52 protein-coding genes, 1 tRNA gene and 2 riboswitches (1 of these 55 running past the window's edge) are annotated in these 57,671 nt (G+C 65.3%); of the genes, 21 read left to right on the forward strand and 32 right to left on the reverse strand.

Annotated elements, in window-relative coordinates:
• The first annotated feature begins 8 nt into the window (after positions 1-8).
• Positions 9-773 (forward strand): CPBP family intramembrane glutamic endopeptidase, encoded by a 765-nt coding sequence (locus VGH54_RS20395; protein WP_331513957.1) that lies wholly within the window; start codon positions 9-11, stop codon positions 771-773.
• Between the two features lie 7 nt (positions 774-780).
• Here the strand turns inward: VGH54_RS20395 and VGH54_RS20400 are convergent, their stop codons facing one another.
• The 4 genes from VGH54_RS20400 to modA all read right to left on the reverse strand — a co-directional run bounded on the left by VGH54_RS20400 (position 781) and on the right by modA (position 4,339).
• Entirely contained in the window at positions 781-1,809 is a 1,029-nt protein-coding gene (locus VGH54_RS20400; protein ID WP_331513895.1) for a zinc-binding alcohol dehydrogenase family protein, read from the reverse strand.
• A gap of 69 nt (positions 1,810-1,878) precedes the next feature.
• Complete coding sequence (locus VGH54_RS20405) at positions 1,879-2,148, reverse strand: GlsB/YeaQ/YmgE family stress response membrane protein (protein WP_331513896.1); 270 nt, start codon at positions 2,146-2,148, stop codon at positions 1,879-1,881.
• 127 nt (positions 2,149-2,275) lie between these two features.
• Positions 2,276-3,394 carry an alanine and proline-rich secreted protein Apa gene (locus tag VGH54_RS20410; protein WP_331513897.1) on the reverse strand — a complete coding sequence of 373 codons (1,119 nt, stop codon included), beginning with the start codon at positions 3,392-3,394 and terminating at the stop codon, positions 2,276-2,278.
• A 132-nt stretch (positions 3,395-3,526) separates the two neighbouring features.
• Positions 3,527-4,339, reverse strand: coding sequence for a molybdate ABC transporter substrate-binding protein (gene modA / locus VGH54_RS20415; RefSeq protein ID WP_331513898.1), 813 nt, complete (start codon positions 4,337-4,339; stop codon positions 3,527-3,529).
• Positions 4,340-4,570: 231 nt separating this feature from the next.
• Here modA and VGH54_RS20420 point away from each other — a divergent pair, with 231 nt between their 5' ends.
• From VGH54_RS20420 to VGH54_RS20430, 3 genes are all read left to right on the forward strand, one after another.
• On the forward strand, positions 4,571-5,248 hold the full coding sequence (locus VGH54_RS20420; protein ID WP_331513899.1) for an SDR family oxidoreductase: 678 nt from the start codon (positions 4,571-4,573) through the stop codon (positions 5,246-5,248).
• A 57-nt stretch (positions 5,249-5,305) separates the two neighbouring features.
• Positions 5,306-6,223 (forward strand): LLM class F420-dependent oxidoreductase, encoded by a 918-nt coding sequence (locus tag VGH54_RS20425; RefSeq protein WP_331513900.1) that lies wholly within the window; start codon positions 5,306-5,308, stop codon positions 6,221-6,223.
• A gap of 129 nt (positions 6,224-6,352) precedes the next feature.
• The gene (locus VGH54_RS20430; protein WP_331513901.1) at positions 6,353-7,738 is read left to right on the forward strand and encodes an NAD(P)/FAD-dependent oxidoreductase; all 1,386 of its coding nucleotides are present in this window, start codon (positions 6,353-6,355) and stop codon (positions 7,736-7,738) included.
• Here the strand turns inward: VGH54_RS20430 and VGH54_RS20435 are convergent.
• A complete protein-coding gene (locus tag VGH54_RS20435) occupies positions 7,735-8,139 on the reverse strand; it encodes a PaaI family thioesterase (protein WP_331513902.1) in 405 nt (134 codons plus the stop codon). The two genes, VGH54_RS20430 and VGH54_RS20435, sit on opposite strands and share 4 nt — an antisense overlap.
• A gap of 125 nt (positions 8,140-8,264) precedes the next feature.
• Between VGH54_RS20435 and VGH54_RS20440 the strand changes: the two genes are divergently transcribed.
• Both VGH54_RS20440 and VGH54_RS20445 read left to right on the forward strand, forming a co-directional pair.
• Positions 8,265-9,641: a cytochrome P450 gene (locus VGH54_RS20440; RefSeq protein WP_331513903.1), complete on the forward strand. Its 1,377-nt coding sequence runs from the start codon at positions 8,265-8,267 to the stop codon at positions 9,639-9,641.
• Between the two features lie 84 nt (positions 9,642-9,725).
• Positions 9,726-10,475, forward strand: coding sequence for a phthiotriol/phenolphthiotriol dimycocerosates methyltransferase (locus VGH54_RS20445; RefSeq protein ID WP_331513959.1), 750 nt, complete (start codon positions 9,726-9,728; stop codon positions 10,473-10,475).
• 117 nt (positions 10,476-10,592) lie between these two features.
• Here the strand turns inward: VGH54_RS20445 and VGH54_RS20450 are convergent, their stop codons facing one another.
• Positions 10,593-11,384: an iron reductase gene (locus VGH54_RS20450; protein ID WP_331513904.1), complete on the reverse strand. Its 792-nt coding sequence runs from the start codon at positions 11,382-11,384 to the stop codon at positions 10,593-10,595.
• 116 nt (positions 11,385-11,500) lie between these two features.
• Between VGH54_RS20450 and VGH54_RS20455 the strand changes: the two genes are divergently transcribed.
• The 10 genes from VGH54_RS20455 to VGH54_RS20500 all read left to right on the forward strand — a co-directional run bounded on the left by VGH54_RS20455 (position 11,501) and on the right by VGH54_RS20500 (position 25,431).
• Complete coding sequence (locus tag VGH54_RS20455; RefSeq protein WP_331513905.1) at positions 11,501-11,917, forward strand: BlaI/MecI/CopY family transcriptional regulator; 417 nt, start codon at positions 11,501-11,503, stop codon at positions 11,915-11,917.
• Positions 11,918-11,931: 14 nt separating this feature from the next.
• Entirely contained in the window at positions 11,932-12,885 is a 954-nt protein-coding gene (locus VGH54_RS20460; protein WP_331513906.1) for a M56 family metallopeptidase, read from the forward strand.
• A 117-nt stretch (positions 12,886-13,002) separates the two neighbouring features.
• Complete coding sequence (gndA, locus tag VGH54_RS20465; protein WP_331513907.1) at positions 13,003-14,460, forward strand: NADP-dependent phosphogluconate dehydrogenase; 1,458 nt, start codon at positions 13,003-13,005, stop codon at positions 14,458-14,460.
• Between the two features lie 36 nt (positions 14,461-14,496).
• Entirely contained in the window at positions 14,497-15,933 is a 1,437-nt protein-coding gene (locus tag VGH54_RS20470) for a GuaB1 family IMP dehydrogenase-related protein (protein WP_331513908.1), read from the forward strand.
• A gap of 185 nt (positions 15,934-16,118) precedes the next feature.
• Entirely contained in the window at positions 16,119-17,483 is a 1,365-nt protein-coding gene (locus tag VGH54_RS20475) for a hemolysin family protein (RefSeq protein ID WP_331513909.1), read from the forward strand.
• Complete coding sequence (locus VGH54_RS20480) at positions 17,483-18,535, forward strand: hemolysin family protein (protein ID WP_331513910.1); 1,053 nt, start codon at positions 17,483-17,485, stop codon at positions 18,533-18,535. The genes VGH54_RS20475 and VGH54_RS20480 overlap by 1 nt, the downstream gene beginning before the upstream one ends.
• Complete coding sequence (locus VGH54_RS20485; protein ID WP_331513911.1) at positions 18,528-19,421, forward strand: 3-methyladenine DNA glycosylase; 894 nt, start codon at positions 18,528-18,530, stop codon at positions 19,419-19,421. Before VGH54_RS20480 ends, VGH54_RS20485 begins: the two co-directional genes overlap by 8 nt.
• A 58-nt stretch (positions 19,422-19,479) precedes the next feature.
• Positions 19,480-21,678 (forward strand): malate synthase G, encoded by a 2,199-nt coding sequence (locus VGH54_RS20490; protein WP_331513912.1) that lies wholly within the window; start codon positions 19,480-19,482, stop codon positions 21,676-21,678.
• A gap of 76 nt (positions 21,679-21,754) precedes the next feature.
• A complete protein-coding gene (locus VGH54_RS20495; protein WP_331513913.1) occupies positions 21,755-23,878 on the forward strand; it encodes a substrate-binding domain-containing protein in 2,124 nt (707 codons plus the stop codon).
• A gap of 398 nt (positions 23,879-24,276) precedes the next feature.
• Positions 24,277-25,431, forward strand: a complete 1,155-nt coding sequence (locus VGH54_RS20500; RefSeq protein ID WP_331513914.1) for a hypothetical protein — start codon at positions 24,277-24,279, stop codon at positions 25,429-25,431.
• 1 nt (position 25,432) lies between these two features.
• Here VGH54_RS20500 and gcvP read toward each other — a convergent pair whose 3' ends face one another.
• The 12 genes from gcvP to VGH54_RS20560 all read right to left on the reverse strand — a co-directional run bounded on the left by gcvP (position 25,433) and on the right by VGH54_RS20560 (position 38,728).
• Positions 25,433-28,264: an aminomethyl-transferring glycine dehydrogenase gene (gene gcvP / locus VGH54_RS20505; protein WP_331513915.1), complete on the reverse strand. Its 2,832-nt coding sequence runs from the start codon at positions 28,262-28,264 to the stop codon at positions 25,433-25,435.
• Positions 28,265-28,298: 34 nt separating this feature from the next.
• Positions 28,299-28,406, reverse strand: a riboswitch (glycine riboswitch).
• A riboswitch (glycine riboswitch) is annotated at positions 28,407-28,504 on the reverse strand.
• Positions 28,505-28,571: 67 nt separating this feature from the next.
• Positions 28,572-29,216, reverse strand: coding sequence for a MerR family transcriptional regulator (locus tag VGH54_RS20510; RefSeq protein WP_331513916.1), 645 nt, complete (start codon positions 29,214-29,216; stop codon positions 28,572-28,574).
• Between the two features lie 299 nt (positions 29,217-29,515).
• Positions 29,516-30,010, reverse strand: coding sequence for a bifunctional nuclease family protein (locus VGH54_RS20515; protein ID WP_331513918.1), 495 nt, complete (start codon positions 30,008-30,010; stop codon positions 29,516-29,518).
• Between the two features lie 107 nt (positions 30,011-30,117).
• Positions 30,118-30,861 (reverse strand): MerR family transcriptional regulator, encoded by a 744-nt coding sequence (locus VGH54_RS20520; RefSeq protein ID WP_331513919.1) that lies wholly within the window; start codon positions 30,859-30,861, stop codon positions 30,118-30,120.
• Positions 30,861-31,331 (reverse strand): glycogen accumulation regulator GarA, encoded by a 471-nt coding sequence (gene garA / locus VGH54_RS20525; RefSeq protein ID WP_331513960.1) that lies wholly within the window; start codon positions 31,329-31,331, stop codon positions 30,861-30,863. The genes VGH54_RS20520 and garA overlap by 1 nt, the downstream gene beginning before the upstream one ends.
• 209 nt (positions 31,332-31,540) lie before the next feature.
• Positions 31,541-31,936 (reverse strand): glycine cleavage system protein GcvH, encoded by a 396-nt coding sequence (gcvH, locus tag VGH54_RS20530; protein WP_331513920.1) that lies wholly within the window; start codon positions 31,934-31,936, stop codon positions 31,541-31,543.
• A 23-nt stretch (positions 31,937-31,959) separates the two neighbouring features.
• Complete coding sequence (locus VGH54_RS20535) at positions 31,960-32,817, reverse strand: DUF881 domain-containing protein (RefSeq protein WP_331513921.1); 858 nt, start codon at positions 32,815-32,817, stop codon at positions 31,960-31,962.
• A 16-nt stretch (positions 32,818-32,833) separates the two neighbouring features.
• Positions 32,834-33,166, reverse strand: coding sequence for a small basic family protein (locus VGH54_RS20540; RefSeq protein ID WP_325691218.1), 333 nt, complete (start codon positions 33,164-33,166; stop codon positions 32,834-32,836).
• 49 nt (positions 33,167-33,215) lie between these two features.
• The gene (locus VGH54_RS20545; protein ID WP_331513922.1) at positions 33,216-34,133 is read right to left on the reverse strand and encodes a DUF881 domain-containing protein; all 918 of its coding nucleotides are present in this window, start codon (positions 34,131-34,133) and stop codon (positions 33,216-33,218) included.
• Complete coding sequence (locus VGH54_RS20550) at positions 34,126-34,722, reverse strand: CDP-alcohol phosphatidyltransferase family protein (RefSeq protein WP_331513923.1); 597 nt, start codon at positions 34,720-34,722, stop codon at positions 34,126-34,128. The genes VGH54_RS20545 and VGH54_RS20550 overlap by 8 nt, the downstream gene beginning before the upstream one ends.
• A gap of 11 nt (positions 34,723-34,733) precedes the next feature.
• Positions 34,734-37,058, reverse strand: coding sequence for an accessory Sec system translocase SecA2 (gene secA2 / locus VGH54_RS20555; protein WP_331513924.1), 2,325 nt, complete (start codon positions 37,056-37,058; stop codon positions 34,734-34,736).
• 23 nt (positions 37,059-37,081) lie between these two features.
• On the reverse strand, positions 37,082-38,728 hold the full coding sequence (locus tag VGH54_RS20560; protein ID WP_331513925.1) for an acetolactate synthase: 1,647 nt from the start codon (positions 38,726-38,728) through the stop codon (positions 37,082-37,084).
• Between the two features lie 91 nt (positions 38,729-38,819).
• Here VGH54_RS20560 and VGH54_RS20565 point away from each other — a divergent pair, with 91 nt between their 5' ends.
• Positions 38,820-40,739, forward strand: a complete 1,920-nt coding sequence (locus VGH54_RS20565) for an ABC transporter ATP-binding protein/permease (RefSeq protein ID WP_331513926.1) — start codon at positions 38,820-38,822, stop codon at positions 40,737-40,739.
• Here the strand turns inward: VGH54_RS20565 and VGH54_RS20570 are convergent.
• The 3 genes from VGH54_RS20570 to VGH54_RS20580 form a co-directional block, all read right to left on the reverse strand.
• Positions 40,736-42,220: an FAD-binding protein gene (locus VGH54_RS20570; RefSeq protein ID WP_331513927.1), complete on the reverse strand. Its 1,485-nt coding sequence runs from the start codon at positions 42,218-42,220 to the stop codon at positions 40,736-40,738. The two genes, VGH54_RS20565 and VGH54_RS20570, sit on opposite strands and share 4 nt — an antisense overlap.
• Positions 42,217-42,720, reverse strand: coding sequence for a VOC family protein (locus tag VGH54_RS20575; protein WP_331513928.1), 504 nt, complete (start codon positions 42,718-42,720; stop codon positions 42,217-42,219). The genes VGH54_RS20570 and VGH54_RS20575 overlap by 4 nt, the downstream gene beginning before the upstream one ends.
• A 100-nt stretch (positions 42,721-42,820) precedes the next feature.
• A complete protein-coding gene (locus tag VGH54_RS20580; RefSeq protein ID WP_331513929.1) occupies positions 42,821-43,543 on the reverse strand; it encodes a TetR/AcrR family transcriptional regulator in 723 nt (240 codons plus the stop codon).
• Positions 43,544-43,657: 114 nt separating this feature from the next.
• On the opposite strand from VGH54_RS20580, the gene VGH54_RS20585 reads away from it, so the two are divergent.
• Positions 43,658-44,104 carry a nitroreductase/quinone reductase family protein gene (locus VGH54_RS20585; protein WP_331513930.1) on the forward strand — a complete coding sequence of 149 codons (447 nt, stop codon included), beginning with the start codon at positions 43,658-43,660 and terminating at the stop codon, positions 44,102-44,104.
• 3 nt (positions 44,105-44,107) lie between these two features.
• Here VGH54_RS20585 and VGH54_RS20590 read toward each other — a convergent pair whose 3' ends face one another.
• The 9 genes from VGH54_RS20590 to VGH54_RS20630 all read right to left on the reverse strand — a co-directional run bounded on the left by VGH54_RS20590 (position 44,108) and on the right by VGH54_RS20630 (position 52,082).
• Positions 44,108-44,734 carry a hypothetical protein gene (locus VGH54_RS20590; protein WP_331513961.1) on the reverse strand — a complete coding sequence of 209 codons (627 nt, stop codon included), beginning with the start codon at positions 44,732-44,734 and terminating at the stop codon, positions 44,108-44,110.
• Positions 44,735-44,918: 184 nt separating this feature from the next.
• Positions 44,919-45,497, reverse strand: coding sequence for a LysM peptidoglycan-binding domain-containing protein (locus VGH54_RS20595; RefSeq protein WP_331513931.1), 579 nt, complete (start codon positions 45,495-45,497; stop codon positions 44,919-44,921).
• 137 nt (positions 45,498-45,634) lie between these two features.
• A complete protein-coding gene (locus VGH54_RS20600; RefSeq protein WP_331513932.1) occupies positions 45,635-46,588 on the reverse strand; it encodes a sterol desaturase family protein in 954 nt (317 codons plus the stop codon).
• A gap of 48 nt (positions 46,589-46,636) precedes the next feature.
• A complete protein-coding gene (locus tag VGH54_RS20605; protein WP_331513933.1) occupies positions 46,637-47,365 on the reverse strand; it encodes an MgtC/SapB family protein in 729 nt (242 codons plus the stop codon).
• A gap of 118 nt (positions 47,366-47,483) precedes the next feature.
• Positions 47,484-49,139: an NRAMP family divalent metal transporter gene (locus tag VGH54_RS20610; RefSeq protein ID WP_331513934.1), complete on the reverse strand. Its 1,656-nt coding sequence runs from the start codon at positions 49,137-49,139 to the stop codon at positions 47,484-47,486.
• Between the two features lie 75 nt (positions 49,140-49,214).
• Positions 49,215-49,499 carry a WXG100 family type VII secretion target gene (locus tag VGH54_RS20615; protein WP_331513935.1) on the reverse strand — a complete coding sequence of 95 codons (285 nt, stop codon included), beginning with the start codon at positions 49,497-49,499 and terminating at the stop codon, positions 49,215-49,217.
• Positions 49,500-49,533: 34 nt separating this feature from the next.
• On the reverse strand, positions 49,534-49,830 hold the full coding sequence (locus VGH54_RS20620; RefSeq protein ID WP_331512260.1) for a WXG100 family type VII secretion target: 297 nt from the start codon (positions 49,828-49,830) through the stop codon (positions 49,534-49,536).
• A gap of 81 nt (positions 49,831-49,911) precedes the next feature.
• Complete coding sequence (locus VGH54_RS20625) at positions 49,912-51,099, reverse strand: PPE family protein (RefSeq protein WP_331513936.1); 1,188 nt, start codon at positions 51,097-51,099, stop codon at positions 49,912-49,914.
• Positions 51,100-51,173: 74 nt separating this feature from the next.
• A complete protein-coding gene (locus VGH54_RS20630) occupies positions 51,174-52,082 on the reverse strand; it encodes a PPE family protein, SVP subgroup (protein ID WP_331513937.1) in 909 nt (302 codons plus the stop codon).
• Positions 52,083-52,327: 245 nt separating this feature from the next.
• Here VGH54_RS20630 and VGH54_RS20635 point away from each other — a divergent pair.
• The 3 genes from VGH54_RS20635 (at position 52,328) to VGH54_RS20645 (ending at position 55,678) form a co-directional block, all read left to right on the forward strand.
• Positions 52,328-52,401 (forward strand) — tRNA-Leu (locus VGH54_RS20635).
• A gap of 390 nt (positions 52,402-52,791) precedes the next feature.
• Positions 52,792-53,574, forward strand: coding sequence for a hypothetical protein (locus VGH54_RS20640; RefSeq protein ID WP_331513938.1), 783 nt, complete (start codon positions 52,792-52,794; stop codon positions 53,572-53,574).
• A 229-nt stretch (positions 53,575-53,803) separates the two neighbouring features.
• Positions 53,804-55,678: a hypothetical protein gene (locus VGH54_RS20645; RefSeq protein WP_331513939.1), complete on the forward strand. Its 1,875-nt coding sequence runs from the start codon at positions 53,804-53,806 to the stop codon at positions 55,676-55,678.
• Between the two features lie 52 nt (positions 55,679-55,730).
• On the opposite strand, the gene VGH54_RS20650 is transcribed toward VGH54_RS20645, so the two are convergent.
• Together VGH54_RS20650 and VGH54_RS20655 are read right to left on the reverse strand one after the other, a co-directional pair.
• Positions 55,731-56,552 (reverse strand): hypothetical protein, encoded by an 822-nt coding sequence (locus tag VGH54_RS20650; protein WP_331513940.1) that lies wholly within the window; start codon positions 56,550-56,552, stop codon positions 55,731-55,733.
• A 56-nt stretch (positions 56,553-56,608) separates the two neighbouring features.
• On the reverse strand, positions 56,609-57,671 hold the 3' portion of the coding sequence (locus VGH54_RS20655; RefSeq protein ID WP_331513941.1) for a class I SAM-dependent methyltransferase. The gene runs 176 nt beyond the window's last position; 1,063 of the gene's 1,239 nt are visible here — the last part of the coding sequence; its start codon lies off the right edge, out of view; its stop codon occupies positions 56,609-56,611.

Here is a 57,671-nt window from a genome sequence, read left to right on the forward strand (position 1 = left end):
CTGGTGGGATGTCTGGCTACGAGAGCGCCGCGGTGGAACCGCACCCGCTACTCGCCCAGCTCTCGGCGCTGCATCAATTCCGCGTCCAGGTCGACGTCGCCGTCGTCGTGGTGGTGCTGGCGGGGGCGAACTTGCTGGCGCACTTCACCACACCGTGGGCGGGTGTCGTGACGGTGCCGGTCGTGGCGGTCGGGCTGGTCGCCTGGTTGCGAACCAACGGCCTGGGTTGGGCCGAACTCGGGCTGGGGCGCGAACACTGGAAATCCGGAGCCGCGTACGCGGTGGGCGCCGTAGTGCTGGTGGTGTCGGTGGTCGCGATCGGTGCGCTGCTGCCGTGGACGCGGCCGATGTTCATGAACCACCGCTACGCGACGATCTCCGGGGCGCTGATGGCCTCGATGCTGATCATTCCGCTGCAAACGGTCATCCCCGAGGAGCTGGCGTTTCGCGGCGTGCTGCACGGTGCATTGAACCGGGCGTGGGGGTTTCGCGGCGTCGCGGTCGCGGGTTCGCTGTTGTTCGGTCTGTGGCACATCGCCACATCGCTGGGTTTGACGACCAGCAACGTCGGCTTTACCCGCCTGTTCGGCGGCGGGGTCGTCGGGATGCTGGCCGGGGTCGTACTGGCGGTGGTCGCGACCGCGGCAGCCGGGTTCGTGTTCAGTTGGTTGCGGCGACGCAGCGGCAGCCTGCTCGCACCGATCGCGCTGCACTGGTCGCTGAACGGGGCGGGGGCTCTGGCTGCCGCACTGGTGTGGCATCTGTCGAACTGACGCGTCGCTACACAAGCAGGACGGCCGCCCCGGAGATACGCCCGGCGCTGAGATCCGACAGCGCCCGATCCGCTTGATCCAGTGGGTATTCCGGCGTGGTGACCGTGATGTGGTGTTCGCCGGCGAAGTCGAGGAATGTCCGCGCATCGGCGCGGGTATTGGACGTCACCGAGCGAATCTGGCGCTCCTGAAACAGGTGGCGCTGATAATTGAGTGCGGGGATATCGCTCAGGTGAATGCCGGCGATCGCCAGCGTGCCACCGCGATCCAGCGCTTCCAGCGCCGGCAGCGCCAGCTCGCCGACCGGGGCGAACAGGATCGCGGCGTCGAGAGGTACCGGTGGCGGATCTGCGGCGCCCTGGGCCGACGCGGCGCCCAACCCCAGGGCCAATTCCTGGGCCGCGACGCCGCGTGTCATCACGTGCACCTCGGCGCCCTGGGCCAGCGCGACTTGCGCGGTGATGTGCGCGCTGCCGCCAAACCCGTACAGTCCCAACCGACCGCCGGGCGGGAGCGCGGCCCGCTGCAGCGACCGATAGCCGATGATGCCGGCGCACAGCAGCGGCGCAAGCTCACTGTCGCTGTAGCCGGTTGGCAGATGATGGGCGAAAGCCGAAGGGACCGTGGCGAATTCAGCGTAGCCGCCGTCGCTATCCCATCCGGTGTAGCGGGAATGCGGGCACAAGTTCTCGTCGCCGCGTCGGCAGTACGCGCATACACCGCAGGTGTGCCGCAGCCAGGCTATCCCGACCCGGTCGCCGACGCTGAACTCCTCACCTGCGTCAGCGCCGACCTCGACGACCTCGCCGACCACCTCATGGCCGGGTGTCACCTTTTCCCGGTGCACAGGAAGATCGCCCTCGGTGACGTGGAGATCGGTCCGGCACACCCCGCACGCACGCACCGCAACCAGGAGTTCGGACGGCCCGGGCCGCGGCACCGGCGCGCTGATGTATTCCAGCGGCTCGGTGTTCATCGGACCGGGCCGATGCACCCGCCACGCGCGCATGGTTGTCGGTAATGCCGTGGAAGTCATCAAGACATCGTCGCCCCCGGCGCACCGATTATCCAATCAGCAGGATTCGCAACGTGTTTGACCCGTTTCTTAGGTGCGCGACTTAACCAGTTTGTAGATGAACAGCAGAAGTACGGCGCCGACAAGCGCGCCCAAGAACGAATGGTTGATCGGCGGGGTGACGGTGAATTGGTGCGGCGGGAAAACCACGCTCCCCAACGTGCCGCCAACATAAGCTCCCACGATGCCGAGCAAGGACGTTGCGATCAAGCCAAGTGGCTGACTGCCGGGAACGATGAGTCGCGCAACCAGGCCGACGATTAGGCCGAGGATGAGCATCCAGATGATGTGCAAAATCACGACGGCTCCTTGACGTATTGAATTGTGATTAGCCCACTGCCGGACTGTCTTCGGTGTGCTGCTCAGCGTAGCGAGTCGTGTGCTCGACCGCGCATGTTCGACTTAACGGCGCCAATACCTGACTGGCCTACGTCGAGACCGCACCCGGTGCCGCTGCCGGGCCGTTCCCACCGGCGGGCTGTCCGGGTGTCGGCGGCGCCGCCGGCGCAGGGGGAGGTGGAGCTCCCGGCGCAGGAGCCGGGGCCGGTGCGCCCGGAGCGGGTGCGGGAGCAGGTGCGCCCGGAGCGGGTGCGGGAGCTGGTGCGCCCGGAGCGGGTGCCGGGGCCGGTGCGCCCGGAGCGGGTGCGGGAGCCGGTGCGCCCGGAGCGGGCCCTGGTGCAGCCGGGGGCGCCAGCAGCGGCAGGACGGATTCGGCCAGCGTCTTCGCCCCCGCCTTGTCCACCGGGTCGTTCCCGGTGCCCAGCCACACCACGAACCAACGCTGGTTCGCCACGGCCGGCGGGACGTTCGGCCCCGACGGACCGACCACTGCGGCCCAGATCTGGCCGTTCGGTTTGCTGGCGTCGCTGAACTTCACCTCGTAGTACGACGCACCCCCGGACATTGCCTTGGCGGTCAGGGCGGTGGTCTCCTGATTGACCCGGGTGCCCGGGTAGGGCATGAAGAATTCACCCATGTCCGACGCCAGGCGGGTTGCGGCCTTGGTGTTGTCGGGTTCGGCGCTGGCGTACAGCTTCTGGTCAAGCTTGCCGAGCACCACGCGGGTGTCGTTGGCGACCGGTGGCGGCTGACCTGCGCTGGGCGCCCCGGCGATCTTGCTGAGCAGCGCCGAGCCGTAGTCGAGGTGGGTGGCGTCGGATTCCACCCACCCTGCGGGTAGGACGAAGCTGAACTCGCCAACGGGGTTGTTGATCCGTCCGGCATTCGGGTCGACCGGCGGCGGCGCGGGAGCATTGGGGTCAACCGCGGGCGGCGCCGCGAGCGGATCGGCGGCCGGAGGTGCCGTCGCGGGCCCGGCCGGGCCGGGAGCCGCATCTGGTGCAGCGGGCGGATTGGCCGGAGCAGGTGCCGGCGGGTTGGCCGGCGCGGGTGCCACCGGGGTTGGCGGCGGCGGCGGGGGCACTGGGTCAGCGCTGGCGGTAATCGGCAACGCGAACGTGATTGCTCCGGCACCCCCGAGGACCGCGATTGCACGCGTCATCCTGCGGTTTTTGGGCCGTGTCGAGTTTCGGTCCACCTGGTCCATGAGCCAAAAACCTACCGTGTTACACCCGTGACGCAAGTGTGAATTGCTGAAGTTGGGGTCAATTTATCGTTGGCTGCGAGCACGGGATCCGGGGCGCGGCCGGGCGCGTCATCCCGATCGCCGTTTTGCCGCTCAGGGACTCGCGAAGCCAGCCTGGGCCAGCACCCCTTGGCCCGGCGCACCCTTCACCAGGTCAACGAACTTCTGAGCCAGCGCCGGCTGCGACGCATGTTTGAGAATGGCGATCGGATAGACGTTCACTGCCGCCTCGGATTCGGGAAACTTGACCGCGGTGACTTTGTCACCGGCCTTGTGTGCGTCGGTGAGGTAGACCAGCCCGGCGTCAGCCTCGCCACTGGTGACTTTTCCCAGCACGCCAGATGACACCGACTCCTCGCTGGCCGGGTTGAGATGCACTCCGGTGTTGTCCTCGATGCGTTGCGTGGCGGATCCGCAAGGCGCCGACGCCTGGCATACCGCGACGCGTAGGTCAGGTTTGGCGAGATCGGCGAACGACCGGATCTGCTTCGGGTCGCCCGGGGCGGTGACGATCACCAGTGTGTTGGAAGCGAAGTTGACCGGATCGCTGCTCGTCAGATCGGCCTTGACCACGGTGTCCATCTGGGCGCTGTCCGCTGACGCGAAGATGTCGGCGCTGGCGCCCTGGGTTAACTTGTTCGCGAGTTCCGACGAGGTCGCGAAATCGAAATCGATTGTGGCGCCGGGGTTGTCGGTTTGAAACTTTCCGGCCAGCAGCGTGAACGCGGGTTTGAGCAGGGCGGCCGCGAACACGACGATCGAGGTGGAGTGGCCCGACGATGTGGATGCCGTCGCAGACGACGGTGCCTTCTGTCCGCTCTGTCCGCACCCACTCAGATCTGCCACGAGTGCAAGGGATAGCAAGCCGGCCGTCCATGCACGCGTGGTGCTGAGCCGGACGGCCACGGTGCTCAGCGTTGTCCAAACAGTAACCGCGCCGTGCCGGATTCGGAGTTTCATATCTAGCTACCGTCCAGTAACATAAGGAAACGTTAATGCCATACACGCCCTGAAATCCCAGGGACCGGCGTTGCGGTGTGCCACCATCGAAGCATCGGAGGACCGTTGCTCTAGGCGGAAGCCGCAAATGCTCTTCACGGGCCGGCACCTGGATTCAATGCTGAATAAGAGGAGGTCATGGCGGTGGAGGTTTTGGTTACCGGCGGTGACACGGAATTGGGTCGCGCCGTTGCTGAGGGATTCCACAACGAGGGCCATACGATCACCCTGCTGGGTGCGCGCCGAGATGATCTCGAGGTAGCCGCCAAGGAGATCGAAGCGGACGCGATCGTCTGCGACAACACCAACCCCGCTGCGCTGGCCGAGGTTCGACACCTCTTCCCCTATCACTTGGACACCATCGTCAACATCCCGGCCCCGCGCTGGACCTCCGGTGACCCGCGCGCCTACTCGCTGTCGGACCTCGCCGCCGCTTGGCGCAACTCCCTGGACGACACCATGCTGTCGGCCGTGCTGACCTTGGAAACGGTGGGCGATCACCTCCGCTCCGGTGGGTCGATCATCAGCGTAGTGCCGGACAACGCCCGCCCGGGTAGCGCCGAGGCCGCGGTCAAGGCCGCCCTCGCGAGCTGGGTGGCCGGCCAGGCCACTGTCTTCGGCACTCGCGGTATCACGGTCAACGCCGTCGCCGCCGGGCGTAGCGCGCAGCCAGGCTACGAAGGGCTGTCCAGCGCGCCGCCGCCGGTTGCCGCCGAGATCGCCAGGATGTCGCTGTTCCTCACCACCGGCGCTGCCCGCCACATCACGGGCCAGATGCTGCACGTCAGCCACGGCGCGCTGACGCAGTTCGCCTAGCGCGTAATTCGCGGGAGGGACCTTCGCTGCTGAGCGCGGGTCACTAGGGTGGATTTCGTGACTATCCGTCTTGGCTATCAAATCCCCAACTTTTCCTACGGGACCGGCGTCGAGCAGCTCTTCCCAACCGTAATCGCGCAGGCTCGCGAGGCTGAATCAGCTGGATTTGACTCGGTTTTCGTGATGGACCACTTCTACCAACTACCGATGCTCGGCTCCCCCGACCAGCCGATGCTGGAGGCCTACACCGCCCTTGGCGCGCTGGCGACGGCGACCGAGCGGGTTCAGCTGGGCACTTTGGTGACTGGCAACACCTACCGCAATCCCACGCTGCTGGCCAAGGTCATCACCACCCTCGACGTGGTCAGCGCGGGCCGGGCGATTCTAGGCATCGGCACGGGCTGGTTCGAGCTCGAACACGACGAGCTGGGCTATGAATTCGGCACGTTCACCGATCGGTTCAACCGTCTTGACGAGGCACTTCAGATCATCCTGCCGATGCTGAAAGGTGAGCGACCGACCTTTTCCGGTAAGTGGTACCGCGCCGAAAATGCACTGGCCAACCCGCGCTATCGCGATCACATTCCGCTGATGATCGGCGGCAGCGGCGAGAAGAAGACAATCCCGTTGGCCGTTCGGCACTTCGACCATCTGAACGTGATCGCCGGATTCGATGAACTGCCGGGCAAGGTCAAAATTGTGCGGGAGCGCTGCGAGGAAATCGGCCGCGACCCCGCAACGCTGGAGACCAGCACGTTGTTGACCGTGCTACTCGACGACAACGTGAAGAGTGATCAGATCCCTGCCGAGATGAGCGGACGCATGCTGGCCGGAAGCGCCGACTCCATCGCCGAGCAGGTTCAGGCCAAGGTACTGGACGCCGGAATCAACGGCGTGATCATCAACATGCCGTTCTACACGCCTGGTGTAGTCACCGCCGTCGGCGATGCGCTGCGTCCGCTGGTTGGTATCTGACCGGGTAGCGAGGCGCGTCACGGCTGACGTTCCGGGTGTGGGCGATCACACGCCGCCAACGTCGATAATTGCAGGTCCGGGCGACTAACGTGTAGTTGAACGCAGTCGCTGCTGAGGAGTAACCAGGCCATGAACGCCCACCCCGAAGACTCCGGACTCAATCATCGACACCGGGTTGTAGTCATCGGATCCGGATTCGGTGGTTTGAACGCGGTCAAGAAGCTGAAAAGGGCCGACGTCGACATCAAGTTGATCGCTCGTACCACCCATCACCTGTTCCAGCCGATGCTCTACCAAGTGGCGACCGGCATCGTCGCCGAAGGCGCGATCGGTCCCCCAACGCGGATGATCCTGCGGGGTCAGCACAACGCCCAAGTTTTGCTCGGTGACGTCACGCACATCGACCTCAAGGGCAAGTTCGTCGTCTCGGAGTTGCTCGGCCACAGTTACGAAACGCCTTTCGACAGCTTGATCATCGCTGCCGGGGCCGGCCAGTCTTACTTCGGCAACGACCACTTCGCCGAATTTGCCCCCGGCATGAAGTCCATCGACGACGCGTTGGAGTTGCGTGGCCGCATCATGAGCGCGTTCGAGGCGGCCGAGCGGTCCAGCGATCCGGAGCGGCGGAAGAAGCTCCTGACGTTCACCGTCGTGGGCGCGGGACCGACTGGCGTCGAAATGGCCGGCCAGATCGCCGAACTCGCGGACTTCACGCTCAAAGGCGCCTACCGCCATATCGATCCGACGAAAGCTCGCGTCATTCTGCTCGACGCGGCTCCCGCCGTTCTGCCCCCGATGGGCGAGAACCTCGGCAAGAAGGCCGCCGCGCGGCTGGAGAAGATGGGCGTCGAAATCCAGCTCGGCGCCATGGTCACCGACGTTGACCGCGACGGCATCACCGTCAAGGACTCCGACGGCACCACCCGTCGCATCGAGTCGGCCTGCAAGGTTTGGTCCGCGGGAGTCTCCGCCAGCCCGCTGGGCCGCGATCTTGCCCGACAATCGGGCGTCGAACTCGACCGCGCGGGCCGCGTGAAGGTGTTGCCCGATTTATCGATACCAAGCCACCCCAACGTGTTTGTCGTTGGTGATATGGCCGCAGTCGACGGCGTGCCCGGGGTGGCGCAGGGCGCCATCCAGGGCGGCAAGTATGCCGCGAACACGATCAAGGCCGAGCTGGCAGGTGCCGACCCGGCCCAGCGGGAGCCGTTCCAGTACTTCGACAAGGGCTCGATGGCCGCGGTTTCGCGGTACTACGCGGTGGTGAAAATCGGTCCGCTCGAATTCGGTGGCATCATCGGCTGGTTCGCGTGGCTGCTGCTGCACTTGGTCTATCTGATCGGGTTCAAGAACAAGATCACCACGGTTCTGTCGTGGATTGTGACTTTCTTGAGCGGTCGGCGCGGACAGCTCACGATCACCGAGCAGCAGGCCTTCGCGCGTACTCGGCTTGAGCAGCTGGCCGTGTTGGCGGCCGAGGCTCATGGGGACGAGACGGCGAGGGCCGCCAGCTAGCCCTGGCCGACCTCTGCTTCCAGGTTTTGCAGCCGCACCTGACCCCGGGCCACCAGACGGTCGTCGGAGTCGGCGATGGTGACTATCCACAGCTGCTGTCGCCGACCGCGATGCACCGCAGTCGCGGCGCCGTAGACCGTCCCGCTGCTGATCGCACGCAGGAAGTCGGTGTTGTTGTTGACGCCGACGACTGAACCACCGCCGTTGGAGGCAATCCACGTGTAGGCGGCCACGCTGGCCAAGCTCTCGACCATCGAGCAGTAGACACCGCCGTGCACGATGCCCATCGGTTGCAGTAGCTTGGGCACGACGTCCAAGTGGGCGCGCGTTCGATCAGGACTGATCTCGGTGAATACCAGGCCTAACTCCTTGTCAAACGGCGCTTCCGGCAATGGCTGCATAGTCTTTGTGTCTACACCGGCCGGCGCTACCCGGATGTTTTTTCGGGAGTGACAATGTCACGCGGGACGTGCCGGCTACCGATACTGTGAGTGCCGACACGGGAGGCCAAAGGCGAGGGGACAACATGGCAACGGCAACGAGCGACCCTGTGCGCCTGCCGCCTGGTCCGCGGATACCGAAGTTCATCCAGGCCATCGGGTTCTTGGCTTCAGGCCATGGAATGTATGCGGCTCTGACCCGTCGGTACAACAGCCCGATGATCACCGTGAATTTGCCGGGTGTCCGTCATGCGGTGGTGATCGGCGATCCAGTCGTGGCAAAGAGGCTGTTGAACACGAGCACCGATCTGATCGAACGACCGCCATCGGGAGGCGGCAGCCTGGGCGACGGATTCGGCCCTGGGTCGACGTTCAGCCTTGCCGGCGACAAACTCCTCGCGCGCCGCAAGATCGTGCTTCCGATATTTCATGGCAAGCGGATGCGCAGCTACGAGCCCATCATCGAAGAAGAGGTGATGCGCGAGATCGCGACCTGGCCGGAGGACCGCGAGTTCGAAACCCTGCCGTCGATGACGAGCATCACTATCGGCGCACTCACGCGTGCACTATTCGGCGATAAGGGACTCGGGCTGGACGAGCTTAGCGAGTTGTTGCCGCCAATGGTCACGCTCGTCGGGATAGTCCTGGTGGTGCCACCGCGGTTGCGGCGTGACCTGGGGCGGTGGAGTCCATGGGGGCGGTATCTGCGGTACCGACGCCGTTTCGACGCTATCGTCGATTCGCTTATCGCCGAGGCGCGGGCCGACCCGGATTTGGAAGAGCGCAGCGATGTGCTGGCGCTGCTGTTGCGGGCCCGCTATGAAGACGGCGAGCCGATCCCGGATCGGCACATCGCCGATGAGATGCTGACGTTGCTGGTCTCCGGTCACGAGACGACCGCCGGATCTCTGGCCTGGGCAGTCGAGCGGTTGCGCCGTCATCCTCAGCTGCTGGCACGGCTAACTGAAGAAGTCGACGCCGGAGGATCTGAACTACGGCAGGCCACGATTTCGGAAGTGCAGCGCATCCGGCCGGTTCTCGACGCCTTTGTGCGGCGCACAAAGACGCGAATCCGATTGGGAGACTGGGTCATTCCGGAGGATACCAACTTGGTGTTCAGTATCCCACTCGTCCATGCATCAGAAGAGAGCTTCCCGGACGCGGCGTCGTTTGACCCGGACCGATTCGTCGGCGGCCCGAAGCCCGGCAAGTGGATTCCGTTCGGCGGCGGCGTCAACCGTTGTGTCGGCGCGGCATTCGCCAGCATGGAAATGGACATCACCCTGCGCGTGCTGCTGCGCGAATTTCGTTTCGCGCCAACCGATGCGCCGGGCGAACGAGGGCACTGGCGCGGCGTGGCGAACGTCCCGGCACGAGGCGCACGAGCGGTGGTTTACCGGCGAATTCCCAACGCATCGAGCGGTGCTGACTCTTTATCGGTGTCCGAACTCGGCCGTGCTTAACGCGCTGGCATACTGACCGCTGTGACGAGCACCCTCAGGAAAATCGCAAAGCCCATCGACCCTGCCCCATGGTTGAAATTAGCCATGAACAAGTACTGGTATCCCTTGATCACCCGCCGGTGGGAGCAGGACGACATCATCTTTCTCAATTGGGGCTATGAGGAGGATCCGCCGATGGGCCTGCCGCTGGAACCTTCCGATGAGCCCAACCGCTACTGCATCCAGCTCTACCACCGCACGGCGACCCAAGCGGATCTCGGCGGTAAACAGGTACTTGAGGTCAGCTGCGGCCACGGCGGCGGAGCCGCGTATCTGGTACGGACGTTGGGTGCGGCTGCCTACACGGGGCTGGACTACAACCGGGACGGTGTCGCCTTTGCCCAAAAAAGACACAACCTGCCGGGGCTGGAGTTCGTGCACGGCAATGCCGAAAGCCTGCCTTTTCCCGATGAGTCCTTCGATGCGGTGATCAACGTCGAAGCCTCGCATGCCTACCCCCACTTCGACCGTTTTCTCTCAGAAATGGTGCGGGTGCTGCGACCGGGCGGGCAATTCCTCTACGCCGATTTTCGCGGTTTCCTCGACTATGACGCTTGGGATGCTGCACTTGCCGGCTTGCCAATGCGGATGGTTTCGAAGCGGGAGATCAACACCGAGGTTCTGCGCGGGCTGGATAAAAACTCGCCGCGGTACCTGGACTTAGTCGGTCGCCGTGTGCCCAAGTTCCTGCAGCCCTTCGGCCGCGTATTCTCCGGCGCGCCAGGCACGTTGGCGAACCGCCAACTGCAAAGCGGTAAGGCTTCGTACCGGATGTACCACTTCATCAAGGACTGACGCCGAACGGCTTCAGTCGAAGCGACCTCTAGATACAGGCGAGCCCCGTGCGCAATGCACGGGGCTCGCCGATCGAACAGACCGGGGGTCACTGCAGCCCTCAGGACTCCGTCGCGGTCATCTATCGCTCGATGCCAGAAGCATAGGCAAGGCTGCCCTAATTTTGCAAGGGGTGGCTCTTGTCCGGATGCGGGCCGCCGGCAGCCCACGCACCGGCAGGCCGAAGCCGACCAGCGCGTCGAGCACGGCCTGACCGCGGCGCATGGCGGCCAACTCGTCGGCGCCGGCCAACTGCGGCAGCTGGGTCGCGGCCGCCACCACCATCGACCCGACGATGTGCCACATCGTCGCGATCGACAGAGCGCCGCCGCTGACCGCGTGCAGCTTGGCGAACAACGGTTCCAGTGAGCGATGGGACCGGTGGGCGACCCAGGTCGTCAGCGCCGCCTCACTCGGCAGGCGCACCACGCCGTCGCGGCCGGCGTGCGGATCATCGGAGAGCACACGCACCGTCGGGTCGACCACGCCGGCCCAGTCGATGACGCCATCGGAGTCGACGTGAACCCAGAGGTTCTCCAGCCCGGCGTCCCACGCTCTGGCCTCCAGCACCACCAGCGCGACGACCCGGCCGATCACGGTGTGCACCAGCGTCGCCGCCAATTGCCTTGCGGCACTGCGCCGATCCATGTCCATCGCTGCCGCGTCGAACATGGTCTGCAGGCGATCAGTGCTCAGTGCCGATGTCAGCGGCCACCACCGGCGGACGGAGACATCGCCCAGCACCGCGACGCCGTAGACCCGTGGACACTGCGGATACAGTTCGCGCAGCCGCCGTGCGGACTCGTGTAGTGGCAGCACGCGGTCAATTGCCATCGCCGAGATCAGCGGGTCGTCGATCAGCATCGTCACGGGTAACCTCCTCTTATGAGGTTAGCCTAACCATAGAATCGAGTTCTATGCGAGCGGTACGACCATCGGTAGTAAGCGCGGGTACGCTGGCGTCATTGCCAAGGAGATGAGCAGACATGGCTAAGCAGACGCGGCTCGGGGACCTCGAGCGCGCCGTGATGGACCATTTGTGGTCGACTCCGCACCCGCAAACCGTCCGTCAGGTGCACGAGGCACTCGCTGAGAGCCGCGATCTGGCCTACACGACGGTGATGACCGTGTTGCAGCGGTTGGCCAAGAAGAATCTTGTCTCGCAAATCCGCGACGACCGCGCGCACCAGTATGCGCCGGTCCACGGGCGTGACGAGTTGGTCGCGGGGCTGATGGTCGACGCGCTGGACCAGGCGGCGGACACCGGCGACCGTCAGGCCGCGTTGGTGCACTTCGTCGAGCGGGTCGGCGCCGACGAAGCCGAGGCGCTGCGGCGCGCGCTCGACGAGCTGGAAGCAAGCCATCGGAAAGCGCCGTCTGGTGGCGCTCGGCCCGAGGGCTAAGGGAGACTGGACCGGTGTCCGGGCTGGCCTTCACCACACTTGCGGTGATGCTGGTGGGCCCGGTGCCCGCACTGCTGGCTCGTGCGACGTGGCCGCTGCGGGCCCCCCGCGCAGCGATGGTGCTTTGGCAGGCGATTGCCGTTGCCGCGGTCTTGTCGGCATTCAGCGCCGGCATCGCGATCGCCAGCCGGTTGTTCGTCCCGGGAGCGGACGGGCGGCCGACCGCGAGCCCGGCCGCCGAAATCGGTCGGCTCGGCTGGCCGTTGTGGCTCCTGGACGTCGGGGTCTTCGCGCTCACGCTGCTGATCGGCGCGCGGCTGACGGTGGCCGTCATACGGGTCGCCGTCTCGACGCGTCGACGGCGTGCCCATCACCGCATGCTGGTTGACCTGCTAGGCATGTCGTCGGATGCGGTTTCCGCGCGGGCTTGCGCGCGAGGCCGTGACCTGCGCGTGCTGGAGGTGGCGCAGCCGCTGGCTTACTGCCTGCCCGGCGGCCGCGGCCGTGTGGTGGTCAGCGAAGGAACGCTGGACTCGCTCGCCGAGGCCGAGGTGGCCGCGATCCTGAGCCACGAGCGCGCTCACCTGCGCGCCCGCCACGATCTGGTGCTCGAGGCATTCACCGCCGCGCACGCCGCGTTCCCCCGATTCGTCCGCAGCGCAAGCGCTTTGGACGCGGTGCAGCTGCTGGCCGAGCTGCTGGCCGACGACGCTGCGGTCCGGGCAGCCGGCCGTGCTCCCCTGGCCCGCGCGCTGGTGACCTGCGCGTCGGGCCGCACCCCGGCAGGCGCACTGGCCGCCGGCGGTACACAGACCCTGTTGCGGGTACGACGCCTGTCCGGCAGCGGCAACAGTCTGTGGGTGTCGACGGCCGCCTACCTCGCTGCCGCTGCGGTGCTGGTCGTGCCCACCGTGGCGCTGGCTATCCCCTGGCTCACCGAACTGCACCGGCTGTTCACCGCGGCCTAACCCGGCAACCGGGCAATCACCTCGCATTGGCGATACTTTGCAGATACCTCAATCCCGCTGTGCCACAGTGTTCGGAGCGGGGCGTTGGATGGCAGTCACCAAACGAGAGGCGCACACATGAGCTCGTCGGAATCAAATACCGGGACTGCGCAGATCGGCGTCACCGGCCTGGCAGTGATGGGCTCGAACCTCGCCCGCAACTTCGCCCACCACGGCTACACCGTGGCGCTGCACAACCGATCGATCGCCAAGACCGACGCGCTACTCAAAGAGCATGGCGAAGAAGGCAAATTCGTCAGGTCGGAGACCATCGAGGAATTCCTGGACGCGTTGGAGAAGCCGCGGCGAGTGATCATCATGGTCAAGGCCGGTGACCCGACCGACGCCGTCATCAACGAGCTCGCCGACGCGATGGAAGACGGTGACATCATCATCGACGGTGGCAACGCGCTCTACACCGACACGATCCGCCGCGAAAAGGCCATCCGTGAACGCGGCCTGCACTTCGTCGGCGCGGGCATCTCCGGCGGCGAGGAGGGCGCACTGAACGGCCCGTCGATCATGCCCGGCGGCCCGGCCGAGTCGTACACGTCGCTGGGCCCACTGCTCGAGGAGATCTCGGCGCATGTCGACGGCGTGCCGTGCTGCACCCACGTCGGCCCCGACGGCGCCGGTCACTTCGTCAAAATGGTGCACAACGGCATCGAGTACTCCGACATGCAGCTGATCGGCGAGGCCTACCAGCTGCTGCGCGACGGTCTCGGCAAGACCGCACCCGAGATCGCGGACGTCTTCGCCGAGTGGAACAAGGGCGATCTGGACAGCTTCCTCATCGAGATCACCGCGCAGGTCTTGCGTCAGACCGACGCCAAGACCGGCAAGCCGCTGGTCGACGTCGTCCTCGATGAGGCCGAGCAGAAGGGCACCGGCCGCTGGACGGTGAAGTCCGCGCTCGACCTCGGCGTGCCCGTGACCGGCATCGCAGAAGCGGTCTTCGCCCGCGCCCTGTCGGGATCGGTGGCCCAGCGCAAGGCCACCACCGGACTGGCATCAGGCGACCTCGGCGAGAAGCCAACGGACGCTGCGCAGTTCATCGACGACGTCAGCAAGGCCTTATACGCCTCCAAGATCATCGCCTATGCCCAGGGCTTCAATCAGATTCAGGCCGGCAGCGCCGAATACGACTGGGGCATCAAGCCCGGTGACATGGCCACCATTTGGCGCGGCGGCTGCATCATCAGGGCCAAATTCCTCAACCGGATCAAGGAGGCCTTCGACGACGACGCCGATCTGCCGTCGCTCATCGTGGCGCCGTACTTCCGCACCGCCATCGAGGAAGCCATCGACAGCTGGCGACGCGTCGTGGTGAAGGCCACCGAACTCGGCATCCCGATCCCCGGGTTCTCCTCGGCGCTGTCGTACTACGACGCGCTACGCACCGAGCGACTGCCCGCCGCGCTCACCCAGGGTCTGCGGGATTTCTTCGGAGCGCATACCTACGGCCGCATCGACGACGATCCCGACAAACGCTTCCACACCCTCTGGAGCGGCGACCGCAGCGAAGTCCCCGCCTAGCCCCGGTCACCGGGACAAGGGGGATAATCGGGGGCGATGAGGTTTCTGGAGGGGCACCGTCCCGCGTACGACCTGACCTACAACGACGTCTTCGTCGTGCCGAGCCACTCGGATGTGGAGTCACGCTTCGACGTCGACTTGTCCAGCAACGACGGTTCGGGCACCACGATCCCGGTGGTGGTGGCCAACATGACCGCGGTCGCCGGCCGGCGAATGGCCGAAACGGTGGCTCGCCGCGGCGGGATTGTCGTTCTGCCGCAAGACCTTCCGATCACCGCGGTGCAGCAGACAGTTGACTTCGTCAAAAGCCGCGACCTGGTCGTCGACACCCCGGTGACCTTGGTGCCGGACGATTCGGTGTCCGACGCGCTGGCGCTGATCTCCAAACGCGCACACGGGGCCGCCGTGGTGGCATTCGAGGGACGGCCGATCGGACTGGTCACCGAATCGTGCTGCGACGGGGTCGACCGCTTCGCACGAGTTCGTGACATCGCGATCACCGACTTCGTCAAAGCCCCGGTGGGAACGAATCCGCGAGAAATCTTCGAACTGCTCGAGCACGCCCCGGTCGATGTCGCGGTGCTGACCGGTGCCGACGGCACAGTGGCCGGCGTGCTGACGAGGACCGGTGCGATCCGGGCCGGCATCTACTCACCGGCGGTCGACGCGAAGGGCCAACTGCGCATCGGCGCCGCGGTCGGGATCAACGGCGACGTGGTCGCCAAGGCCCAGGCGCTGACCGAGGCCGGTGTCGACCTGGTGGTCGTCGACACCGCTCACGGACATCAGGTGAAGGCGATGGACGCGATCAAGTCGATCGCGTCGCTGGACCTGGGTGTGCCGTTGGTCGCCGGCAACGTGGTGTCGGCCGACGGCACCCGCGACCTGGTCAACGCCGGCGCGTCGATCGTCAAGGTCGGCGTGGGTCCGGGTGCGATGTGCACCACCCGCATGATGACCGGCGTCGGCCGGCCCCAGTTCTCGGCAGTCCTCGAATGTGCCTCGGCCGCGAAGCAACTCGGCGCCCATGTGTGGGCTGACGGAGGGGTGCGTTACCCGCGCGACGTAGCGCTGGCGCTGGCGGCGGGCGCGTCCAACGTCATGATCGGATCCTGGTTCGCCGGCACCTACGAGTCCCCCGGCGACCTGCTGCGCGACCGCGACAACCGGCCGTACAAAGAGAGCTACGGCATGGCGTCCAAGCGCGCGGTGGTCGCGCGCAGTGCCGGCGACAGCGCGTTCGAGCGGGCCCGCAAGGCGTTGTTCGAGGAAGGCATCTCGACCTCGCGGATGGGGCTGGACCCGGCCCGCGGTGGCGTCGAGGACCTGCTCGACCACATCACGTCCGGTGTGCGGAGCACCTGCACTTACGTCGGTGCGTCGACGTTGGCCGAGTTGCACGACCGGGTGGTGGTCGGTGTGCAGTCCGCAGCGGGCTTCGCCGAAGGCCATCCGCTGCCGCTCGGGTGGTAAACCACAACGGTTGACAGGCGTGTCGACGCGGCAACGCGTGCTCGGGCGCGTCGCGCCTTCGCTACCATCAAAGGTCACATCATCCGTGGTTACGTAGAAGGAAGGGTTCCCGTGCCGCAGGCACTCGCGCCGTCCGGCGTGTGTGACGCCGACGCTGAGGAGCCTCCTTCGCGTAGGTGGCTTCGATGAATCTCGTCGTCACCCTGCTCAGCCTGGTGGCCATCGTGATCCTCACCGCGGGCAACGCGCTGTTCACCGCCGCCGAGTTCTCCCTGACCACACTCGAGCGCAGCACCGTCGAGGCCAACGCCCGCGACGGTCGCCGGCGCGATCGCTTCGTGCGCCGCGCCCACCACACCCTGTCGCTCCAGCTGTCCGGCGCACAGCTGGGCATCTCGATCACCACGCTGGTCACCGGATACCTCACCCAACCGCTCGTCGCGGAGCTACCGCACCCCGCCATGGATGCGCTCGGGATACCCAACCGGATCGCCGACGGGGTCATCACCTTTGTGACCCTGCTGGTCGTCACGTCGGTGTCGATGATCTTCGGTGAGCTGGTGCCGAAGAATCTTGCCGTGGCGCGGCCACTGCAGACCGCCCGCGCCGTTGCCGGGTTGCAGTTGCTGTTCTCCTGGTTGATGACGTGGCCGATTCGGGTGACCAACGGTGCGGCCAACTGGGTTCTGCGCAAGCTCGGTATCGAGCCCGCTCAAGAACTGCGGTCGGCTCGTTCGGCGCAGGAACTGGTGTCGCTGGTGCGTAATTCGGCTCGCAGCGGCTCGCTGGACCCCGCCACCGCGGCACTGCTGGACCGGTCGCTGCAATTCGGTGACCTGACCGCCGAGGAGTTGATGACTCCGCGGTCGAAAATCGTTGCACTGCAAGTTGATAACACCGTCGCCGATCTGGTGGAAGCCGCCGCCGAGAGCGGCTTCTCGCGGTTTCCGGTCGTCGACGGTGACCTCGACGAGACCGTCGGCATCGTGCACGTCAAGCAGGTCTTCGGAGTGCCGGCCGCCGAGCGTGAGTTCACGCTGGTCACTGCCGTCGCGCAGCCGGTTGCCAAGGTGCCCTCCACGCTCGACGGCGATGCGCTGATGGGACAGATTCGCGCCAATGACTTGCAGACCGCGATGGTCGTCGATGAGTACGGCGGTACCGCGGGCATGGTGACCGTCGAGGATCTGATCGAAGAGATCGTCGGCGACGTCCGCGACGAACACGATGACGCCGCACAGGATGTCGTGGCAGTCGGCAACGGTTGGCGGGTGTCCGGTCTGCTGCGCATCGACGAGGTGGCCACCGCGACCGGCTACCACGCCCCCGAGGGCGAATACGAGACGATCGGCGGGCTGGTCATGCAACAGTTGGGCCGCATTCCTGCCATCGGCGACGAGGTTCAGCTGAGTGGATACGAGCACGACGGCGTCCGGTATACCTCCGCTTGGCGGGCCAGAGTCGTTCGGATGGACGGCCGCCGCATCGACCTGCTCGAGCTGACCCAGTTGTCCGATCACGCCGATTCCGCCGCCGTGCGAGGTCGATGATGGGTGACCTGCTCGAGCTGTTGGCGACCATCCTGTTGGTGGGCGCGAACGCGTTTTTCGTGGCAGCAGAGTTCTCGCTGATCTCCGCGCGACGGGATCGCTTGGAGGCGTTGGCCGAACAGGGCAGGTCAAGTGCGGTCACCGCGCTGCGGGCCGGCGAGCAGCTTCCGCTGATGTTCGCCGGGGCCCAATTGGGCATCACCATCGCGTCGCTGATGTTGGGCCGACTCGGCGAGCCCGCGGTCGCCGACCTGCTGCAGCGGCCATTCGATTTGGTCGGCGTCTCGCCGACGGTGCTGCACACCGTGTCGCTGATGGTGGCGCTGGCGATCGTGGTGACGCTGCACGTCCTGCTCGGCGAGATGGTCCCGAAGAACATCGCGATCGCCGGCCCGGAAAAGGTGGCGATGCTGCTGATTCCGGCCTATTTGGCCTACGTGCGGACCGTTCGGCCGATCTTGAATTTCTACAACTGGTGCACCGGTGTGACCTTGCGCGCGCTGCGGGTCCAGCCCCGAGACGAGCTCGAGGTCGCGGTGTCCACGGTCGAGCTGAGCGAGATGATCGCCGAGTCGGTGTCGGAAGGCCTGCTGGATCCCGAGGAGCACACCAGGCTCACCCGGGCGCTGCAAATCCGCAACCGCACGGTCGCCGACGTGGCCGTCCCGGTCGCCGAGATCCAGGCGGTGCCGGTGGCCGCCGCCGGCTCTGGGCCGACAGTCGGGATCGTCGAAAAGGCTTTGGCCGCAACCGGCTACTCGCGATTCCCGGTGGTCGGCATCGATCACGGATTCGTTGGCTACCTGCACATCAAGGACGTGCTGTCGTTGGCCGGCGACCCGCACGCCGTGATCGACCTGGCCAGCGTCCGGCCGCTGCCGAGGGTATCCCAATCGCTGACGGTGCCCGAGGCGCTGTCGCGGATGCGGCGCAGCAACAGTCACCTCGCGCTGGTCACCGGTCAAGACGGAGCCGTGGTGGCCATGGTGGCACTGGAGGACTTGGTGCGGGACCTGGTCGGCCTGGTGCGCGACGGGACGCAGCGTGTCTGATGTCGCCCGGCGGTTGGATGCCGAGCAGTGGACCGCCCGCGCCGACGAATATGCCTCACGCGTCGAAAGATTCGTGGCCCCGCACGCCAGGCGGGCGCAGATTGGCGAGCCGCACCCGGTCTGGGACTTCCTGTTCAGCTACTACAGCCTTCGACCTAGGCAACTGCGGTGCTGGCATCCCGGCTATGGCGTGGTGCTGACTGGCGGCGAAGCGATCCGTCGATACCGAAACCGCAGGGGCTACACCGTCGACCTCTCTGGTGTCGGCGTGAGCGAGGACTACCTGCGCAGCCGGGTGGAGACCATTTCGTTCGTGGCCGATCTGCTGCGTGAAACCGCGCGCCGGCCGGCCCAGCTGAACTGCTTTGGACTGCATGAATGGGCGATGGTCTACCGCAGCGGAGAGGTACGCCACGACCGTGTCCCGCTGCGGCTGGGCGCCGCGGGCACCGACACCGTGATCGAGGCCGAGGTCGCCGGCCCATTGCGGTGCAGCCACTTCGACGCGTTCCGCTTCTTCGCCCGCGAAGCCGTGCCACGCAACGCGGGCTCGCCCAGCCGGGCCACGCAACAGGATTGGGAGCAGCCCGGTTGCCTGCACGCGAACATGGATCTGTACAAGTGGTCGTACAAGTTGAGCCCGCTGATCGACTCCGAGACGCTGCTCGACTGCCTGGAACTGGCCGCGGCTGCGCGTGAGATCGACATGCGAGCCAGCCCGTATGACCTGAGCGACTACGGGTATACGCCTATCACGGTCGAGGACGCGGCGGGCCGTGCCGAATATGTGCGTTGCCAGAAGGCCATCGCCACACGTGCTGAGCCGTTGCGGGCAGCGCTGCTGGCACGGTGTGACCTGCTGCTGCAGGCCGCCGGTTGCCGGTAGATGGGCCGCTGGCCGGTAGGCTGACATTTGATTTCGATAGCTAGGTGCGGAGGAAAAGATGACGGATCGCGTGTCGGTGGGGAACCTGCGCGTCGCTCAAGCGCTGTACGACTTTGTCAACACCGAGGCTTTGCCCGGCACCGACATCGACCCCGACAGCTTCTGGGCGGGCGTCGACAAGGTGGTCACCGACCTGCAGCCACAGAACCAGGACCTGCTGGCGCGCCGCGATCAGCTGCAGGCTCAGATCGACAAGTGGCATCGCCAGCACGTCATCGAGCCGCTTGACCCCGAGGCGTACCGCCAGTTCCTCACCGAGATCGGTTACCTGCAGCTAGAACCCGATGATTTCACCATCACCACCGCGGGTGTCGACGACGAGATCACCACGACGGCCGGCCCGCAGCTGGTGGTGCCCGTCCTCAACGCGCGGTTTGCGCTGAACGCTGCCAACGCCCGCTGGGGCTCGCTGTACGACGCGCTGTACGGGACCGATGTGATCCCGGAGAGCGACGGCGCCGAAAAAGGCACCAGCTACAACCGGGTCCGCGGCGACAAGGTGATCGCCTACGCGCGCAAGTTCCTCGACGAGGCGGTTCCGCTGGTGTCGGGCTCGTGGACCGGTGTGACGGGACTCAGTGTCGAGGATGGCCAGCTGCAGATCGCGACCGCCGAGGGTTCGGTCGGCCTGGCCAGCCCGGAGAAGTTCATCGGCTACACCGGCGAGCTCGGCTCCCCCGACTGGTCGGTGCTGCTGGTCAACCACGGGCTGCACATCGAGATCCTGGTCGACCCGCAATCGCCGATCGGCAAGACCGACGCCGCCGGCATCAAGGACGTCGTGCTGGAGTCGGCGATCACCACGATCATGGACTTCGAGGACTCGGTGGCCGCGGTTGATGCCGACGACAAGGTGCTGGGCTACCGCAACTGGCTCGGGCTCAACAAGGGTGACCTGTCCGAGGACGTCAACAAGCACGGCAAGACCTTCACCCGCGTGCTCAACCAGGACCGCACCTACAAGACGCCCGACGGCGGCGAGCTGACCCTGCCCGGTCGCAGCTTGCTGTTCGTCCGCAACGTCGGCCACCTGATGACCAACGACGCCATCGTCGTGAGCGACGGCAACGGCGCGGAAAACGAAGTGTTCGAAGGCATCCAGGATGCGCTGTTCACCGGTCTGACCGCGATTCACGGCCTGAAGACCGGCGACGGCAACGGCCCGCTGACCAACAGCCGCACCGGGTCGATCTATATCGTCAAGCCCAAGATGCACGGGCCGGACGAGGTCGCCTTCACCTGCGAGCTCTTCAGCCGCGTCGAGGACGTCCTCGGCTTGCCGCAGGGCACGCTCAAGGTCGGCATCATGGACGAGGAGCGCCGCACCACGGTCAACCTCAAGGCGTGCATCAAAGCCGCCGCGGACCGTGTCGTATTCATCAACACCGGTTTCCTGGACCGCACCGGCGACGAGATCCACACCTCGATGGAGGCGGGTCCGATGATCCGCAAGGGTGCGATGAAGAGCACCACCTGGATCAAGGCCTACGAGGACAACAACGTCGACACCGGGCTCGCCGCCGGTTTCAAGGGCCGAGCGCAGATCGGCAAGGGCATGTGGGCGATGACCGAGCTGATGGCCGACATGATGGAGCAGAAGATCGGCCAGCCGAAGGCCGGCGCCACCACCGCGTGGGTGCCCTCGCCGACGGCGGCCACGCTGCACGCCATGCACTACCACTACGTGGATGTGGCTGCCGTGCAGGAAGAGCTCCAAGGCAAGAAGCGAGCCACCATCGACGAGCTGCTGACGGTCCCGCTGGCCAAGGAACTGGCCTGGGCGTCCGAGGAGATTCGGGAAGAGGTCGACAACAACTGCCAGTCGATCCTTGGTTACGTGGTTCGCTGGATTGACGCGGGTGTCGGCTGCTCGAAGGTGCCCGACATCCACAACGTCGCGTTGATGGAAGACCGTGCCACGCTGCGGATTTCCAGCCAATTGTTGGCCAACTGGCTGCGGCATGGCGTCATCACTGAAGAGGATGTGCGCGCTAGCCTGGAACGGATGGCTCCGCTGGTGGACGAGCAGAACGCCGGTGAGTCTGGGTACCTGCCGATGGCTCCCAACTTCGACGACAGCATCGCCTTCCTGGCCGCCCAAGAGCTGATCCTGGAGGGCGCTCAGCAGCCCAGCGGTTACACCGAGCCGATTCTGCATCGGCGCCGGCGCGAGTTTAAGGCCCGCGCCCATGAGTGACGTCTGTCCGCGGGAGTATCGACTAGCCCGATGACTAGAGGTTGCAGGCAGCTCCGGCGCCCAGGAGAGGACCGGCATGGGTAGGCACAGAGCCCCCGATGACGACGAGCCGCCCGGCGAACCGTCGGATGACCATCCCGGGCCCGAAGACTTCGGCGACGCCGGCGGCTATCACGAACCCGGGAATTTCCCGGCGGACGAACCTGCTCACACCGATTCCTTCTCGGCGCCGCGTTATCCGGATCGGCCGCCAGAGGAGTTTCACGACGACTTTGACGACCACCGGGGGTTTTTCGACTTCGACGAGCCCGCTGACGATCACCGCGATGACTTCGCCCGCCCGCAGCCCGAGCGGGAGCTGCCCCCTGCCGACGTCGATCCGCCGGACGACTTCCCCGGCTTTCCGCGACGCGACCAAGGGCCGCCGACTCCACCCCCGCCGTCTCAAACCGGCGGCCATCGAGGGCTGCCCGGGTTTGGTGGCGGTCATCGCAACGAGGCCGGCCGGCGCGGCGTCAGCATCGGGGTGATCGCCGCTCTGATCACTGTCGTCGTCGTGGTCGGGGTGGTGATCCTGTGGCGTTTCTTCGGCGATGCGCTGTCCAACCGCTCGCACAGCGCGCGATGCGTCGGCGAAAAACAACCCGTCGCCGTCATTGCCGATCCGTCGATCGGCAACCAGGTGCAGCATCTCGCCGAGCGGTTCAACTCCATTGCCGCACCGGTCGGCGACCACTGCGTGTCCGTCGGCGTCAAATCCGCCGGCTCCGACGCCGTCGTCGACGGCTTCCTCGGTAAATGGCCGGCAGAGCTGGGTCAACGACCGGCGCTGTGGATTCCCGGCAGCTCGGTATCGGCCGCGCGGCTCACCGCCGCGGCGGGCAAGGAGACGGTCACCGACAGCCGGTCGCTGGTCACCTCGCCGGTGGTGCTCGCGGTACGACCTGAACTCCAACGAGCACTCGGCGACCAGAAGTGGGCGACGCTGCCCGATCTGCAGACCAAGCCGGATTCGTTGGCGGGACTGAAGCTGCCGGCGTGGGGTTCGCTGCGTCTGGCCCTGCCGCTCGCCGGCAACAGCGACGCCGCATACCTCGCCGGCGAGGCGGTAGCGGCGGCATCCGTGCCGCAAGGTGCGCCACCGACCGACGGTAGCGGCGCGGTGCGCATGCTGATCGGCGGTCAGCCCAAGCTCGCCGACAACTCACTGGACGAGGCGATGAAGGCGCTGCTGAAGTCCGGTGACGCGGCGACTGCGCCGGTGCATGCGGTGGTCACGACCGAACAGCAGCTGTTCGCCCGCGGCCAGACGTTGCCCGACGCCGGCAGCGCGCTGAGGTCGTGGCTTCCGCCGGGCCCGGCCGCGGTCGCCGACTACCCCACCGTGCTGCTCAGCGGGTCGTGGCTGTCGCAGGAGCAGGTGACGGCGGCCAGCGAGTTCGCCCGCTTCATGCACAAACCAGACCAATTGGCCGAGCTGGCCAAAGCCGGCTTCCGCGCCGAGGGCAACAAGTCACCGAAGAGCGACGTCACCAGCTTCCCCGCGCTGCCGTCGACGCTGTCGGTCGGTGACGACGGCACCCGCGCGGCCCTGGCCAACGTGGTGTCCGCGCCGGCGAGCGCACCGGCGGCGATCATCATGCTCGAGCAGTCAATGATCACCGCGGAGGGCGACAAGACCCGGCTGGGCAATGTCGTCAGTGCGCTCGAGGACCGCATCAAGTCACTGTCGCCGAGTGCCGTGATCGGGCTCTGGACCTTCGACGGCAAGGAAGGTCGCTCGGAGGTGTCGGCAGGCCCGCTGACCGATCAGGTCGACGGCCGGCCGCGCTCGGAGGCGCTGACGGCGGCACTGGATCGACAGCACGCCTCGTCAGGCGGGGCGGTGTCGTTCACCACGCTGCGGCTGATCTACCAGAACGCGCTGGCCAATTTCCATGCCGGACAGACGAATTCAGTGCTCGTGATCACGGCCGGTCCCCACACCGATCAGAGTCTCGACGGCGAGGGCCTGCAACAATTCATCAAGCAGAGCGCCGACCCGGCCAAGCCTGTCGCGGTCAACGTGATCGACTTCGGGTCCGACTCCGACCGGGCGACCTGGGAGGCTGTCGCGAAGCTCTCCGGCGGCAGCTACCAGAACCTCGCTACCTCGGCATCGCCGGACCTGGCCACCGCGGTAGCCAAGTTCCTGAGCTGACAAGCTCGACGCCGGCTGCATAGGCCGTATGTGATCCGCTGCGTCCCATTTGAGAGCCATCCTTCGGCGCCCAAAGTGTAGGGAAAACCTTATTGCTTAAGCGTCATATTTCGCACTGGATTACCTAAGCATTCGCTCAGGTACTTGTAAGCGGGCGCTGAGACGTAGTTCGCGCCGGGCCGCCCGATTGGACAGTAGCGCGGGCGACTGGGGTGCAGCCGCTGCGCAGTCGCTTAGAGCTAGTCCATTTGTCGGACAAAGTTCCTATAAGTCAGACAACCGCGAGTTTTATTGGGCACATGAGCAATATTTTGCTATTTTTATGCAAATTCTCAGGTAAGCTGCCGCCCAACTGTGACATGCGTCACAGACGGTGCTTTAAAAAGGAGATGCCCGCGATGCCACACGTATTACGCCCCTACGCCACCGCCGGAGTCGCCCTGGTCGGCGCCAGCATCATTGCCGTCACGCCGCTGGCGGTGCCGCCTCCCAACGTCCAGGTGCGGCCGGTCCAACTGGTCGACGCGTGGTCGGACCTCCTCACCGAGACGACCGCCAACGTGGACAGCATCGCCAGCAATGCCAGCTTGTCGGACATCTCGAGCGTCTTCAGTGCACTTTTGACCAACCCACTCGGCGTCATCGGTGCTCTGACGAACCTCGACCCCGCCGTCACCACGACCACGGGCACCGATCCGCTTCTACACATCGGGGTGGAGTTGACGCCGGCGCTGGAGATGGGGCTCGCGCAACTTGGCGCGGAGGGCGCCACGCTCGAGGCGATCAACGGCGTCCTTGCTCAGCTGAGCGCCGATCCGTCGAACGCACTCAACATTCTTTACGAGGGCACGGCCACCGTCCTCAACGCCGGGCTCAACGGCGCGGACAACGTCAGCCTGCTGGGCGGCATCATCAATATCCCGCTCTTCAACGGCCTCCTCGCCCCCGAACAGACGTTGACCGCCGACCTCAACCTGACCGAGCTGCTGAACGCGCTGGGGCTGGGCAACCTCGACCTGAGTAACCTCGACCTAAGTAGCTTGTTGAGCCAACTCGGGCTGGGCCACCTGACCCTGGGCGGGTTGGTCAGCGACCTGAATTTGGGCAACGAAGGCCTCGGCACCTTGCTGTCGAACGCCGGCATCACTTCGCTGGGCGGTTTGTCGACCCTCCTCGGCCTAGACAACCTGAACCTAGGACTGGGAACTGCGTTGAACGACGCTGGCCTGCTTACCGGGGTCCTTGACACTCCAATCATCTTGGCCGCGTTGAACGCTATCGATCTGGGCACCCTGCTGGGCGACAACACCACCAGCATCACTTCCGTGTTGAACAGCGCAGTCCCGAACTTGAGTACGCTGCTCACAGACTTGGACCTTTCCAACCTGCCCATAGATCTGAGCAGCTTGACCGGCCTCTTAACCCCGACCCTGGACGCCCTGCTCGGGGATCTCGGCCTGGGCGACCTGGCCGACGTAACCGTGACTCCGTTCGGCGGCCTGATCACCGAACTGGTCGACACCGTGCCAGCCCAGATTTTCGCCGCTATCTAGGTCAGGCGTAGGACTCCACCGGAGGGCAGGAGCAGACCAGGTTGCGGTCGCCGTAGGCGCCGTCGATGCGGCGCACCGGTGGCCATACCTTGGGCCGGAAGCCCTTGCCGAGCGGGTATGCGGCGACCTCGCGGGTGTACGGGTGCTCCCACTTGTCCACCAGCAGGCACTCGGCCGTGTGCGGCGCGCCGCGCAGCGGATTGTCGTCGACCGGCCACTCCCCTGCGCCGACCTTGTCGATCTCGGCGCGGATGGCGATCATCGCGTCGCAGAATGCGTCGATCTCGGCGAGGCTCTCGCTCTCGGTCGGCTCGACCATCAGCGTGCCGGCAACCGGGAAGCTCATGGTCGGCGCGTGAAAGCCGTAGTCCGCCAAGCGTTTTGCGACATCGTCGACGGTCACGCCGGTCGACTTTGTGATCGGCCGCAGGTCCAGGATGCACTCGTGGGCGACCATCCCGTTCTCGCCGGTGTACAGCACCGGGTAGTACTCGTCGAGCCGGCGGGCGATGTAGTTGGCCGAAGCGATCGCCGTCAGCGACGCGGCCCGTAGCCCGGGTGCGCCCATCATCCGGATGTAGGCCCAGCTGATCGGCAGGATGGACGCCGACCCGTAGGGCGCCGAGGACACCGGCGGACCAGCCGGTAGCTCGGGCGCCAGCGGATGGCCGGGCAAGAACTGCTCCAGATGCGAGCGCACCGCCACTGGCCCGACACCCGGACCGCCGCCGCCATGCGGGATGCAGAACGTCTTGTGCAGGTTCAGGTGGCTGACGTCGCCGCCGAACTTGCCGGGCCGGGCCAGTCCGACCAGCGCATTCAGGTTGGCGCCGTCGATGTACACCTGGCCGCCGGCGTCGTGCACGGCCGCGCAGATGTCGGCGATGTCCTGCTCGTACACCCCGTGCGTGGACGGGTAGGTGATCATCAGCGTCGACAGCCGCTCGGCATGCTCAGCGACCTTGGCGCGCAGGTCGTCGAGGTCGACGTCGCCGTTGGACCGGCAAGCCACCACGACCACCCGCATCCCGGCCAGCGCGGCCGATGCGGCGTTGGTGCCGTGCGCGCTGGACGGGATCAGGCAGACATCGCGCTGCGGCTCGCCGCGGCTGGCGTGGTAGGCGTGGATGGCCAACAGCCCGGCGTACTCGCCCTGAGATCCGGCGTTCGGCTGCAGGGACACCGCGTCGTAGCCGGTCATCTCCACCAGCCAGGTCTCCAACTCGGCGATCAGCTTGCGCAGGCCCTGGGTATCGGAGGCCGGCCCGAATGGATGCTGGCGCGCGAACTCCGGCCAGGTGATGGATTCCATTTCGGCGGCGGCGTTGAGCTTCATCGTGCACGAGCCGAGCGGAATCATGCTGCGGTCCAACGCAAGATCCTTATCGGCCAACGCGCGCAGGTACCGCATCATCGACGTTTCGGTGCGGTAGCGGATGAACGCCGGGTGGGTCAGGAATTCCGAAGTCCGGTTCACGATGCCCGCGCAGACAGGCTCGGCCGCCATAATGCCGAACGCGTCCAGCACAGCCGCCACATGGGCGTCTGTAGTCACCTCGTCACACGTCGCCGAGACGTGGTCGTCGTCCACCCGCCACAGGTTGATGTTGTTGGCCTTGGCCGCCGCGATCACCGCGTCGGCGCGACCGGGAACCCGGGCCAAGACGGTGTCAAAGTACTTGTCGTGCACCAACGAATCGCCGAGAGCGGCGGCGATCGCCTCGGCGTGGCCGTGCACCCGCCGCGCGATCCCGGTCAGTCCGTCGGCGCCGTGGTAGCTCGCATACATCGCGGCCATCACCGACAGCAGCACCTGAGCGGTGCAGATGTTGCTGGTCGCCTTGTCGCGACGGATGTGCTGCTCGCGTGTCTGCAGTGCCAGCCGGTAAGCGGGTGAGCCGTCGGCGTCCATCGAGACGCCGACCAGCCGGCCCGGTAGCTGGCGAGCGTGCTGTGCGTGCACCACCAGATATCCGGCGTGCGGGCCGCCGAATCCCATTGGCACACCGAAACGTTGGGTATTGCCGAACGCCACGTCGGCGCCGATCTCCCCCGGCGGCGTAATCAGCGTGAGCGCCAGTAGGTCCGCGCCGACGGCCACCAGCGCGCCACGGTCGTGTGCCTCCGCGACCAGCGCCGACCAGTCGGTGACCCGGCCGCTCGCGCCCGGCAGTTGAGCGATGACGCCGAAGAACTCGCCGTCCGGGAGGCCCTCGCGCAGCTCGGCGGTGACGATCTCGATGCCGAGCGGCTCGGCCTGGGTGGCCAGCACGGCGGCGGTCTGCGCGAACACGTCGACGTCGACGGCCAACCGGTTGGCGTTGCCTTTCACCGCGCGATGCATCAGCGTCATCGCCTCGGCGGCCGCGGTGCCCTCGTCGAGCATCGATGCGTTGGCCACCTCGAGGCCGGTCAGGTCGGCCACCATGGTCTGGAAGTTCAGCAGCGCCTCCAGCCGACCCTGGCTGATCTCCGGCTGATACGGCGTATAGGCGGTGTACCAGGCGGGGTTCTCCAAGATATTGCGGAGCAGCACAGGCGGTGTGTACGTGTCGTAGTAGCCCTGCCCGATCATCGACACCGCGACGGTGTTGGCGTCGGCCAGTGTCCGCAGCTCAGCCAGCGCTTCGGCCTCGGTAGCCGCCGGCGGCAGCTGATCCAGGCCGGGCGCGGCGCCGGAACCGGTCAATCCGTCCAGAATGCCCGCGGGCAAAGCGCGACGCGCGAGTTCTTCGAGGGAGTCGACCCCGATGACCTCGAGCATCGCCGCGACGGCAGCGCTGTCCGGGCCGATGTGCCGGTCGGCAAAGAACGGGTTGGTGTAGTCGGACATTTGCGAACTCCTGACAAAGACGGAGGAAGGCAGGTCCTCCCCCTCTGTCGTCTACCCGAACCGGGCGCCTGAGAGATTCGACATCCGAATGTCTTTCCCCATGGGCGGGCGACCCGAAAGTCACCGCTTTCCAGAGGCATCGGGGTCTGGCGCGGTCCGGGTGCCTGAGAGGTTGACGGAGAGGTATTGCTCCTTCGGCGTCCGTGGCTGGCGGCCACGGAACTCTCCCGCGCAAGAACGATGCGGTGTCGAGTTTACCGACTCGATGCCGCCGGCGTAGCCAGCGGCATGGACATAACGGCTGGAGTCAGCCGATCTTGCGGTCGCGGTGCTTGCGCCGCGAAGCCAGCTCGTCTTCCGGCGCGGCGATCGACTCGCCGTCGTCGGCGCGCTCGCCGGGGAAATCTGCGATTGCGCCGGTCAGCTCGCGCATCGCTCCGGACACGGCGATGCCGAACACGCCCTGTCCACCCTGCAGCAAGTCGACGACTTCTTCGGCCGAGGTGCACTCGTAAACCGTGGTGCCGTCGGAGAACAGTGTGATGTTGGCCAGGTCCTGCACGCCGCGCTGACGCAGGTGATCAACCGCGACACGGATGTTGTGCAACGAGATCCCGGTGTCGAGCAAACGCTTGACGATCTTGAGCACGAGGATGTCTTTGAAGGAGTACAGCCGTTGGCTGCCGGATCCGGCGGCGCTGCGGATCGACGGCACTACCAGCGAAGTACGCGCCCAGTAGTCCAACTGGCGATACGTGATCCCGGCGATCTGGCAGGCGCTCGGGCCGCGGTAGCCGACCAGCTCGTCGGGCACCGAATCGTCGGGGAACAAGCCACCCTGCACGGGCTCGCTGGAAACGCGGATTGCCTGATCGGGGCGGGAGGCCGGGCTGTCGTCGAGCGCGCTCAAAGACTCGAGATCCAGTTGATCTTGACGTGGTTGGTCACCCACGGTGCTTCCTCTCGCCGATCGCGCTCGTTACGGGCTGGCCGGTTTCCGCGTTTGCTCGCGTTTGCTCAATCGAGTGCTTGTGAGCATACGCTTTTCGACTCACTCTGGTGTCCGTAGAACTAATTAGTCGAATTCAAAGTATGGCGGTCGAGGCGGTGACTCCCCGCTATCCGCTGGGCGTGTCGAGGTCGAACTCGCAGTTGAGACGCATCCGTGATGTTGTCGACTCGGGTATGCCCTGCTCGATTAATGCGACTCGCACTTTTTTGGGCGGGCCGACGTCGATTTCCGTTTTGCGTTCAGGTGGCCTTGAAATCGTCAGGCGAGACGCTGTCCAAAAACTCTTTGAACTTCTCCACCTCGTCTTCGCGAACGGCGGTGGACGGCTCGTCGTCGTTCTCGTCGGGGATCAGCAGGCCAGCCTCCGCGAGGACGGCTTCTTCGACGTAAATCGGTACGCCGACCCGTAAAGCGATGGCCACCGAATCCGATGGCCGCGCCGACACTGTGATGTTCCGGTCAAAGATCAAGTCAGCGTAGAACGTGCCTTCCTGCAGGTCGACGATACGCACCTCTTTGAGCGAATGGCCAAGCGCGACAATGAGATCTCGAATCAGGTCGTGGGTCAGCGGACGCGGCGGCTCGACTCCCTGCTGCTCGAGCGCAATCGCGGCTGCTTCGGACTGGCCGATCCAGATCGGCAGGTACCGGTCGCCGTCAGCCTCGCGCAGCAACAGCACCGGCTGGTTCTGGGGCTGCTCGACGCGAATGCCGACGACGCGAACTTCACCCATCTGTGTCTGCCCTCCGCACGTGCTGCCGTCTCCGATCAGACCTGCTCCGACGTCGCGGTGCAAACACCAAGCCGCCGAACGCAAGCTGTGGTCCAAAGTCTAGTCCTTCAGCGGTGGAGAACGTCGCGCACTGCGGACTTGATCAACGAGGTGTGCAGCGTGATCGCCAGGGCAGCGACTTCGCGTGCGAGGTCGTCGGCGCGGTCGCGGGAACCGGTCTTGCCGGCCTTGACGAGGGGCCCGGCAATCTGCGCTATCAGGTCGGATTGCCGGTCGGCGGCCGAGCGGAATGCCCGGAGATGACGCGGTTCGACGCCGTAATCCGCGAGTGCTCGGGCGCACTGCAGGATCACCACGGCGTGCTCGTCGAAAAAACCACCCGGACCGGTGGTGATCACCCCCGCCTTGAGCAGCGCCGTGAGCAACTCGGCGTCAACCCCTGAACGCTCCAGCAGGTCTTCTCGACTGAGCCGGACGCGGGCAGTGGACACCGCTGCCGAGTCCGAGGCGGACGCTGCGGCGCCATTCTCGCCGACCGAGACCAATCGCGGTACACCGTAAGGTGATCCGGCCGGTGGCAGCTCGCCGTCGGGCTGCGCGTCCAGCTGGGCCTTGATCACCTTCAGCGGCAGGTACTGGTCACGCTGGGCCGTCAGTATGAAGCGCAGGCGTGCGCAGTCGTAGGCGGTGAACCGGCGATAACCCGATGCCGCGCGTTGTGGCGTTACAAGACCCTCGGCTTCCAAGAAACGGATCTTGGAAATCGTCACATCCGGGAAGTCCGGCCGTAGCAGGTCAAGGACCGCTCCGATAGACATCCCGCTCAGTGCGGGGGTCTCGGGCGCGGTCACTAGCTTCCGGGCCCTCCGTCGTCACCGACCTTGGGACCGGTCAGGAATACCAGGCGGAATTTGCCGATCTGCACCTCGTCGCCGTTTGCCAGCACGGCCGAGTCGACCGGCTCGCGGTTGACGTAGGTGCCATTCAGGCTGCCGACGTCAACCACGTGGAACTCGTCGCTCTCCAACCGGAATTCGGCGTGCCGACGGCTGACAGTGACGTCGTCGAGGAAGATGTCGCTGTCGGGATGACGGCCGGCCGACGTGGTGGGTTGGTCGAGCAGGAAGCGCGAGCCGGCATTCGGCCCCCGTTTGACGACCAGCAACGCTGAACCGACCGGCAGCCCTTCGACACCGGACACCGCGGTCTCCGAGCCCGACTGCGCGGGAGCGTCCAGTTCATTGAGGAAGTCGGCGCGGAAAACAGATGTCGTCTCCACGGTGACTTCATCAGAAGTCTGGTCGTTGTCCTTGTCCGTCACCCGCTGCTCCTTACTGACCGCTGCTGCGTTGTCTGGTTGGGTCCGGTCGACCGGCTTCCCACCCGCTGTGACCGTCGATGTGACGACCGTACCGCGCACAGGAGCCCAATGTGCCGTCCCCCGCCGGATCGGCGGCGACATCTGATCGCCGTCCGAGTCCGGCCCGGTCCGGCATGCATCGTTGCCGGGCGCAGGGAACGATAACAGGGTCATTCAGCCAGCGTGCCGCGGTAGGTGTCGGCGTCCAGCAGCTCCGCGAATCCCTTCTCCAGGGCCTCGGCGTCGACCTGGAGGTCAATGAGCCAGCCGCCGCCGTAAGGATCGGAGTTGACCAGCTCGGGGCTGGCGTCCAACTCTTCATTCACAGCAACAACTTTCGCCGTCACCGGTGCGTACAGATCTGACACGGACTTGGTCGATTCCACTTCGCCGAAGGCGTCCCCGGCCGACAGGTCACTACCCACATCAGGCAGCCGGACGAACACGACGTCGCCGAGGGCATCCTGGGCGAAGTCTGTGATCCCCACCCGGACGGTGTCGTCCCCGGTTCGCCGAATCCACTCGTGTTCGGCGGTGTAGTGCAAATCAGGTGGGATTTCGCTCACGGTTTTCCTGTTCTGGTCGGTTACTACTTGACTGGCTGAGCGTATTGGCGCGGTTTTGGTTGTCGCAAGGCGGTGATGTCGACCTTGTCACCCTGCTGCACCGACATGGTGCCGCCGACGCGTTTGACACTGTCCACCGCGCCGCCGGGAATGTTCATCGCTGCCGCAAGCGTCGGTGGATCTCCAATGGCGGCAACTGAATACGGCGGTATGAGGGTTTTGCCGTCGACGGTCAGCGCACCGGGAGCACCGACGATCCAGGTGTCGACGCCGGTCCGCACCGCCTGGTGCCCATCGCTGATCTGGATGGCCTCGGCGCCGGCGGCCCGTAGTTCGTCGAGCACGTCGAGCATCGCCTGCGGCGCAACCCCGGGCCCGGGATCCTCGATGCGCACGGTGACACCGGGGCCGGTGGCGCCGACTGTGCCGATCAGGATCGACAACGCCGCCAGCCGGGCCTGAGCGTTCTGGATCGCGGCCTGGTCGCTGCTGCCCGAAGCCTGCAGAGCGTTCAACGAGCGCTGCAGTTCGGCGACTTCGGTACTGAGCGTCGCTTCGCGTTGACGCAGCGAATCCAGCAGCACCAGCAGGTCCGCGGGACGGGCCGTATCCAATGAGTCGCCAGTGTTGGTCTGGTGCACCTGGGTTGCGATGGCCACGCCCAGCAGCAGACACAAGATCAGGGCCAGCGCGCCGAAAACTTTGCGGCCGCGTCGCAGAAATCCGCGCGGCTGCAACTCGCCGATCGCGGGTTTCGGTTGGTGCGGCGCCAGTTCGTGGCGACCATGCTGCTCGGCCTCCTCCGCCTCCACGGGCTTTTCGGCATCGGGCTGGTGCGACTCCGTGGTGGTGTCGTCGGCTTCGGGATCGGTGTCGCTCATGTCGGACGTATACCCGTTACGCCCCGAAGAGTCGGCGCCGCAGCGCCGCGGCGTTGCCGAAGATGCGGATACCCAGCACGACGATGATCGCGGTCGACAGCTGTGTGCCGACGCCCAACTGGTCACCGACGTAAACGATCAGCGCCGCGACCAATACGTTGAACACGAACGACACCACGAAGACCTTCGGGTCGAAAATCCGTTCCAGGTATGCGCGCAACCCGCCGAACACCGCGTCGAGTGCGGCGACGACCGCGATCGGCAGATACGGCTGGATGACCTCCGGCACGCTGGGATGAAAGACCAGGCCCAGCACGATACCGACGGCTAGCGCTGCGATACCGATCATCGATGCTCTGCCTTCGCTATCTGGATGTTTTGCACTAGGTTTTCCCGCACTACGACCCAATCTGTTTGGCGAACTTGACATCTCGGACCGCCCCGGCGGGCAGCGTGAGATTGTCCTTGGCGCTGACGCTCACGCCGACGCCGTATGAGGTCTCCAGGAGTCGCAGCCGGCGTAGGCCCGGGCTGTTGTCGAACACGTCTTGCATCGCATGCGGTGGCCCGACCGCCAGAACCACATACGGACTGCTGGTGGGATTGTTGTCGACCAGAATCGCGCCCCCAGCCTGCCGGATAGTCACGTTCGGGCCGATCCGGACTCCGTCGACGGAGATGGCCTCGGCACCGCTTGCCCACAACGAGTTGACGACCAGCTGCAGGTCCCGATCGAGGATGATCTGCTGGCTGCCGGCGACTCGCTGCTTGGAGACGTCGGACAGGTTCGGGCCGACGCCGGGCTCGGTCACGGTGACGCTCAGACCCGGACCAGTGACCGGGGTGCTCGCGGCGGCCAGGCCAAGCCGGTCGAGGCTGGCGAGCAGTTGCTGGCCTGCGGCGTCTTCGGCCAACGCGTGCCGCTGAACGTTATCACGTTGCGCGGCAAGCGTATTGCGACGTGCGGTGAGCGCGCCGGTCGCCGCCTCTTCGGAACGCACGCCGGCCGCCAGCACCCGTTGCGCCGCGCTGACTCCCGGTGCGACCAGCCGGGCCTGAGCGACAGCCGCAGCGAACACCGACGCCACCAGTAATGCGGCCAGCGCTTGCCAGACCCAGCTCATGGCGCGGGCTCGGCGGGTTGGTGGCTCGCCGCTGCGGTCCTGCTGCGCGGCCGCGGCCGCATAGCCGGGATCCAGATGCTCGGAAAGCAGGGCGCGCAGCAGCGACGGCACGGGGATCAGCTGCGGTCGTCGGGCATTGTGTGCGCTGAGGCCCGCGTTGGGGTCGTAGCCGCCGAGTGCCTGGTCAGCCATCGCGGGCCTTCACCGGCGGCATTCGGCGCAGCACCGTGACAACCTGCCACGCGTACACGAAGAACGACCACAGGTACATGTAGGTGCCCCAGATCAAAAACGCCCAGCCGCAAGCCAATACGACACGACTCCACTGCGCGTCCCACTGACCCAGCAGAATCAGCGGGAAGGCCGACATCAACGCGAACGTCGCTGCCTTACCGACATAGATCACCGGCAGGGCGGTGATGCCGCGGGTGCGCAACAGTGGCAGCTCAGCGACCAGCAGCACATCGCGCACCAGCAGAATCGCGATGATCCACCACGGCACGATGTGGCGGAGCCCGAACGCGATCGGCGTCGTCACCATGTACAGCCGGTCGACGAAGGGATCCAGATACTCCCCCAGCCTTGACGACTGGTTCATCAGCCGGGCGATCTTGCCGTCGGCCCAGTCGGAGGCGCCGCTGAACATCAGGATGGCGACCGCCCAGCCGTCGGCGTGGGCGACCAGCAGCAGATAAACGAAGACCGGGATCAGTGCCAGACGGACTCCGCTGAGCACGTTGGGCACCGTCAGGAGCCGGTCGTGGGCAGGCGGCCGGTTCATGTGCGGTGACCTTATCTGAAGATGCCCGGCAGGCTCAGCGCGGAAAGCGAGTCGTCGGACAGCGGGTTGTCGTGCACCATGTAAGTCCACGTCGACGTCGGACGGGCCAACTTGGACAGATCCACGCCAGGCTCGTCCTCGATCGACGCTGAGGTCTCGAAGGTCTGCTGCGCCGCTTCGATCGCGTCGGCGGCCAGTGACGCGAACGCGTCGACGGCCATCCGGTGGAATTCGTCGAGCGGGTTCTGCCGTCCCAGCGCTCGCAGGTGGATGCTTTCCCGGATGTCGGCCAGGTAAGCGAGATGGTCGGCCCACCCGCGGTCGAGGTGATACAGCATGATCAGCCGGCAGATTTTCTCGAGCTGATCTTCGGAAAGGTCTTCTGACAGCTCGTCGTAACGTTCGGGGGCCAGCTCGGCGAGCTCTTCGCGAGCGGCGGCGGTGCTGAGCAGTCTGTTGCGCCGCTCGACGATGATGGCTCGCTGCTGAGCGGTCAACTGGTTGTAGCGCCAGGTGTTGGCGTGCACGTCGAGCAGGCGGCCTTCCGCGACACGCTGGGCGTGATCGAGCAGTCCGGCCACCTTGTTGCTGACGATGCGGCCGTCGTCGTCGGTCTGCATCGGCAGCTTGTTGGGCTCGAGGTTGGCCGCCGCGACGTCGTCTTCCCAGCTCGAGAAGAAGACCGACGATCCGGGATCGCCCTGACGGCCGGCGCGGCCGCGCAGCTGGTTGTCCAGTCGCTCGGTGTGGTGCCGGCCGGTGCCGACGACATGCAGACCACCGAGCTCGACCACCTTCTCGTGGTCGGCTTCATCGGAACCGCCGAGCCGGATGTCGGTGCCGCGGCCGGCCATCTGCGTGGACACCGTGACGGCCCCGAGCGTGCCGGCCTCGGCGATCACCCCGGCTTCCTCGGCGTCGTTCTTGGCGTTGAGCACCACAGCGGGGACGCCGCGACGCTGCAGTCGTTCGTGCAGCTCTTCGGACTCGGCCACGTCGTGGGTGCCGACCAGGACGGGCTGTCCGGTCTCGTGGATGTCGATGATGTGCGCGATGATCGCGTCGATTTTCGCCGCGGCGGTGATGTAGACCCGGTCGGTTTCGTCCTCGCGAACGTTGGGCGTGTTCGGCGCGATCGGAGAGACACCGAGCTTGTAGAACTGGCGCAGCTGTTCGCCTGCGGCCAAAGCGGTTCCGGTCATGCCGCACACCGTCGGGTAGCGGTTGATCAGCGCCTGCACGGTGATGGTGTCGAGCACCTCACCGGTTTCGGTGGTCTCGATGCCCTCTTTGGCCTCGACCGCGGCCTGCAGACCGTCCGGCCAGCGTTGCAGCTGGGCGATGCGGCCGCGGGAGGCGTTGATCAGGTGCACGGCGTCGTCGCGCACGATGTAGTGCACGTCGCGGTGCAGTAGGACGTGCGCGTGCAGCGCGACGTTGACCTCGGTGAGCGTGGTGCCGACGTGCTCCTCGGAGTAGAGATCGATTCCGCCGAGCTGCTTTTCGAGTTTGTGCGCACCGGCCTCGGTCAGGTGCACGTTGCGGCTGTCGGAGTCGGTGTCGTAGTCGTCGCCGGCGTGCAACTCGCCGACCAGCCGGATGACTTCCAGCCGCGGCTTCTCACGGTGGCTTGTTCCGGCCAGCACCAGCGGGACCAGCGCCTCGTCGACCAGCACCGAGTCGGCTTCGTCGATAAGGGCGACGTCCGGGTTGGGCGACACCAGGTCGTCGACATCGGTCACCAGCTGATCGCGCAACACGTCGAAGCCGATCTCGTTGACCGACGCGTAGGTGACATCGCAGTTGTATGCCGCGCGACGCTGCTGGGCGGTCGATTCCCCGGTCACCCAGCCGACCGTGACGCCCACCGCCTCCAGCAGCGGCCCCATCCACTCGGCGTCGCGGCGGGCCAGATAGTCGTTGATGGTCACGACGTGAACGTGCCGACCGCCCAACGCGTAGCCGGCCGCGGCGATCGCTCCGGCCAGCGTCTTGCCCTCACCGGTTGCCATTTCGACGACGTCGCCGGCCAACATCCGCAGCGCCCCGAGCAGCTGCACGTCGAACGGCCTGAGCCCGGTGGCCCGGTCGGCGGCTTCCCGCGCGATGGCGAGGTACTGCGGGACGTCGTCGGCCTCGGCCAGGTCGTCGAGGTCGAGCAGGCCGGCGGCTTTGCGCAGCTGCTCGTCGTCGAGACCGGCGGCTTTCTCGTCATACTCGGCCGACGCGGTGACCTGGGCCAGTGAGCGGCCCTGGTTCTTCTCGGTGCTCGCGCCGAGCAGTCGCCAGAAGCGGCCGCTCACCCGGGCGGACGAAGAGCTGGTGGTCTTTGACACAGGTCAACGGTACGTCAGGTGCGTCACGCCAGATTGGACCGGCGTGGATAGGCGACATCGGGATCGGTGAGCACATTGACCACGGCGGGCAGACCGCTGCCCAGCGCGCGCGTCAACGCCGGCCGCAGCGCGGCCGGCGTGGAGACCAGCTCGCCATATCCACCGAGCGCACGCACCACCTCGTCGTAGCGGGTGCCGGGCCGCAGTTCGGCCACCACCGAATAGCCGTACAGCGCTTTCATCGGGTGGTGCTCCAGAGCCCAGATGCCGTTGTTGCCGATCACCGAGACGACGGGAACGTCGTGCCTGGCCAGCGTGTCCCATTCCATGCCGCTGAATCCGAAGGCGCCGTCGCCCTGCAGCAAGATGACCTGACGGTCCGGTCGGGCCAATTTGGCGGCCAGCGCGTAGCCGGGACCCGAACCGAGGCATCCGAACGGACCGCTGTCGAGCCACGCACCCGGCACATAGCTGTCGAGCACCCGGCCGGCGTACGAGCCGAAGTCGCCGGCGTCGACGACGACGATCGCGTCGCGGTCCAGCAGCGGAGCGAGTTCGGCGTAGACCCGCATCGGGTGCAGCGGGCTGCGGTCATCGGCCAGCTCGCCGAGCTCGCATTCGCGCGCCGCAGTCTCGGTCGCCCGCAGATCGGCGATCCACTCCTGGTGGCCGCCGGTATCTGCCCGCGGCGTGTCGCTCAGGACAATCAGGGTCGACGGCAGGTCGCCGTAGAGCTCGGCGGCAACCGGCCGCGGATGTCCGCGGTCGGGGTGCACACGATCGGCGACGATCAACTGGGTGTCTTGTCCGAATACCCCGCCGAATCCCAGCCGGAAGTCCATCGGTACCCCGATGACGACCGCAACATCGGCCTGCCCCAACGCTTTTGAGCGTGCCCGCGAAAACGCCAGCGGATGGTCGGCGGGCACCGTGCCGCGGGCCATGCCGTTCATCAGCACCGGGATCCGTTGCTCCTCGGCCAGTCGCAGCAGCGCCGCTTCGGCGTGACCCCACCAGACGTTGGTGCCCGCCATGATGACCGGTCGCTGCGCGGCGGCCAGCAGGCTGACCGCGCGGTCGAGCGCGTCGCCGTCGGGCAGCGACGGCGCTGGCGACGCGGTCAGGGCGCCGGGGTGTCCGGTGTCGGTGGCGAAGGAGAATGCGTGGTCCATCGGAAAGTCGATGAACGCCACCCCCGATGGCGGGCCGACCGTGGCCCGCAGCGCGTCGTCGATCAGGCCGCTGACCGCCTCGGCCGAAGGCGCGGTGGCGGCGAATCGAGTCAGCGGTGCCACGAACGGCACATGGTCGATCTCCTGCAGGGACCCCATGCCCCACCGCCCCGCGGGCGCCCGGCCGCCCAGAACCAGCAGCGGCGACGAATTCTGCTGGGCGGCAGCCATTGCGCTCATCCCGTTCGTCACGCCCGGGCCCGCGGTCAGTGCCGCCACGCCCGGCTGACGTGTCACCTTCGACCAGCCCTCGGCCGCGAACGCGGCGGTCTGCTCGTGGCGGGTGTCGATCAGCCGGATGCCCTCGCTGCGGCAACCGTCGTAGAGCGAGAACAGATGGCCGCCGGATAACGTGAAGACGGTATCGATTCCGCTGGCTTTCAGCCGCCGGGCGATCAGTCGGCCCGCATGGAAGGTGTCCTCGGCGTCGTTGCCCATGGGCGCAGCCTATCGACTCCCCTGCGGTACTTTTGCGGGGAAGCATCCACGAGACGTTGGCCGGACGCCGCGTTGGCAAGGAGACGCGACTTTGGAGCCAAAGCCTTTCGAGCCCTCGATCGATTGGTCCGCGGCAACCACGGAATCACTGTGGTGGCTCGTCAAGGGCTGGGCGATCGCCGCGGTGTGCGTCCTGCTGGTGCTGATCCTGCTGCGATACCTCACCGGGTGGGGCCGCCAGTACTGGCGGATCACCGGCGGCTACTTCAATGGACGACATGCGGTGGCGGTCTGGCTGCAGCTGGCCGCCCTGCTGCTGCTGGTTCTGCTTTCGGTGCGCCTGACGGTCCTGCTCAGTTTTCAGAGCAAGGACATGTTCACGTCGCTGCAAACAGCATTCGAAGGCGCTGCCACGGGTAACGAGCTAATCAAACATTCTGGAACACATGGCTTTTGGATGTCGCTGGTTCATTTCAGCGTGCTGGCGTCGCTGTTCATCGGCCGGCTTCTGGTGGACATCTACCTGACCCAGCGGTTCATGATCGCCTGGCGCGTGTGGTTGACCGGCCATCTCACCGACGATTGGCTGCGTGGTCGGGCCTACTACCGGGATCTGTTCATCGACAACACCATCGACAACCCCGACCAGCGCATCCAGCAGGACGTCGACATCTTCACCGCTGGAGCCGGCGGCACTCCGAATATCCCGTCCAACGAAACCGCGAACACGCTGCTGTTCGGAGCGGTGCGTGCGGTGGTTTCGGTGGTGTCGTTTGCCGCCATTCTCTGGGATCTATCCGGGCCGCTGGACATCTTCGGTTTCCAGCTCCCTCGCGCGATGTTCTGCATTGTCGTGGTCTTTGTGGCGGTCGCGACGGGCGTCGCGTTCCGGCTCGGGCGTCCGCTGATCTGGCTCAGCTTCAACAACGAGAAGCTCAACGCCGCGTTCCGCTATGCCCTGGTCCGGTTGCGCGATGCGGCCGAGGCGGTCGGCTTCTACCGGGGTGAGCAAGTCGAGCGAACGCAGCTGTGGGACCGTTTCACCCCGGTCATTGTCAACTACCGCAGATACGTCCGCCGGACGATCGCGTTCAACGGCTGGAACTGGTCGATGTCACAGGCGATTGTGCCGCTGCCGTGGGTCGTTCAGGCGCCTCGGCTTTTTGCCGGTCAGATCGCGTTCGGCGACGTTACGCAGACGGCGACGGCGTTCGGCGAGATCAGCGATTCATTGTCGTTCTTCCGCAACAACTACGACGCCTTCGCCTCCTTCCGCGCGGCCATCATCCGTTTGCACGGGCTGGTCGACGCCAACGACAAAGGCCGCGATCTGCCCGCGGTGCTGACCCGGCCCACCGACGACGGGTCGGTCGAATTCGACGGCGTGGAGGTGCGGACACCCGACGGCGACCCACTGGTCGATTCGCTGGACGTGCGCCTGGAATCCGGCCAGTCGCTGGTGATCACCGGGCAGTCGGGTGCCGGTAAGACCACGCTGCTGCGCAGCCTGGCCGAATTGTGGCCGTACGCCTCGGGGACGCTGCGCTGCCCGGACGGCGACAACGCGACGATGTTCTTGTCGCAGTTGCCTTATGTGCCGCTGGGTTCCTTGCGGACCGTGGTGTGTTATCCGAGCTCGCCGGCCGACATCTCGGACGAATCGTTGCGCGACACCTTGACAAGGGTCGCGCTGGCACCCCTGATCGATCGTCTCGACGAAGAGCGTGACTGGGCTAAAGTCCTGTCGCCCGGTGAGCAACAACGGGTGGCCTTCGCGCGGATCCTGTTGAACAAACCCAAGGCGGTCTTCCTCGACGAAAGCACATCGGCGCTCGACGAAGGGCTCGAGCACGCGCTGTATCAGTTGCTGGAGAACGAATTACCGGATTGCGTCGTGGTCAGCGTCAGCCATCGACCGGCCGTTGAGCTGTTCCACGAACGACACCTGAAGCTACTCGGCGGCGGCCCGTGGCACCTGGGCCCGGTGAGCAAGGAGCCGGCGACGGTCTAGCGCTTGCCGGCCGCGTGCGCGCCGGCGCGGCGCCCGAAGAATGACCCCTCGCCGAGCTGCGTGCCGCTGGCGTATCCCTTGCCGTCCTGGGCGATGTTGGACGCGCACGCGCCGACCGCGTACAGGCCTGGGACGACGCTGTCGTCGCCGCGTCGCACCTGGCCGTCGACGGTGACGGCCAGACCGCCCATCGTGAATCCGGAGTACATCGCCCGCCCGAGTGACAGGTCGAAGACTGCCCAGGGTCCATTAGCCTGCGGTGCAACATATTCCGGCTGCTTGTGAAAGTCGGGGTCCTCGCCGTTGGCCGCGAACTCGTTGTAGCGCTCCAGCGTCGCCGCAACGCTGCCCGCAGGCAACTCCAGTGCGGTCTCCAGTTCGGCGATCGTCTCGTAGCCGTCGAGGAACCGGATCAACGGCATCGCGGGCATCTCGGTGTGGGCCTCGTCGACGATCAGGTATGCGGTTTGGTCCGGCTGCTCGAGCACGAAAGCCGATGTGCGCGAGTGGTAGGAGTCCTCGGCGACGAAGCGCTTGCCGTCCTTGTTCACGATTACGCCCGTCAGCAGGAGTTCGGGCGGATAGGCCGCCGCGGTGATGAACTGTTCGTTCATGTTTTCGGTGACGCCGCCCGCTGAGACGCCCATCCGCAGACCCAGGCCGTCGTCGTTGGGGTTACCCAGGATGTAGGGCGCGACCAGCCCATGGTGTTTGGTGCGCCGCGGCTGCCCCAGCGCGGGAGTGTGCTCGGCGACCATCTCCGGGTTCATCGCAAAACCGCCGGCCGCGATGATCACCGATCTGGCTTTGACCGCACCGGTTTCGGTGAAGTGCTTCCAGGCGACGCCGGCCACGGCTCCGTCGCCGTCCAGGATCAGGTTGGTTGCCCCGGTCTCGTATCGGATCTGCACGCCCAATTCGTCGGCGCGTTTGACCAGTAGATCGATCACCATCGATGCGCCACCGAGTTCGCCGGGCACCGGCACGGAGTGCCCGCGCGGCGAGGGGATGGCCTGCTCGCAGAACGGCCACACCTTTTCGTTACCGGTGTAGCTCAGGCCTTCGGTTCCCGGCGGAACAACTACCTTGCCCGGGTAGAAGCTGCGTTCGAACTGAAAACCCAAGTCTTCCAACCAGTTGAAGTGCTCGACGCTGCCGTCGCTGTAGGCGCGGATCTTCTCGTGATCTGGGTCGCGCGACACCGCGACCAGATACTTGTACATCTCCTCGGCGGAGTCGGGATGTCCGGTCGCCTGCTGGACCGCGGTGCCGCCGCCAAGGTAGAAGTGGCCGCCGGCAAGCGAAGTCGTTCCGCCGGCCGCGGCCGCGCGCTCCAACACCAGTACCCGTGCTCCGGCGGCGGCCGCAGTGACGGCGGCGCAACCGCCGCCGATGCCGAAGCCGATCACCACGACGTCCGCATCGTCCGACCAGGACGACACATTGTCGGCGTTCAGAGTTGCTGGAATGTCAGTGCTCATTGGCGCTGCTCCTGCCTGATGTAGTCGAAGAACTGCCGCATCTCGGCGGAGAAATGCGCGATCTCCAGAAACGGAACCCCGTGTTGCGGGGCAGACAGATAGGCGAACCGTAGGCCGCCGGGCATCACACCCTGTTGCGGCACGGAGGCTCCTTGTTCGGCGGCTAAGGCAAGAGCGGCATCAAAATTCTCGAGGCTGTCGGCCTCGACGCAGATGTGGTGCAGACCCGGGCCGCTGTCCCGCAGAAAGTCACTATAGATATTAGGTCCGCGGACCGGTTCGATCAGCTCTAGCTGCATGTCGCCGAGATAGCTCAGCGAGATGTGGGCCACGAAGTCGGCCGGGCCGCCCAGGTAGCTGCAGGTGTCCGGGGCGAAGTGGATGTCGGGCAGCCTCACCCACTTCTTGACGCCTAACAGCCAGGTGAGAGCCGTTTCTGTGGTACTCAGGTCGTTCGTCACCCACGCGACTTGGACCGGTGATCCGAATGAGAGGCTCATCGCCTCGCAGGATAACCCAGCGTCCGCCCGGCAGGAACCACCGGAAATGATGTTGCCACCGCGAGGCGTTTACGGCGCCCACGTTCCCGCTGAACACGTTCTAATTCGTGGTCGGGACCCCGAACGGCTGCGCGCCGGCATCGGACTGGTTGAGCACGCCGACCAGCAGCCGGATCTGGGTGTCGAACACCGGCCGCGGGTCGCTCAGCGTGTCGACGCCGTACTGGCCGAACACCTCGAGGCTGATCGCGCCCACCACGCCCGCCCAGATCGCGAAGCATTTGGCGATGACGGCATCGTCGCCGGGAAATCCGAACTCCTGCCGGAGTCGTTCAAAGTCTGACGATATCGGTTGTGGCGCTGGGTGATTCGTCAGTCTGATGTCGCCGGTCGCGATACCGGCAGCCACCGCGTCGAACACCGCGCCGACCACTCGCGTGCCAGGGCCGACCGTTCGGTCGGCCGGTGCGTGATAACCGGGTACCGGGCTGCCGTACAGCAGCGCCCAGCTGGCCGGGTGCGCGATCGCCCAGTCGCGAGCCGCATGCGCGATCGCGACAACGTCGTCGCTCCACACGTCCGGCACGGCGTCGCGGGCGCGATCAACCGCGTCGGCGAGCTCGGAATAACCGTCGACCAGCAACAACGTCAGCAGCTCGTCGCGGCTGGAGATGTATCGGTACACCGCCGACGACACCATCCCCAGGTCGCGGGCGATGGCGCGCAGCGACAACCCGGCCGCGCCATGCTCCACCAAATGGCGGCGGCCCAGCTCGATGATCTGCGCTTCGATGCGCTCACGCGAGTCGCGACGCTTCGCCATCTGCCCAGTTTGACACAAAAGAGAACAGTGCTCTTGTTTTTTCGTCCCGGGTGTGTCAGGGTCATCCATATCGAGAGCAGTGCTCTCAGACTGGATCTCCCGAAAGGATGCATCATGTCGGTGCGTTACGACGAGCCTCACGCCGCGGCCAAAGCCGCCAACTCACTGATCCGCTGGTTGGCCGAGGTCGGGATCAGCATCGCCGGCACCCGGGCTCTTCGCGTGCGCGGTCGCAAAACGGGCCGGCTTCACGGCGTGGTGATCAATGTGCTGACCGTGGACGACCGTGACTATCTGGTGTCGCCGCGCGGTACCACCCAATGGGTGCGCAACGTCAGGGTGGCCGGTGAAATCGACATGGGACCGCGCTGGCGGAGCCGCAGAGTCAGGGCCGTCGAATTGGATGACGCGGCGAAGCCCGAGTTGCTCCGGCGGTACATAGACAAGTGGTTCTGGGAGGTCAAAGGCCATATCGCCGGGCTGACTCCCGATTCCAGCGACGAGCAGTTACGTGCGGCCGCGCCGTCGATACCGGTGTTCGCACTCGCCGATCTCGGCTGACACCTAGATCGCCGGACCGCCGACGCCCACGTCCTGCCGGATCTGCTGGGTGGTGGACTGCCACGACACCGCGGCCGGGAATCCGCCCCACACGCTGTTGAAGATGCCGACGATCCGGGCGGTGCCGGGACCGTTGGTGAGGTAGACCGGGCCGCCGGAGTCGCCTTGCTGGCTGATGACGCCATGGCCCATCGTGAACCAGCCATTGTTGACGCTCTCGACGGTTCCGCAGCTCTCGCCCGTCACCACGCCGAAATGGCAGATGGGCTCGCCGGGCGTCACGACCAGCCCTGGATCCGACTCGAGCGCGCGTCCACCCGGGAGAACGTTGTTCACTGCGACATCGGCCGCCAGCACGATCGCCTCGTAGTCGTCGACCTGCTGGTCAGTCTTGACGACCGCGCCGTTCGGCGTGTTGTCTCGGAACGTCGCGAGGTTGCCGATGACTTTGTTGTCCTTGTCGAACACCGGGCCGTCGCCCCGGCAATGGCCCGCGGTGAACGCCACCCGCAATGCCGGGTCGACATAACCCAGGGTGCACAGGTGGGGACCCTGGTGGATTTCCATTCCGGGAAAAACCAGAACCGGGTCGGCGTTGGCGTTGCCGGGTAAGCAGGCCGCCGCCAGCATGGCGGTAACCGTCGCGCCGAACGCGCGGATTGCCGATCGGCGCACCGTCGACTCCGATCCGTCGAGGCCGGCGCTGCACCGGCCGGCTATGAGGCTACCTAGCCAAGATTAGGCGAGAGATGCGCAGAGCCGATCGGTTGGAGCGCGCCGGCCGAAATACGGGCCGACGCGCTCCCCCTCGCGATCAAGGAATAGTCAGCACCTGTCCCGGGTGGATCAGGTCCGGGTTTTCGATGCCACTGGCGTCGGCGATGATCTGGTATTTGCTGCCGTCCCCGTAGAAGCGCTCGGAGATGGCCCACAAGGTGTCGCCGGACTCCACGGTGTACGTCCGCGCGGCTTCGGCCTCTGGCTCCGGGGCAGCGGCTTCCTCAACCGCCGGCTCTTCGGCAACCGGTGCGGCGGCTTCTGGCTCGGGCGGCGGTGGAGCGTCGGTCTCGGTCTTGCTCGACCATGCGGCCCCGTCGGCGGCGTACAGCACCAGGTTGCGGTCGTCCTGCAGAACGAGACGCACGTTCTTCTTACCCTTGGTGTCGGTGTGCCACACCGGCTTGTCGGCGGTGTAGAGAACGAAGTTGCCGTCGCCTTGGACCTCGGCGCGGACTACGTCTTCTCCGTTGGTCTTTGACGACCAGATCGCGTGACCACGCGATGCCAGGACCAGGTTTCCGTCGTCTTGCAACGTCAGGGTGTAGGCCCCGTTGCTCGACGTGAGCGATTCACCTTTGACAAGCTTTTGCCCCTCGGCGAGCGTGTCTCCCACTGCATTCCTCCTGTCGTCGCGGCCTGGCGGCTACCGGCCTCGCCGTCGAACTTACTGATCTTGGCTAAGCCATGGGGGCTTTCGGCTCGCCGCAATAAAAACGCTGGATGAACAAGGGCTCACCGAAGCTCCGGCGACTACCGGGACGGCGTCAGCGGAGCGGCGGCATCGGGTTGCGTGACGGATGCAGGCAGCCAGCCCGGAGGGCCGAAGACGTAGCCGAGCCGGTCGCGCAGACGCGTCGCCGACCGGAAATCCCTGGCGATAGAAAGGTATTCGTGGGTTTGCAGTTTCCAGACGTTGAAGGTGTTCACCTGTTTGGTCAGCCCATAGTGCGGACGGAATGTCTCCTTGCGGAAGGTGCCGAACAGCCGATCCCAGACGATGAAAATGCCGCCGTAGTTCTTATCGAGGTATTCGGCATCCATGCCGTGGTGCACGCGGTGATGAGAGGGCGCGTTGAAGACGAATTCGAAAGGCGCCCACATTCTGCCGATCCGTTCGGTGTGCACCCAGAATTGGTATATCAGGTTGACCGAGAAGCTGCAGAAAACCATCCACGGCGGAATACCCAACAGCGGCAACGGAATCCACATCAGGATTTCACCGCTGTTGTTCCACTTCTGGCGCAGCGCGGTGGCGAAATTGAAGTATTGGCTGGAGTGGTGGGCCTGATGGGTGGCCCACATCAGCCGGATCCGGTGCGCGCTGCGGTGATAGCAGTAATAGAGCAAGTCGACACCGAGGATCGCGATCACCCAGGTGTACCAACGCGTCGACGGCAGGTGCCAGGGAGCCAGGTAGGCGTAGATCGCCGCGTAGCCGAGCACGGCGATGAACTTCCAGCCCGCAGTGGTGGCCACCGAAATGAGCCCCATCCGGATGCTGGCCCACGAGTCGGCGGTCAGATAGGCACCCGAGCTCGGGCGGTCGGATTGGCGACCGGCGCCGGCCTCCCGCTCGATGCGTTCGAGCTTGCGGGCAGCCGTCCACTCCAGAATCAACAGCAAGAGAAAGAACGGAATCGCGAACAACACCGGGTCCCGCATCTGCTCTGGCAGAACGGAGAGAAAGCCGGCGATCGCATTCACGCCATATACCCTACGACGTCGCTGACCTGTGCTTGAAGTTTGACCAGACTAGTCCGCGAGCGGGGCACGCGGCATCGGATCGTCCTGGTCACCGGCGTACCAATGCACCGCCTGCACACCGTCCTGCAGCGACAAGTCAGCCACGAGCTTCTCCAGGCGGCCCGGCGCGTGCCTGTCACTGAGCAGATACGCGGTCAAAGCGACACTGTCCTCCCCCGCGCGCCCGGTGTGGATGCCGCGCAATACGAAGTCGCCCTCGCTGGTGTGCTGGACAATCTGTGCGCGCGCGTACTTTTCGGACTTCCGCCGACAGATCACCTGCACTTGGTACGGCTGGTCGTCCTCGTCCTCCTCCACCAAGTTGTCGCGGTCGATCAGATGGCCCAGCGGTCGCCCGAGCAGGTGAATCCCGAGGATGGCGGCGGTGGCGATCAAGGCGAAAAGGAAATGCCCGCCTGCCGCCAGCACCCCGACCGCGGCCGAGCACCACAGGGTGGCGGCGGTGTTGAGTCCATGCACGTTGAACCCCTCGCGCAGGATTACGCCACCACCGAGGAAGCCGACTCCGGACACCACATACGACGCCACCCGGGTCGGGCTGCTGTCGTTGGTCACGACCGCGTAGAGCACGAACAGCGTCGCACCGGTGGCGACCAGCGCGTTGGTGCGCAGTCCAGCCCTTCGCGCCTGCCATTGCCGCTCAATGCCGATGAGGGCGCCGCAGCCGAGCCCGACCCCCAACCGCAGCGCAAATTCAGCGATACTCAGTGTTTGCATGACGCGGCTCTCCTTTCCTTCGAACTGCGGTAACTATCCAGTGTGGACGACGCCGCCTGACATTGGTGCGTTACCACGCCGGTAGCGTGATCCGCTCACTTCGACGGCGCGAACAGGTTCAGGCGCTTCCGAGCTGGATAGCCTTGACTACCAACAGGATCGCTCCGATCACGAGGTATCCGCGCAACGCCAGCATGCCTACTCGCGTGCCGACGGACCAGGTAACCGGCTCCAGCAGGGCCAGTGGCGACATTCGCCATGACTCCCGATCGGCTCGGGCCAATACCTCGGAGAGCTGTTCGAGCACTGGTGGTCTGGGTCGTTGCCGTGCCTTCCACCACAGCGTGGCGAAAGTGGCTCCGGCGCAGACCGCGAAGATCATGCAAAGGCAGACAGAGACCGAGACGATATCGAGGTTGGGAAACATCGTCGTTGCCATCAGGATTCCGGACAACAGCAGCAGTCCACTCACGATGATCCCGGCAACTAAATTGAGCCACGGCCGATTCACCCAAGGGCCCAACACTTCCCGGTCATTGCACAGCAGCAGCAAGAATACGCTGGCGCTCGGCAGGAGCAGTCCGGCAAGAGCCTGAACACCGGTGGTGATCAAACCCAGTGGGGCGCCCGGGATCAGCACAATCGCTGCCGCGATGACGACCATAACGGTGTAGGACAAGTAGAACGGCTTTGCGTCGGCGAAGCCCCGATGCAGTGAATGCTTGAGTCCGAAGACATCACCGAACGCGTAGCTGCTCGCCAGGGTTACCGCCGCCGCCCCGACGATGGAGGCGTCGAGAAGCACGACGGCGAAGACCGACCCGAGCACGGAGCTGTGCTGGCCCAGCAGGTGCGCGAGCACGCCGGCGTCGACGAAACCTCCGCGGCTATTGGTGGCGCGTGCGGCCCAGTCGCCGGTCATCATCAAAGCGGCCCCGCCGATCACCACGACGAAGGCCCCCAAGGTCGTGTCGACTCGCTCGTAGCCGATGAAGCGCGGCATGATGCGCTTGTCGACGACGTTGGATTGCTGGAAGAACAACTGCCATGGCGCCACCGTGGTGCCGACGATGGCGATGATCAACAGCACCGCATCGGAAGTGAAACCACCCGCCACGCCAGGTATGACAAAGGATTTCGCGGCGTGTCCCCAATGCGGATGCGACATCATCAGCATCGGAATCTGCAGCAGGGTGATCGTGATGAAAACCAGCATCGCGCGCTCCCAGCGCCGGAAGCTGCCGGTGGCCATGATGGCGATCAGCGCTATCGCGGCGAACGGGACTACTACGTATCGGGGTATCCCGATGTAATCAGCGGCCAGCGTGATGCCGATGAATTCCGTTATCAGAGTGAGGAAGTTCAGCAGAAACAGGTCGCCGACGGAAAACCATCCCCAGCCCCGGCCGAACCGGTCGTTGATCAATCGCGCATGCCCGACGCCGGTGACGGCACCGAGTCGGACCACCATTTCCTGGTTGACGACGAGCACCGGGACCAACAGCAGCAGCACCCACAGCAAGCTGTACCCGTAGTTCTGCCCGGCCTGCACATAGGTTGCGACACCGCCCGCGTCGTTGTCGCCGACCATCACGATCAGGCCGGGCCCGACGATCGCCAGCAGGGTGGCGAGGCGAGTCTTGAGCGTGCGCGGACGATCGCTGTCGCTCAACCGGATCCGGCCCAGCGCACCCTCGATATCGCCAACGTGGGCGCTGTCGAGCACTGCGGTGGGTACCGGTGCGTCGATGCTCTCGCGGTCTAGTGTGGTCATGGCGGGTAACCCTTCTTGGCGCGCCAGGTGGTTGGTCGTGGCAGGTGTGCGGCAATAATGCTGCCGCTCTTGGGGTTAGGCCCAGCTGCCGCCGACGGCGGAGTCGGTGCTGCTCATGTTGTTGCCGGCGGTCTGGACCTTCTGGCCGTGGCTGTTGGCTTGTTCGTAGATGACCTGGCAGTTGCGGCCCAACTGGGTGATGAACTCCTGGCAGGCCACCGAACCCGAGCCGCCCCAGAAGTCACCGGCGGCCAGCACATCGCGCACGATGGACTGGTGCTCGGCCTCCAGGGAGGCGGCCTGGGAGCGGATCAGCGCGCCGTGGGCATCGACGTCGCCGAACTGGTAACTGATCGACATGACTGGTCTCCTAAGGGGTTTGAGGGGATAGGGGCTAGCTGGACAGGATCTGCTGAGAGGCCTGCTCTTGGCTCTCGTAGTTGTTGGCGTCGCGGATCAGCCCGTCGCGCACCCCGTGCAGCATGTTGACGATGTTGCGGAACGCGGTGTTCATCTGGCCCATGGTGTCGTGGGACGTCATCTGCGCGGTACCGCTCCAGCTGGCACCGGCAATGTTTTGGCTGGATGCCCACATCTTGCGGGCCTCGTCCTCAACGGTCTGCGCGTGCACATCGAAACGGCCCGCCATCGACCGCATCTCGTGCGGGTCAGTCATAAAGCGTGTAGGCATATCTATCTCCTTGCTGTGAATTGGTGCTGGTCGATGTTTGCGTACTTGTCTGCGGAAGGCGTCGTCGCCGACCGCTACCGGTTAGACGAACACCTGCTTGGGCATCACCTTCGGCTTGACGCCGTAACGGGGTCCGCCGAAGCCCATCGCCGACTTGCCGCCGGCGGAGGCCATTCCGGGCATGATGCCCGGCGTGCCGCCCATACCGGTGGCGGCCTCATCGGCCGCCGCGGTCCAGCCGGTGCCCGCCAGCGTGGCGTCGGCGACCGTGGCCGACGGGGCGGCCGCAGACCACGCGGCCGGCACCGACATCCCGCCGACCTCTGCTGCACTGCCCATGCCGGCTAGCGTCGCGCCGCCCATGCCGGACGAGGCGCCCGCCAGGGTCGTGCCGAAGCCCAAACCGGCGCCCAGCGGGGTGACATCGCCGATCGTGACGCCGAAGGGAGCACCGGCAACGAAGTGGTTCAGGGTTCCCATCGCCGAGGCCATCATCATGATGCACCAAGACAGCGTCACGTCCACGGTGTTGACGGTGTCGCCGACCGCGCCGATGCCCCAGAAGTTCTGAACCGAGTTGTACAGGCTCGTGAGTTCGCTGCTGACGCTGGGGGCCGGGTTGGCCGCAGCCGAACTCGTGCTCTGCAGGTTGCCGAGTATCCCGTTGAGCCCGGAATTCGACGCGTTGCTGTTGACGGCGTTGGCGACCGCAGTGGATTGTGCCGCCGAGCCACCGGGGTTGGTGTTCTGGGTCGGCTCGGTCAGCGGTGTCACCTGTGCTGTGGTTGCTCCGGTGGCTGCGTACGCCGTCAGGGCGGTGGCGTCTTGGGCCCAAAACTCTCCGTACATAGCCTCGTTGGCCGCGATCGCCGGAGTGTTCTGCCCCAGGATGTTGGTCGCAACGAGCGCCGCGAGCTGGGCCCGGTTGGCGTACACGACTGGTGGCGGAATCGTGGCGGAAAATGCCGCTTCGTACGCTGCCGCCGAGGCGGTGGCCTTTGCGGCGGCTTCCTGCAGCTGCACCGAGGTGGTGTTGAGCCAGTCGATGCTCTGCTGGGCGGCGGCAGCCGCGGCCGCAGACGAGGAACCCGTCCATTCCGAGCCGGTGAGCTGAGAGATGATTCCCTCGTACGCGGTGGCGTTGGTGGCCAGTTCTGAACTCAGGCCGCTAAATGTCGCCGCGGCAGCCATCAGCGGTCCGGCTCCGGCACCGGAGTAAACGAGGGTGGAGTTGACCTCGGGGGGTCGCGCTGCGAAATCAAAGGCCATTTCTTAGATCCTGTCTATTCATAGGTATATGAGGACGATTGGTGGTTGAGCCGACCGACGTTGGCGGCAAGAGTTCAGGTGATCGTCGGCTTCGGAATCGACGGCATGACCTTGGGCTTGACGCCGTACCGCGGGGCGCCGAAGCTCGAGCCTCCGCGACCGCCGTTGGCGACCGCGGGCATGCCAGCGATTCCATTCGTCATGCCACCCGTCGCCGGCGCGGGACCGGTCCAGCTCTGCGACGCCAGCGTGACCGGCGTGCTCGCTGCCGGGATCCCGGCTCCGCCGGCCCAGCTGGGCGGCACCGACAAGGCGCCGATCGAGGATCCCTGGCCCGCCGCGGCCAGCACTGGCGCGGCACCCATGGCGCCGGCTCCACCGATACCCGCCGCGGGGGCGACGTTTCCGGCCAGGGCGGAGCCCAGGCCGCCGATGTCGGCGCCAGCGGTCGCCGGGCCGGACAGCGCGGTGAGCAAACCACCACCGCCAAGGCCGATGAGGTCCGAACCGGCCGATGCCCAGTTACCGACCTGGATGTTTCCCAGGTTGATGATGTTGCTGTTCAGGACCGAGCCGGTCAGGGCACTGTTCAAGCCGCTGATCAAGCTGGTGAGGCCGGTGATCGCGTCAGCCGGCTGGGCCGCGGCGGACGTGGCATTCGACGTCGCGCCCGACAGCGAGTTCGCGGCGGCGCCGGCCTGATTAGCCGTCTCGGTCTCCTGGTAGGAGGTTGAGCTTTGGTTCAGCAGATTCGTGAACTGCTGGTGAATCGCCTGAGCCTGGGCGCTGACCGACTGATAGAGCTGACCGTAGGTCGAAAACACCCCGGCCTGCAGGATCGACACCTCATCGCCGCCGGCAGGCGCCACGTCCGTGGTCGAGCTCGCAGCGGCCGCACTCTCCGATGCAAACGAGTTGCCGATCCCCTCAAGCTGAGCCGCCGCCGCGGCAAGCGCTGCGGGCTGTGTATTCACGAACGACATGTATCTCTCCTAGTGGCAACAAACCGACCCCGGTCGGGGTCGGTCACGATGGTCACTGTTCAGTGCTTTCTGGTAACCGCCAGCGGTTCCATGCGTCTACCTTGGCTTAACCTGAGCAACGCCGCATACCGCGTTAATGGCTTCTTAACGTGAGGTCCGAATTTTTAACACATGGCTGGCAGCGACCTGCCGATTTGGGCTCCTGATCAGGGCTCGGGTAGCCGACGCGCTACATTCGACGCTTGGCCCCCATAGCCCAATCGGCAGAGGCAGCGGACTTAAAATCCGTCAAGTGTCGGTTCGAGTCCGACTGGGGGCACTGGTCTACCTCGGACAATTCCTCAGGGTTGTCTCAGGTCGCTCTCAGGTCAGAGTTAACTGGTCGTGGCTTCGTTGTCACATATTCACCTTGACTCCGTCAAGGTCGGTGAGCCAGCGCCCTGACGGTTTCTTTACGGCCTGCAGCTCAACCGCCGGGCAGTCCGCCCCGCGGCGCATCCGGGAGATCCGGCGGGGCGCTGCGGGCTGATCAATATCCACCCGACGCGCCGGTAACCGGCGCCGTCGACGAATCGCCGGTTCTACTCATGCACGCACCGGCGTCATGTGCCGAAGCCCAGCGCCCGCTGCTATTGCGGGCTTGCCTGCCGGCAGCCTTCCAGCCGTTCGACTGGACGGAAATGACATATAGACGACATATAGTTGCCCGGTGGTTGATCAGCTCTGGGGGCCAGACCCCGCCGAGGGGCAAGAGCAGGATCGGGGGGCGCGTCGGCCAGCGGTATTCATAGCTACACCCATGTATGGGGGCATGGCTATGGGGGCTTATGTCTCGTCATTGGCGCAGACCAGTGCGATTTTCATACAAAATGGGCTCGGCCTGCTCTACCAGTACAGAATGAATGATGCCCTCGTGGCAAACGCCAGGAACCAGCTAGCGCATCAATTCCTTGAGTCCCAGGCCACTCATTTGATGTGGATCGACGCTGATATCGGGTTCAATCCGACAGACATTGTCAGCATGGTACTGGCTGATCAGGACATTGTTTGTGGCGTGTACCCAATGAAAGCGATCGATTGGAAGCGAGTCGCTCAGGCCGTCAACGACGGCGTCCCGCCAGAAGAATTGAAAAGCCACGTGGGGGCATTCGTAGTCGACCCAATCGATGGGACCCCTGGTAGCGCCGCTGCCACCTCTGATGGACTGGTTGAGATTGCCGCTGGAGGAGCGGGATTTATGCTGGTAAAGCGCGTGGTGTTTGAAGCGCTTTCCCCCGAAGTGCCCGAGTATGCGATCGAGGGAATGGTCGTCAAGGAGTTCTACACCACCGGCATCGACCCTGAGTCGAGCGAGCTGGTTTCGGAGGATTACTACTTCTGCAGGCTTGCACGCAGCTTCGGTTTCAAAGTCTATGCGGCGCCCTGGGTGCGTTTAACGCATACCGGACCCTACATCTACGAGAGCCAACTCCAGCCGAACTGGCTGACTTAAACCCCAGCGGCTTAACGGGATCATCGCGGCCGATCTGGTGCTGGTCGAGGGGCGATGACACCGCGGCGGTGTGCTGCGTAACGGGCCCGAAATGGCTTGTGCGGCAATGGCCGTTGGGCGCATGGGCACGTCTGCCTGCATTTCGTCCCGCGTGGCGAGCGACGGCGACGACGGCGCAGTAAGAATCGGCAAGGTAGCGTTCTTGCCAAGCAGGATCACGGGAGGCGTCATGGCGTCGGCGGAGCCGATTATCGTCGTGCTGGGCCCGCTTGGCGGCGGCACGTCGGCCGTCGCCAGCGTACTGCACCACCTTGGCGTTTTCATGGGGACCAGGTTCGACGCGAGTTATCGTGAATTGCACCAGATCTGGGAAGACGCGGAGATCAGTGCACTGTGCCGCAGGGCGATTACTTTGCCCAGCGGCGAGTTTCAGATGGAACCTGTTCTGTTCCAGGAAAAGCTCCGAACTTGGGCTGACGAGCATCGCCGTGCCGCCCACATCGCGGGACTGCGCCCTGGGGTCAAGCACCCACTGCTTTGCCTTGCGGTTGATCTGCTCGCTGACGCGTGGGGACCGTTCGCGCCGGTGGTGGTGGAGCGGCCGTTCGCGAAGATCGTGGCAACGCTGAATCGGCTCGATTGGTTCGAAGATGAACGGGAGCGGGCGGAGTCAATGAGACGTCTCATCGCCGCGCGCGACCTTTCCTTGGCCAGCACTGCGAAGGTCAGAGTCGACTTCGAGGAACTGCGCGCCAACCCCGTCCCGGTAATCCGCCGCCTCGCCGACGAACTGGGCCTTGACGTGACACACGCCCAAGTGGAAGCGGCCACGAATAGTATTGTGGGAACGGCCGACATGCCGCGCGACGTCGACCCATTTCAGCGTTTCATCGATCAACTGCTGCCCGCGGTAGAGCGCAATCCTGACGACGCTCAATCGGTCTCCTTGCTGGCCCAGGTCTACTTTGATTCGTGCGATTACCTCAACGCGCGCAAGTGGTTTGCACGCAAGATCGAGATCGGCTGCCAGACTGACGAGGAGACTTTCGTGGCGATGCTTCGGGTCGCGCAGTCGATAGAAGAACTCGGTGCGGATTGGCACGAGGTGCAGGAAGCATATCTGAGCGCTTGGGAGTTTCGACCGACCCGCGCAGAACCCCTCTACTGCATCGCCAAGTACTACTTCAACGAGAAGCGCTATCAGCTCGGCTACCTGTTCGCCGAGCGCGCCGCCAGAATCCCGCTTCCTGACGATGACATGATTGTGCCCTATCCCGATATCTATGCCTGGCGTGCGGCCGACGCCCAGGCGAAAGCGGCGTTCTGCATCGGCGAGCATACCGAGGCGTTCACGCTGTGGCGGTTCCTGCTGGGCCGCCCCGACATCCCCGACTACGACCGGCAACGAATCGTGGCAAACCGCGACCAAGCGGTGCCAGCCATGCTCGATGCGGTGTCATCCTACCCGGATACGTTGGCGCGCAACCTGATCGCGGTGCCAGGCGATCCGGAGGTCACCGTCAGCCTGGTCGCCGGACCGGACCTGGTTGCCACCCAGCAGACACTCAACTCGTTTCTGAACTGCTGCGGCGACGTGTCGGCGGTTGGGCGCTTCCTGATGATCGACGGGGGCCTGTCTGACCCCGAACGCGAGATGCTGAGTGCGCTCTACGAATTCCTCGAGTTCGCCGAACCCGGCACCCACTTGGCAGCAATCCGCGAGGAGATCAAGGGACGGTTCTGGTTGCATCTTGGCCAAGGTTGGTGCTTTTTCGCACCGGAAAACCTGATCACCCGGCTTACCGCGGTACTCGGTGCCGAGACACAAGTATTGCAAGTGGGAATCAACCTTGCCGACGCGGTCACCCTCACCGCCACCAGCGCGCCTGAGGCGACGGTACGCCGAACCCCCGATGCCGGCCGTTATGTCCTGACCGACACGTTAGCCAGAGGCCCTGCGATGTTCGATACCGCGCGGCTAGACCAAGCCGGCGGTGTTGGTGGCGCTGAACCAGACCCGATTGCCGAACTCGCGCGACGAGCAGCTGCCGCCGGGCTACGGGCCGCCAGCCTCGACGAAGTACTCTGCATCACTGCGGGGTAGCGTCTACCGCCAGTGCCTACCAGGGTGACCGTCAATCGGTGGTTCTCCGCGCTTATCGCGGATCGGCGCTGGGCGCCTGGGTGCTGCGATTGCCGAATATGTATGTCCCGGTGTGGTTCAGACGCACCCAGGGCGCTGCATAGATCTTGAACCCGCGGTGGCGAGCCAGTCTGCAGAAGTGGTAGTCCTCTGACAGCAGGCTATTTCCCGAGTCGGGGTCGATGCTCACGGCGTAGAACGCCTTAAGCACGATGCCCGGGGTCGAGCCGTCGACGTAAGACGGCACGTCGTCGGACAAGACGTCAAACACGCCGCGCTTTATCAGCATGAATCCGGTTCCCGCGTTGGCGATCTCGACCAGGCCATCGGCACTGACTCGATCGGCGGAGTCGTCGATCAGATTCAACACCAGCGACCGCTCGTGCTCGGATAGCCGCTCGGGCGGCACGCCCTGTTTGGCCGCCCGAGCCACCTCGCGCCAATGGATCTCCTTTTTAGGATAGATACCGCACACGATGTCTTTGTCGGCCCCGACCATGCGAACGATGTCGGCAGGGTCGAATCCGATGTCCGCGTCGATCCACATCAAATGGGTGGCCGCTGAGTGAAGGAATTGGAAAGTGAGATAGTTCCTGGCACGCGTCACCAGGCTGTCGTTCATCACGCAGCTGTAGGACAGGCCGATCCCGTTTTTGAAGAAGGTAGCCGGTGTGTGGGCAAGCGACATGGTGTAGGTGCCCGCGGCCATCCCCCCGTACATAGGCGTGGCGATGAACACGCTCGGGCGGGCTGCAGCAACAGGCCCCATGTCGAGCTTTTGCCCGGCGCCCTGCTCGGATAGCTCATCGTTGGACGAATTGCCGTCAGATGTCACGGGTGAGATGTCCTTATCGCTGCGGGTCTGCCCCCGTCTCGGTGGTGGCAGTCAGCTTAGCTGTGCGAGCCCTCCGGTGCGTCAGCAGTCAACGCCATCGCCACGAAATCGTTTCGCCACAGCGCCTCAAAGAACTTGTGGCCGAACCTTTCTGCGTCTGCCGCGCTGACTCGGTTCGGCTCGTCCTGCTGCGCCACTTGCCGAGCAATCTCTCGAATGGTGCGGTGGCCGTCGACCTTTTGCGCAAATGCCAACTGAGCGGGGTTGAGCGGTATGCGCGCTCTCGGCCAAACTGCTTCATTGCCGGAGATACCGCAGCGCAGGCGCAGCACCGGAACGTAGTCGAGTGAGGCGGCCGTCGAGAAATCGATGGCGTAGGTCGCCGTCGGTCGCTCGGGACGGCAGGCCATGAAGAAATGGCAGCCGTTCAGTGTTTGCAACCGCTCCATCACCGACCAGATTTTGTTTTCAGGCAAGGCATTAACGGCTGGCTGGAACCCGCTCGGCGGCGCGAACAGGCTGTTCGGGTAGTACGGCGTCTTGTGATACCAGCCCTGGAAGACCAGTCCGGCCGAGGCCACGAAATCGAGGCACTCGTCGACGGTGTAGCTGCGTGCCCGATGGTGCAGGAACGTATCCACCAGTGCGCCATCGTCGCGCAGGTCGTAAGCGATTTTCAGATAGCTCTGAATCGGGTGATCCGCCGTCAGGCTCGAGAGGGTGTCCTTGACCAGCTGGACCGATGCATCATCCTGGCTCAGGCCTAAATCGCGAAAGACCGACTCCAGCAACTCGACTCCGATCCGCCCGTACTTGGCGTAGAGCATGAGAGCCATGACGCCATCGGGTCGCAGGCATGCCGCCAGAGCCTTCAGGCCGGCCGGCGGATCGGCCATGTGGTGTAGTACGCCGGTCGAGACCACCAGGTCGAACTGGCGCCCCAGGGTTGCGAGCTCCTCGATCGGAAGCAGATGCAGCTCCAAGTTGGGCAGGCCGTGTTTGTCTTTCAGATATTGCTGGTGATCCAGCGAGGGTTGACTGATGTCGACCCCGACGACGTTGGCGTCAGGGTTGCCGAACGCGAAGACCGCGGCCTGGTTGGTGCCGCACCCGGCGATC

The sequence above is a fragment of the Mycobacterium sp. genome, from assembly GCF_036488105.1.
Classification (GTDB): Bacteria; Actinomycetota; Actinomycetes; order Mycobacteriales; family Mycobacteriaceae; genus Mycobacterium.

Coding starts and splice junctions, on each gene's coding strand:
- VGH54_RS20395 (WP_331513957.1), top strand. CDS start 9: ATGTCTGGCTACGAGAGCGCCGCGGTGGAACCGCACCCGCTACTCGCC.
- gcvP (WP_331513915.1), bottom strand. CDS start 28,264: ATGTCCGACTACACCAACCCGTTCTTTGCCGACCGGCACATCGGCCCG.
- VGH54_RS20545 (WP_331513922.1), bottom strand. CDS start 34,133: ATGGCTGACCAGGCACTCGGCGGCTACGACCCCAACGCGGGCCTCAGC.
- VGH54_RS20495 (WP_331513913.1), top strand. CDS start 21,755: ATGGGTAGGCACAGAGCCCCCGATGACGACGAGCCGCCCGGCGAACCG.
- VGH54_RS20560 (WP_331513925.1), bottom strand. CDS start 38,728: ATGGGCAACGACGCCGAGGACACCTTCCATGCGGGCCGACTGATCGCC.
- VGH54_RS20550 (WP_331513923.1), bottom strand. CDS start 34,722: ATGAACCGGCCGCCTGCCCACGACCGGCTCCTGACGGTGCCCAACGTG.
- gndA (WP_331513907.1), top strand. CDS start 13,003: ATGAGCTCGTCGGAATCAAATACCGGGACTGCGCAGATCGGCGTCACC.
- VGH54_RS20490 (WP_331513912.1), top strand. CDS start 19,480: ATGACGGATCGCGTGTCGGTGGGGAACCTGCGCGTCGCTCAAGCGCTG.
- VGH54_RS20620 (WP_331512260.1), bottom strand. CDS start 49,830: ATGCCTACACGCTTTATGACTGACCCGCACGAGATGCGGTCGATGGCG.
- VGH54_RS20625 (WP_331513936.1), bottom strand. CDS start 51,099: ATGGCCTTTGATTTCGCAGCGCGACCCCCCGAGGTCAACTCCACCCTC.
- VGH54_RS20470 (WP_331513908.1), top strand. CDS start 14,497: ATGAGGTTTCTGGAGGGGCACCGTCCCGCGTACGACCTGACCTACAAC.
- VGH54_RS20400 (WP_331513895.1), bottom strand. CDS start 1,809: ATGACTTCCACGGCATTACCGACAACCATGCGCGCGTGGCGGGTGCAT.
- VGH54_RS20475 (WP_331513909.1), top strand. CDS start 16,119: ATGAATCTCGTCGTCACCCTGCTCAGCCTGGTGGCCATCGTGATCCTC.
- VGH54_RS20540 (WP_325691218.1), bottom strand. CDS start 33,166: ATGATCGGTATCGCAGCGCTAGCCGTCGGTATCGTGCTGGGCCTGGTC.
- VGH54_RS20630 (WP_331513937.1), bottom strand. CDS start 52,082: ATGTCGTTCGTGAATACACAGCCCGCAGCGCTTGCCGCGGCGGCGGCT.
- VGH54_RS20570 (WP_331513927.1), bottom strand. CDS start 42,220: ATGAGCACTGACATTCCAGCAACTCTGAACGCCGACAATGTGTCGTCC.
- VGH54_RS20605 (WP_331513933.1), bottom strand. CDS start 47,365: ATGCAAACACTGAGTATCGCTGAATTTGCGCTGCGGTTGGGGGTCGGG.
- VGH54_RS20445 (WP_331513959.1), top strand. CDS start 9,726: ATGAACAAGTACTGGTATCCCTTGATCACCCGCCGGTGGGAGCAGGAC.
- VGH54_RS20610 (WP_331513934.1), bottom strand. CDS start 49,139: ATGACCACACTAGACCGCGAGAGCATCGACGCACCGGTACCCACCGCA.
- VGH54_RS20515 (WP_331513918.1), bottom strand. CDS start 30,010: ATGGGTGAAGTTCGCGTCGTCGGCATTCGCGTCGAGCAGCCCCAGAAC.
- VGH54_RS20585 (WP_331513930.1), top strand. CDS start 43,658: ATGTCGGTGCGTTACGACGAGCCTCACGCCGCGGCCAAAGCCGCCAAC.
- VGH54_RS20645 (WP_331513939.1), top strand. CDS start 53,804: ATGGCGTCGGCGGAGCCGATTATCGTCGTGCTGGGCCCGCTTGGCGGC.
- VGH54_RS20435 (WP_331513902.1), bottom strand. CDS start 8,139: ATGCAGCCATTGCCGGAAGCGCCGTTTGACAAGGAGTTAGGCCTGGTA.
- VGH54_RS20590 (WP_331513961.1), bottom strand. CDS start 44,734: ATGCTGGCGGCGGCCTGCTTACCCGGCAACGCCAACGCCGACCCGGTT.
- VGH54_RS20580 (WP_331513929.1), bottom strand. CDS start 43,543: ATGGCGAAGCGTCGCGACTCGCGTGAGCGCATCGAAGCGCAGATCATC.
- VGH54_RS20500 (WP_331513914.1), top strand. CDS start 24,277: ATGCCACACGTATTACGCCCCTACGCCACCGCCGGAGTCGCCCTGGTC.
- VGH54_RS20535 (WP_331513921.1), bottom strand. CDS start 32,817: ATGAGCGACACCGATCCCGAAGCCGACGACACCACCACGGAGTCGCAC.
- VGH54_RS20615 (WP_331513935.1), bottom strand. CDS start 49,499: ATGTCGATCAGTTACCAGTTCGGCGACGTCGATGCCCACGGCGCGCTG.
- VGH54_RS20410 (WP_331513897.1), bottom strand. CDS start 3,394: ATGGACCAGGTGGACCGAAACTCGACACGGCCCAAAAACCGCAGGATG.
- VGH54_RS20575 (WP_331513928.1), bottom strand. CDS start 42,720: ATGAGCCTCTCATTCGGATCACCGGTCCAAGTCGCGTGGGTGACGAAC.
- VGH54_RS20455 (WP_331513905.1), top strand. CDS start 11,501: ATGGCTAAGCAGACGCGGCTCGGGGACCTCGAGCGCGCCGTGATGGAC.
- VGH54_RS20430 (WP_331513901.1), top strand. CDS start 6,353: ATGAACGCCCACCCCGAAGACTCCGGACTCAATCATCGACACCGGGTT.
- VGH54_RS20480 (WP_331513910.1), top strand. CDS start 17,483: ATGGGTGACCTGCTCGAGCTGTTGGCGACCATCCTGTTGGTGGGCGCG.
- VGH54_RS20440 (WP_331513903.1), top strand. CDS start 8,265: ATGGCAACGGCAACGAGCGACCCTGTGCGCCTGCCGCCTGGTCCGCGG.
- VGH54_RS20420 (WP_331513899.1), top strand. CDS start 4,571: ATGGCGGTGGAGGTTTTGGTTACCGGCGGTGACACGGAATTGGGTCGC.